Consider the following 53,666-nt stretch of genomic DNA (forward strand, 5'->3'; position numbering starts at 1 on the left):
CGCTGCCGGAGCCTGCTGCTGCGGACGGGACTGCGCGCCGCCGCTGAACTGGTTGCCGCCCTGCGGCTGCTGAGGCTGACCCCAACCGCCCTGCTGCTGGCCGCCGCCTGCCGGTGCGCCGCCGCCCTGACGGCCGCCCAGCATCTGCATGGTGCCGCCAACGTTCACCACCACTTCAGTGGTGTATTTATCCTGACCGGATTGATCGGTCCACTTGCGGGTACGCAGCTGGCCTTCAATGTACACCTGAGAGCCTTTACGCAGGTACTCACCAGCGACTTCCGCCAGTTTGCCGAACAGCACAACGCGGTGCCATTCAGTCTGCTCTTTCATTTCGCCGGTCTGCTTGTCACGCCAGGATTCGGAAGTTGCCAGCGTGAAGTTGGCGACTGCGCCGCCACTTGGCATGTAGCGTACTTCCGGGTCCTGCCCCAGATTACCGACGAGAATCACCTTGTTTACGCCTCTGCTGGCCATGATCGAATCTCCTGAATAATACGTTTTGTATAAGTGTAAACCGGGAATTCTAACACCACAAAGGGACAATTTGATAGCTGCTAAGCCAATTCCAGAAAACATGCCGCCGCTATGCAAATTTTCACACGCTTCCCGCAGCGCCATTCCAATACTGTATATCCAGACAGGTTAAATTGTGTCATAATTAGCCGTTTCTGCCGTTTGTCCTTCAAGCAAACCAGGCAATCCGTGTATCTACCTACCGGGAAAGGTGAATGGATAAGATCGAAGTTCGGGGCGCCCGCACCCATAATCTCAAAAACATCAACCTCGTTATCCCGCGCGACAAACTCATTGTCGTCACCGGGCTTTCCGGGTCTGGCAAATCTTCACTGGCTTTCGACACCCTGTATGCCGAAGGCCAGCGTCGCTACGTCGAATCGCTCTCCGCCTATGCGCGACAGTTCCTGTCGCTGATGGAGAAGCCGGACGTCGACCATATCGAAGGGCTGTCGCCGGCGATTTCCATCGAACAGAAATCAACCTCTCACAACCCCCGCTCGACGGTGGGTACTATTACCGAAATTCACGACTACCTGCGTCTGCTGTACGCCCGCGTCGGCGAGCCGCGCTGTCCGGACCACGACGTGCCGCTGGCGGCGCAGACCGTCAGCCAGATGGTCGATAACGTCCTCGCCCAGCCGGAAGGCCTGCGTCTGATGCTGCTGGCGCCCATTATTAAAGAGCGTAAGGGCGAGCACACCAAAACCCTGGAAAACCTCGCCAGCCAGGGCTATATCCGCGCACGGATCGACGGCGAAGTCTGCGATCTCTCGGATCCGCCGAAGCTGGAGCTGCAGAAGAAACACACCATTGAGGTGGTGATCGACCGCTTCAAGGTCCGCGACGATCTGGCGCAACGTCTGGCCGAGTCGTTTGAAACCGCGCTGGAGCTCTCCGGCGGTACCGCCATCGTGGCCAATATGGATGATGAGAAAGCGGAAGAACTGCTGTTTTCCGCCAACTTCGCCTGCCCGATCTGCGGCTACAGCATGCGCGAGCTGGAGCCGCGCCTGTTCTCCTTCAACAACCCGGCGGGCGCCTGCCCGACCTGCGACGGCCTCGGCGTGCAGCAATATTTCGACCCCGATCGCGTGGTGCAAAATCCGGAGCTGTCGCTGGCGGGCGGCGCCATCCGCGGCTGGGATCGGCGTAACTTCTACTACTTCCAGATGCTGAAGTCGCTGGCGGAGCACTACAAGTTCGACGTCGAAGCGCCGTGGGGCACTCTCAGCGCCAGCGTGCAGAAAGTGGTCCTGTACGGTTCCGGTAAAGAGAATATTGAATTCAAATACATGAACGACCGCGGCGACACCTCGGTACGCCGCCATCCGTTCGAAGGCGTGCTGCATAACATGGAGCGCCGCTACAAAGAGACGGAATCCAGCGCGGTGCGCGAAGAGCTGGCGAAGTTCATCAGCAATCGCCCGTGCGCCAGCTGCGACGGTACGCGTCTGCGCCGCGAGGCGCGCCACGTGTTTGTGGAAAACACCCCGCTGCCGACCATTTCCGATATGAGCATCGGCCACGCGATGGACTTCTTCAACAATCTGAAACTCTCCGGCCAGCGGGCGAAAATCGCCGAAAAAGTGCTGAAAGAGATTGGCGATCGCCTGAAGTTCCTCGTCAACGTCGGCCTCAACTACCTGACGCTCTCCCGTTCGGCGGAAACGCTCTCCGGCGGCGAGGCCCAGCGTATCCGTCTGGCGAGCCAGATTGGCGCCGGACTGGTTGGCGTGATGTACGTCCTGGATGAGCCCTCCATCGGCCTGCACCAGCGCGATAACGAGCGACTGCTCGGGACCCTGATTCACCTGCGTAATTTGGGCAACACGGTGATCGTCGTTGAGCATGACGAAGACGCCATTCGCGCCGCCGACCATGTGATCGATATCGGCCCTGGGGCCGGGGTCCACGGCGGCCAGGTGGTGGCGGAAGGGCCGCTGGAGGCCATTATGGCCGTCCCGGAATCCCTGACCGGCCAGTTCATGAGCGGCAAGCGCAAAATTGAAGTGCCGAAGCAGCGCGTGCCCGCCGATCCGGAGAAAGTCCTCAAACTGACCGGCGCGCGCGGCAACAACCTGAAAGACGTGACGCTGACTCTGCCGGTGGGCCTGTTTACCTGCATTACCGGCGTCTCCGGCTCGGGTAAATCAACGCTGATCAACGATACCCTGTTCCCGATTGCCCAGCGTCAGCTTAACGGGGCGACCATCGCCGAACCGGCGCCGTATCGCGATATTCAGGGGCTGGAGCACTTCGATAAAGTCATCGATATCGACCAGAGCCCGATCGGCCGTACGCCGCGCTCCAACCCCGCGACCTATACCGGGGTGTTTACGCCGGTGCGCGAGCTCTTCGCCGGGGTGCCGGAATCACGTTCCCGTGGCTATACGCCGGGTCGTTTCAGTTTTAACGTCCGCGGCGGTCGCTGCGAAGCCTGCCAGGGCGACGGGGTGATCAAGGTCGAAATGCACTTCCTGCCGGATATCTACGTACCGTGCGACCAGTGCAAAGGTAAGCGTTATAACCGCGAAACGCTGGAGATTAAGTACAAAGGCAAAACCATCCACGAAGTGCTGGATATGACCATTGAAGAAGCGCGCGAGTTCTTTGATGCCGTACCGGCGCTGGCGCGTAAGCTGCAAACCCTGATGGATGTCGGCCTGACCTATATCCGTCTCGGCCAGTCGGCGACGACGCTGTCCGGCGGCGAGGCGCAGCGCGTGAAGCTGGCGCGCGAGCTGTCCAAGCGCGGTACCGGCCAGACGCTGTATATCCTCGATGAGCCGACCACCGGTCTGCACTTCGCCGATATCCAGCAGCTGCTGGAAGTGCTGCACCAGCTGCGCGATCAGGGCAATACCATCGTGGTGATTGAGCACAACCTCGACGTGATAAAAACTGCCGACTGGATTGTCGATCTCGGCCCGGAAGGCGGCAGCGGCGGCGGCGAAATTCTGGTTTCCGGTACGCCGGAAACCGTCGCTGAGTGCGAAGCCTCGCACACCGCGCGCTTCCTGAAGCCGATGCTGAAATAATTAGCGGGAAAGCTGCTGCCGGACCGGCTCCGGCAGCATTTTCACCGCCTGCTGGTAAGACGCATCGACCAGGTAGTAGATTTGCGAATCCGGCAGCGAGCCATCCAGAAAGACGGTGCTCCAGTGCGCTTTATTGAGATGCTTGCTGGGCCGGACGTCGCGATGCTGCTGCCGCAGGAGCTCCGCCAGCTCCGGACTCGCCTTCAACGCAACCGCCGGCCGCTGGTCTTCGACCTCCTTCACCATGGCAAACAGCACGTCCGAGACCTTAATCTGCGTGGCTTTCCAGTCGCTGTGGACGCTCTGCTCTGCTCCCGGCTTCGCCATGCAGTACTGCAATAACTCCGAAATTGTCATCTTTTATTCCCCCATGAGCGTCGCAACGATGTGCCGCGAACCGCCGTGTATCCGATGCTCCCCCAGCCAGATGCCCTGCCAGGTCCCCAGCCTGACGCGTCCGTCCTCGACCGGCAGCATCAGCGACACGCCAAGCATCGATGATTTGATGTGCGACGGCATATCGTCAGGGCCTTCATAATCATGTTCGTACGGCGCATTGTCCGGCACGGCGTTGAGAAAATACTGCTCCATGTCATACCGGACGGTGGGATCGCAGTTTTCGTTGAGCGTCAGGGAAGCGGAAGTATGCTGGAGCAGGAGGTGTAGCAGGCCGACCTTCATCCCGGACAGCCCGCGGATCTGGCCGAGGATTTCGTCGGTGACCAGATGAAAACCACGGGATTTGGGCCCAAGCGTCAGGGTTTGCTGATACCACATCATCGACTCCTTTTTGCGAATGAATCCCTCTAAGTGTGCAGCAATACGTGAAAAGGTAAAACCTTCCACCCCGGATTTTGCATAAAAAAACGGCAGCGTCACCGCTGCCGTTTATCCCGTTCAGGCGCCCATCAGTATTCGGAATTGACGATCACTTCTTCGCCCAGCGCGCCGGCCATCGGCAGCGGCTTGTAGGAGGAGTTGGCGGCGCGCAGCACGCGGATCCCGCGGGCGCCCGCCTCGCGGGCAGCGGTAATGTCGTTATCCGAGTCGCCATAGAAAACCTTTATCTGCTTCGCCTGCAGCCACTGGGTCTTGGTGTTCTGACCCGGCTTATCGCCAGCGAAAATCACCGGGTTCATATTGGCGGCCGGGATGAGGAAATCATCCTGCAGGGTTTTAGAAACGGTTTCTGTTTTGGTCTGGCTGCGGCCGGTGACGAACCAGATGCTGTCGCCACGCTTCACATGCATGGCAATCAGCTGGCGCGCCACCTCTTTTGGCATGCTGAATTCGTCCCAGCCGTTGTTCATTTTTTCCCAGAACTGCGGGTTTTTCAGGTAATCCTCACTGCCGGGGGAGAAGGTTTTTTGCCCGCGCCAGAAACCGGGACTGGAGAAGAGGACGGTGTCATCGATATCAAAACCGACGGCCATCGGCGGGCGCCCCAGCAGGCTGTTCTCAATTTGCGCCACCGAAACCCAGTGGATCGGCGCCTGCTCGGCCAGCTGGGCCACGTTGGTACCGACCCACAGCGGCTGCGGCGTGGAGGCGCGCGCCACGACGGCGCTGTTCAGCGTGAACAGGAGAGAGGCCGCCGCAAGGGCGAGAGTAAGTTTGCGCATATTTATCCCTAAATCTATCAATCATTATTGTTTTCAATAATGTGCATGCTTAGTAACGTCCCGACCTTACCCGCAGGCGGCAGGGATGAAAAGCCTTTTTCGCGCAGATGTCATAGAAAAAGAGGATGATCACAATCAGAGGGGGTTGCCCCTGCCCGTTGACCGGCAGAGACAACCTGCTGGAGAGCGGCTTAGATTACCGCGGCAAAGGCTTTCGCTACCTGCTGAACATTACGTGAGTTTAACCCCGCCACGCACATACGTCCGCTGGCAATCAGGTAGACGCCAAACTCGTCGCGCAGGCGATCCACCTGCGCCGCGCTGAAGCCGGTGTAGCTGAACATCCCGCGCTGCTTGAGCAGATAATCCACTTTGCTGCCCGGAGCAACCTGCTGCAGCGCGTCGACCAGCGCCTGACGCATGGTCAGGATATGCGCGCGCATGGCGTCCACTTCCGCCTGCCAGGTGGCTTTCAGCCCGGCATCGTTCAGCACCGTCGCCACCACCTGCGCGCCAAAGCTCGGCGGGCTGGAGTAGTTGCGGCGCACGGTGGCCTTCAGCTGGCCCAGCACGCGGCCTGCGGTTTCACTGTCTTCACAGACCACCGACAGGCCGCCGACGCGCTCCCCGTACAGGGAGAAAATTTTGGAGAAAGAGTTGCTGACCAGCATCGGCATCCCGGCGCTGGCGATGGCGCGAATGGCGTAGGCATCCTCTTCCAGCCCTGCGCCAAAGCCCTGGTAGGCAATGTCGAGGAACGGGATCAGCTGACGCGCTTTCAGGATCTCCACCACACGATCCCACTGTTCCGGCGTCAGGTCGGCGCCGGTCGGGTTGTGGCAGCAGGGGTGCAGCAGCACAATGTCGCGCGCCGGCAGCGTTTGCAGCGTCGCCAGCAGCGCTTCAAAGCGCACGCCGTTGGTGGCTTTATCAAACCAGGGGTAAGTACTTACTTCGAAGCCAGCCCCTTCAAATATGGCGATGTGGTTTTCCCAGGTCGGGTCACTGACCCAGACATGAGACTCAGGAAAGTAGCGTTTGAGGAAGTCGGCCCCGACCTTCAGCGCGCCCGAACCGCCAACCGTCTGAATGGAGGCGATGCGGTTTTGCTTAAGCGCGCTATGCTCTGCGCCAAACAGCAGCGGGGCAATCACCTGGCGGTAGCCGCTCAGCCCTTCCATCGGCAGATACAGCGAGGCGCCGTGCGGCTCGGCGTTCAGGCGCGCTTCCGCTTCCGCCACCGCCTGCAGCTGCGGGATAATGCCGTCATCGTTGTAATACAGCCCGATACTCAGGTTGACTTTGTCGCTTCGCGGGTCTTCTTTGAAGCGTTCCATCAGAGAAAGAATTGGGTCGCCGGCGTAGGCGTCAACTTTTTGAAACACGCGATGTATCTCCAGGTTTACATAGGGCAGGTTCTTACACAATAAACCGGATATGACGGCAGGTCGAGAGGATGTTGAGGGGAAAGTGACTGCGCAGCGGTATAAACCGCTTTTTTGTCCGCGGCTATACCGATTGCGTACCGGACCAGCGTCTGAGCTATCCGGTACGAACGAGGCTCAGTCGAGGTATTTCATGGCTACGCGGGAGGTCAGTCGCGTAATAAGTTCGTAAGCGCTCACTTTCGTTATCTCGGCGATGCGCTCTACCGGGAGTCCCTCTCCCCACAGCACCACCGCGTCGCCGGCTTTATCCTCGGCCTGCGGGCCGAGGTCAACACAGATCATATCCATCGCCACCCGGCCGACAATCGGCACTTCGCGGCCATTGACCAGCACTGGGGTGCCCGACGGCGCGGCGCGCGGATAACCGTCGCCATAGCCCATCGCGACCACGCCGAGCCGAGTGTCGCGTTCGCTGACCCAGGTGCCGCCGTAGCCGACGGGCTCCCCTTCTTTATGCTCGCGCACGGCAATCAGGCTGGACGTCAGGGTCATCACCGGCTGACAGCCAAAATCTTTCCCGGTGGAGCGATCGTCCAGCGGCGACACGCCATACAGGATAATGCCCGGACGCACCCAGTCATAATGCGACTGCGGCCACAGCAGGATGCCACCCGAGGCGGCAATAGAGCGCCATCCCGGCTTGCCTTCGGTAAAGGTGGTGAAGATATCCAGCTGCCGTTCGGTGGCGCCGCAGGTCGGCTCATCGGCGCGGGCGAAGTGGCTCACCACGTTGACCGGCTGGCGGACGTTTTTGCACTGGCTCAGACGCTGATAAAACGCCTCAGCTTCCTCCGGGCGCACCCCTAAGCGATGCATACCGGTATCCAGTTTCATCCACACGGTCACCGGCTCGGGGAGGTCGGCTTGCTCCAGCGCCGCCAGCTGTTCGGGGCTATGCACCGCCGTATGCAGACGCTGAGCGGCGATCACCGCCAGGTCTTCCGCCGCAAAAAAGCCTTCCAGCAGGAGGATCGGCTGGGCGATCCCCCCCGCTCGCAGGCGCAGCGCCTCTTCCAGGCGGGCGACGCCAAAAGCGTCGGCGTCGGTCAGCGTTCGCGCGGTCTCAAGAAGACCGTGTCCGTAGGCGTTCGCTTTCACCACCGCAACCAGTTTGCTGGCAGGCGCCAGTTCACGCAGACGTTGCAGGTTGTGTCGCAGAGCGCGGCGGTTGATAACTACAGTTGCCGCTTGCATTTGAATTCCTTAATTAAAGAAGGAGGAAGGATTACTCATCATCATACTGAGGGCCAGCATAATTATCGAAACGCGACCACTGGCCGTTGAAGGTCAGTCGCACGGTGCCGATCGGGCCGTTACGTTGTTTACCAATGATAATTTCCGCGATGCCCTTCAGATCGCTGTTCTCGTGATAGACCTCATCACGGTAAATGAACATGATTAAGTCGGCATCCTGTTCGATAGAACCGGACTCACGCAGGTCGGAGTTGACCGGGCGTTTATCGGCACGTTGCTCCAGCGAGCGGTTCAGCTGCGACAGCGCCACCACCGGCACCTGCAGCTCTTTGGCCAGCGCCTTCAGCGAGCGGGAGATTTCGGCGATCTCGAGGGTACGGTTGTCGGAGAGCGACGGCACGCGCATCAGCTGCAGGTAGTCGATCATAATCAGCCCGATGCCGCCGTGCTCGCGAGCGATACGCCGCGCGCGGGAACGCACTTCCGTCGGCGTCAGGCCGGAGGAGTCATCGATATAGATGTTACGTTTTTCCAGCAGAATGCCCATGGTGCCGGAGATCCGCGCCCAGTCCTCATCGTCCAGCTGACCGGTACGAATGCGGGTCTGATCGACGCGCGACAGCGAGGCCAGAGAACGCATCATAATCTGTTCCGAGGGCATCTCGAGACTGAAGATGAGTACCGGCTTGTCCTGCAGCATCGCTGCGTTTTCCACGAGGTTCATGGCGAAGGTCGTTTTACCCATCGACGGACGGGCGGCGACGATAATCAGATCCGACGGCTGCAGGCCGGCGGTCTTTTTGTTGAGGTCGTCGTAGCCGGTGTTGACCCCGGTAACGCCGTCGTGGGGCTGCTGGAACAGCTGTTCGATACGGGCGACGGTGGCGTCGAGGACATCGGCGATGTTTTTCGGCCCTTCGTCTTTATTGGCCCGGCTTTCAGCGATTTTAAAGACGCGGGACTCGGCGAGGTCGAGCAGATCTTCGCTGGTTCGCCCCTGCGGGTCGAAGCCGGCCTCGGCGATTTCATTGGCCACCGAGATCATCTCGCGCACGACCGCGCGTTCGCGCACGATGTCGGCATAGGCGCTGATGTTTGCCGCGCTGGGGGTATTTTTGGACAGTTCAGCCAGATAGGCGAAGCCGCCCACGCTGTCCAGCTGTCCCTGACGCTCCAGCGACTCCGCAAGGGTGATCAGGTCAATCGGGCTGCCCGACTCCTGCAGGCGCGCCATCTCGGTAAAGATATGACGATGCGGACGGGTATAAAAGTCGTCGGCAACGACGCGTTCGGCGACGTCGTCCCAGCGCTCGTTATCCAGCATTAAACCGCCCAACACCGACTGCTCCGCTTCAATCGAGTGCGGCGGGACTTTCAGCCCGGCGAGCTGCGGATCGCGTTCGCGGGTTTCTGTCTGTGGTTTGTTGAAGGGTTTATTTCCTGCCATAGCCTAACGTTTCACCGATACGGAAAAGAGCGTGACAGTATAGCGAGAAAGCCATTGCCGCTAAAGAACCCATTCAGCGTGACTGGCCTGAGGCGGGTAAGAAAATCCGTCGCCGCCGCCGCAGGCTGTTAAGCTTACTGGATAATCTCAGAACAACACAGGAGCGAACATGGCAACACGCATCGAATTTTCAAAACACGGTGGGCCGGAGGTGCTTCAGGCGGTTGAATTCACGCCCCGCGATCCCGCTGAGCATGAAATTCAGGTCGAAAACAAAGCCATCGGTATCAATTATATCGACACCTATGTTCGTGGCGGCCTCTATCCGCCGCCGTCGCTGCCGAGCGGCCTCGGCACCGAAGCGGCCGGCGTCGTCAGTAAAGTTGGCCATGGGGTATCGCACATTAAGGTAGGCGATCGGGTGGTGTACGCCCAGTCAGCGCTCGGCGCCTACAGCACGGTGCACAATGTGCTGGCCGACAAAGCGGCAGTCCTCCCGGACGCCATCTCTTTCGAACAGGCCGCCGCGTCGTTCCTCAAGGGATTAACGGTCTGGTATCTGCTGCGCAAAACCTATGAAATTAAGCCTGATGAGATGTTCCTGTTTCACGCAGCCGCCGGCGGCGTGGGGCTGATAGCCTGTCAGTGGGCGAAAGCGCTGGGGGCGAAACTTATCGGCACCGTCGGCAGCGCGCAGAAGGCGCAGCGCGCCAAAGCGGCGGGCGCCTGGCAGGTGATTAACTATCGCGAAGAACCTATCGCGGAGCGGCTCAAAGCGCTCACCGACGGTAAGAAAGTCGCCGTGGTCTATGACTCGGTAGGGAAAGATACCTGGGAAGCCTCTCTGGACTGTCTGCAACGCCGCGGCCTGATGGTCAGCTTTGGCAACTCTTCCGGCCCGGTAACCGGCGTTAATCTGGGGATCCTGAACCAGAAAGGTTCTCTGTACGTCACCCGCCCATCGCTGCAGGGCTATATCACCAACCGGGAAGAGCTGGCGGAAGCCTGCAGTGAGCTGTTTTCGCTGATCGCCAGCGGCGTGATTAAAGTGGACGTGCCCGAGAGTCAGACCTATCCGCTGACCGAAGCGCGACGGGCGCATGAAGTTCTGGAGAGCCGGGTGACACAGGGGTCGAGTCTGCTGCTGCCGTAAGCGGACAAAGGGACAAAAGTTTAGGGCTTCCACCTGGGAAGCCCTTACTTTTTTTTAGTTCGGCTGTATGTAGGGTACAGCGCGATGAATTCGTTAACGCGCTAATAGTGACAGATTTGCGCAGTAATGCCTACGCGGTTCTGTGCAAAATTGTTCAGGTTGTGACATACCCCTCAATACCTTAGTAACGCCAACGGTTATTGTCGCGAAAAGCGTTTCCGTCCGGGGTTTTCAGTGCCCGAATAACCCACACCACCACCACCGCCAACAGCAGCCACGGCAGCAATTTAATCATTAAAGCAAACAAACCGCCGACGAACATCAGCGCCGTAGCCACCACGATGGCGGCGATAATCCCCAACAGCGATACACCGGTGACCAGCAGCATGACAAAAAATCCGATGACAAATAACAGTTCCAGCATGGCTCTCTCCCCACAGTCATTAATATGTCGCTCTGCAGGTATTACAAAAAACATGCCAACAATAAATAATTGAATTTAAAAGAAAACGCCCCGCAATGGTGTGCGAGGCGTGGTCAATTTCACCAGGTTTTGGTGAGAAACTAACGCTTATCGGCCACCAGCTTCAGGGCCTGCTCCAGCACCGCAATGTCGGCGCCGACTTTATGCGCATTCTCGCTCAGGTAGCGACGCCACTGGCGGGCGCCCGGGATACCTTGAAACAGTCCCAGCATATGACGGGTGATATGGCCCAGATAAGTACCCTTGCTGAGCTCGCGCTCAATATACGGGTACATGGCCCGCACGACGGCCACGGGATCGGCATCCGCGCCGGCGACGCCGAAAATCTCCCGGTCGACCGAAGCCAGAATGCCCGGATTCTGATAGGCCTCACGCCCGACCATCACCCCATCCATATGCTCAAGCTGTGCTCTGACTTCATCCAGCGATTTGATGCCGCCGTTAATCGCCATCGTCAGATGGGGGAAGTCGCGCTTCAGCTGCCAGACGCGGGGGTAATCCAGCGGCGGGATCTCGCGGTTCTCTTTCGGGCTCAGACCGGAGAGCCAGGCTTTGCGCGCGTGAATAATAAACATCTCACATTCGCCCTTGCCGGAGACCGTCTCTATGAAATCGTAAAGGAATTCATAGCTATCCTGGTCGTCGATGCCGATACGGGTCTTCACCGTGACCGGGATCGACACCACATCGCGCATCGCTTTGATACAGTCGGCCACCAGCTGGGCGTTCCCCATCAGACAGGCGCCAAACATCCCATTCTGCACCCGATCGGAGGGGCAGCCGACGTTGAGATTGATCTCATCATAGCCGCGCGCCTCGGCCAGCTTCGCGCACTGCGCCAGGGCCTGCGGATCGCTGCCGCCGAGCTGCAGAGCAACCGGGTGTTCTTCTTCGCTATAGGCCAGATAGTCCCCTTTGCCGTGAATAATCGCCCCGGTGGTCACCATTTCGGTATACAGCAGCGTATGCCGCGACAGCAGCCGCAGGAAGTAGCGGCAATGCCGGTCAGTCCAGTCGAGCATCGGCGCGATGGAGAAGCGGTGAGCAGGAAAAACAGGTGACGTTGATTCAGGCATCATGGCGAATAAATAAGCATCCGGGTAAAAAGGGGCGCTACTATAGCATAAAGATAAACCACAGGCGCGTAGTGCGCCGCGCTTCGCCCCTTCCCGGTGTCGATTACTTTATCCGCGGTTTGCCGTCATGTGGGCCAAAGAACTGCGGCGGATGATCAACCCAGCGATCCTGGCGCGTCGCGGCATAGCCGGGATTGAGCGGGTAGTAAATTCGGTTGTACTTTTTGTTGGCCTCACCCACCACCAACAGACGAACCTCCTGCTCGGTGTTATTGAGAAAGGTGTGGCAAACGCCGGTGCCGGCGGGGAAACCCACGCTATCGCCCGGCTCCAGCTTCCAGAGATAGCCGTTTATCCACACTTCCGGATAGCCCTCCAGCACATAGATGAACTCTTCCTCATCGCTCTCCGCGTGCGGGTAAGAGGTGCGCCGCCCGGGCGGCAGTCTCTCGTGGTGGATCCCCAGCCGGTTGAGGCGTAAACCGCGCCCCAGCGGCGCGCCAATGGAAAAACGCTCCGGGCTGTCGGGATAAGTGGCATCGTCGGGCCCTTCCAGTTCGCGCCAGTGGCGAATGCAATCAGGTCGTTTCATCGTTTTCTCCCGAAAATGAGACACTTCAGATATAGCATACCCTGGGTCAGGCGTGTTGCGATTAAATCGGGCATGACGGTTTTAGCGACCGGCTAAAGCGCAGCCTCCACGAGCGTCAGCGGCCAGCGCCAGGGAGTGGACTGGCGCCGACAATCTGAAGTATGACCCGCATCACCCGTCGGGTCTCGGCGTTTTCCGCGGAACGTGATAAAGTAACAGATTCAATTTCACGCAACCTGAGGATGCTCATGGATAAGTCCCCTTCGCAAGAGATGTTAGCGCATGCTGAAAAGCTGTGTGCGCAACGCGGCGTACGCCTGACCCCACAGCGTCTGGAAGTGTTGCGCCTGATGAGCCTGCAGCAAGGGGCAATCAGCGCCTACGACCTGCTGGATCTGCTGCGTGAGAAAGAGCCGCAGGCAAAGCCGCCGACGGTCTACCGCGCGCTGGAGTTTTTACTCGAGCAGGGTTTTGTCCACAAGGTGGAATCGACCAACAGCTATGTGCTGTGTCATCTCTTTGACCAGCCAACCCACAGCTCGGCCATGTTTATCTGCGACCGCTGCGGCGTGGTGAAGGAAGAGGCGGCTGAAGGGGTGGAAGATATCATGCACACGCTGGCGGCCAGAATGGGCTTCGCCCTGCGCCACAACGTGATTGAAGCTCATGGCCTTTGCGCGAGCTGCGTGGAAGTGGAAGCCTGCAGCACGCCGGGACACTGCCAGCACGATCATACGATTCAGCTCAAAAAGAAAGCCCGCTGAGCGGCAGCCGCAGCGGGAAAAAGGGTTAACGGCGCGTCCCTGCGCCATTTAGACAGGCACTAACACAAATGCTTCATTCTTCGGATCACGGAACGCTACCAGCGATAGTCGTTCTTATGCTCCCAGTCTGAGACTTCTTTCTCAGCCTGATCTTTCTCATAGCCGTAACGCTCCTGAATTTTGCCGACCAGCTGGTCGCGCTTCCCTTCGATTACGGTCATATCGTCATCGGTAAGTTTGCCCCACTGTTCCTTGGCTTTACCTTTCAACTGTTTCCAGTTACCGCCGATTTCGTCTTTATTCATGATAACGTCCTCATCATTCGGTGGGTTTACAGCCCGTTTTGTGCCGGACATGGTATTAACTATAGATGAGAATGCTGGCGCCGATTCGTTATTCGGAATTTTTAACCATAGCCTTCATTGGAAACGCTGAAGGTGGTTTTCCCGGCACGCGCTACGCTCGGCCGGGCTACTGAGTCGCGCCGGCAAGCCTGACGCGACCGGAGGACGTTCACCGATAATGGCGAGCTAGAGAAAGGGCTAACTAAACCAGGTGCCGCGTCGCCAGTGGCGGCGCCAGATCAGCGCCAGCGACAGGCCTCGCAGCGCGAGAAACACCGCCAGCGCCAGCCACAGGCCGTGATTGCCGAGCGCCGGGACCGTAAGCAGCGTCACGGCGAAGCCGGCCGCGGCGACCGCCATACTGTTCCGCATCTCCGCGCCGCGCGTCGCGCCGATAAACATGCCGTCCAGCAGATAGCACCAGACCCCGACCACCGGCAGGATGGTCTGCCAGATCAGATAGCGATCGGCCAGCTGCTGCAGGGAAGGCAGTGAGGTTAACAGCGCGATGATGTACTCCCCCGCCAGGCTGTAAACCAGGGCAAACGCCAGCGCCACCATACCGGACTGCCGGCAGGCCGCCCGCCACACCTCCAGCAGCTGGCTGCCGTCGCGCGCGCCGTAGGCCTGGCCGGAGTGGGCCTCCACGGCATAGGCAAAGCCATCCAGCGCGTAGGCGGTAAAGGTCAGCATGGTCATCAGTACGGCGTTGACCGCCACGATATCGCTGCCCAGACGGGCGCCGTAGACAGTCAGCGCGCCAAAGCACAGCTGCAGCAGCAGGGAGCGCAGCATGATGTCGCGATTCAACGCCAGCAGACGGCGCATGTCGCCGCGCCAGGCGTTTTTCAGCATCGCCAGCGACACGCCGCGCAGCGTCAGCACCCGCTTCGCCATCATCAGGCCGATAATGAGAGTGGCGTACTCCGCGGTGACCGTGGCCAGCGCCGCCCCCTGGACGTTCATCCGCAGGCCCATCACCAGCCACAGGTCGAGCACAATATTCAACAGATTACCGACCACCAGCAAAATCACCGGCGCCCGGGCATACTGGACCCCCAGCAGCCAGCCGAGCAGCACAAGGTTGGCCAGCGACGCGGGAGCGCTGAGCCAGCGGATATCGAGAAACCGTCTCGCCTGCTCGAGAACCGCCTCGCTGCCGCCGACGATATGCAGGGCGAGGTTAATCAACGGCAGGCGAAACAGGATAATCAACACCCCGGCGCCCAGCGCCAGAGCCAGCGGCTGCACCAGCGCCCGTGCCAGTCGCAGCGGATCTTTGGCCCCCCAGGCCTGAGCGGTCAACCCGGTGGTACTCATGCGAAGAAACAGCAGCAGCATAAACAGGAAACTGGTGGCCGTCGCTCCGACCGCGACGCCGCCGAGGTATACCGGGCTGTCAAGGTGGCCGATCACCGCGGTATCCACCAGCCCCAGCAGCGGGACGGTGATATTGGAGAAAATCATGGGGAGTGCAAGGCGCCACAGCGCTTTATCGGCAGCGTTGAGCAGCATGTTCGGAGACCTAATTGAGGACAAACGTCGCAGCGTCATGCATCAGATGACGCTGCGCAGGGGCAGACGTTACAGCCATTCTCCATTACGGATCACGCCAACGGCCAGACCCTCAATGGTAAAACTCTGCTGACGCAGATCGACAACGATAGGGGTAAATTCGCTGTTTTCCGGCAACAGTTCGACGACGTTGCCCTGCTTTTTCAGGCGCTTCACCGTCACTTCATCGTCAATGCGCGCTACCACCACCTGGCCGTTACGCACATCCTGGGTTTTGTGGACCGCCAGCAGATCGCCATCCAGAATACCGATGTCTTTCATCGACATCCCGCTGACGCGCAGCAGAAAATCGGCGTTGGGCTTGAACATCGACGGGTCGACCTGATAGTGGCCTTCAATATGCTGCTGCGCCAGCAGCGGCTCACCGGCGGCGACGCGGCCGATCAGCGGCAGGCCGTGCTCTTCTTCCGTCAGCAGGCGGATACCGCGCGAGGCGCCGGAGACGATCTCGATTGCGCCTTTACGCGCCAGCGCTTTCAGGTGTTCTTCCGCCGCGTTTGGGGAACGGAACCCCAAGCGCTGAGCAATCTCCGCACGCGTCGGCGGCATGCCCGTCTGGCTGATATGATCCCGAATGAGATCAAACACCTCTTGCTGCCTGGTCGTTAACGCTTTCATTCCGCCCCCTGGGTGTATATACAGTTATGCTGTGAGTATATACAGCTAACGGTGATTTTGGAACCACATGGCACACAAAAATCGGCAGATTGTTTATATTTTGCGAGGGTTAGCGAAGAACGTTAGTGATAATGGCTCCACAGCAGCGTTCCCCAGGTGATCAGCGCGATGATTATCGCCAGCAGGACCGCCGCTGACCCCATGTCTTTGGCGCGCCCTGAAAGCTCATGATAATCCGAGCCAATACGGTCCACGACCGCCTCAATCGCGCTGTTGAGAATTTCGACTATCATCACTAGCAGGACCGAGCCAATCAGCAATACGCGGGTGATGGCGTCGACGTCCAGCCAGCAGGCTATCGCGACGGCCACGATGGCGGCGACACCTTCCTGACGAAACGCGGCCTCGTTGATCCACGCCGCGCGAAATCCTTTCCAGGAGTAACCTGCCGCCTTAATGATTCGGGTTAACCCGGTGGTATTATTGGCCATCACAAAACCTTTTTATGTAAATGACGTCGATGAGTGTACGCGTTTGCCGCGCGGTAACGGAAATTTTGCCCGCTTTCTGTTATTCTTGCCGCGCATTTGCATGATTAACCAGAGGCTTCACATCGTTTATGTCCGGCTGGCAACGAATTTACTATAAATTACTGAATTTACCATTACGGGTGCTGGTAAAAAGCAAGTCTATTCCGGCAGAGCCTGCTCAGGAATTAGGACTCGATACCTCGCGTCCGGTCATGTACGTCCTGCCCTATAACTCCAAGGCGGACCTGCTGACGCTGCGCGCCCAATGTCTGGCGCATGATTTACCTGACCCGCTTGAACCGCTGGAAATCGACGGCGCCCTGCTGCCGCGCTACGTATTCATCCACGGCGGGCCGCGCGTATTCACCTACTACACGCCAAAAGAAGAGTCCATCAAGCTGTTCCATGACTACCTCGATCTGCACCGCAACCATCCGGATCTCGATGTGCAAATGGTGCCGGTGTCGGTGATGTTCGGCCGCTCGCCGGGTCGTGAGAAAGGGGAAGTTAATCCGCCGCTGCGGATGCTTAACGGCATTCAGAAATTTTTCGCCGTCTCCTGGCTCGGCCGCGACAGCTTCGTGCGCTTCTCGCCTTCCGTATCGCTGCGCCGCATGGCGGATGAGCACGGTACCGATAAGATCATCGCCCAGAAACTGGCTCGCGTCGCGCGGATGCATTTTGCCCGCCAGCGCCTGGCCGCCGTCGGCCCGCGTCTGCCGGCCCGCCAGGATCTGTTTAACAAGCTGCTGGCGTCGAAGGCCATTGCCCGGGCGGTGGAAGACGAAGCGCGCAGCAAGAAAATTTCCCACGAGAAGGCCCAGCAGAACGCGATTGCGCTGATGGAAGAGATTGCCGCGAACTTCTCTTACGAGATGATCCGCCTGACCGACCGCATTCTCGGCTTCACCTGGAACCGCCTGTACCAGGGCATCAACGTGCATAACGCCGAGCGCGTACGCCAGCTGGCGCACGATGGCCATGAGATTGTCTATGTCCCCTGCCACCGCAGCCACATGGACTATCTGCTGCTCTCTTACGTCCTGTACCACCAGGGGCTGGTGCCACCGCATATCGCGGCGGGTATCAACCTTAACTTCTGGCCAGCCGGGCCAATCTTCCGCCGCCTCGGCGCATTCTTTATTCGCCGCACCTTTAAGGGCAATAAGCTCTACTCCACGGTGTTCCGCGAGTACCTTGGCGAACTGTTCAGCCGCGGCTATTCCGTAGAGTATTTCGTCGAAGGCGGCCGCTCCCGTACCGGCCGTCTGCTCGATCCGAAGACCGGTACGCTGTCGATGACCATCCAGGCGATGCTGCGCGGCGGCACCCGGCCGATCACCCTGGTGCCGATTTACATCGGCTACGAGCACGTGATGGAGGTAGGGACCTATGCCAAAGAGCTGCGCGGCGCCACCAAAGAGAAAGAGAGTCTGCCGCAGATGGTGCGCGGCTTAAGCAAGCTGCGCAATCTTGGCCAGGGCTACGTTAACTTCGGCGAACCGCTGCCGCTGATGACCTATCTGAACCACCATGTGCCGGAGTGGCGGGAAGCGATTGACCCGATCGAAGCGGTCCGCCCTTCCTGGCTGACGCCGACGGTGAATAACATCGCCGCTGACCTGATGGTACGCATCAACAACGCCGGCGCGGCCAACGCCATGAACCTCTGCTGTACGGCGCTGCTGGCCTCCCGCCAGCGTTCGCTGACCCGTGAGCAGCTCACCCAGCAGCTGGAGTGTTACCTCGCGCTGCTGCGCAATGTGCCCTATTCGCCGGATGCCACCGCGCCGTCCGCTTCGGCCAGCGAGCTTATCGACCACGCGCTGCAGATGAACAAGTTCGAAGTCGAGAAAGACACCATTGGCGACATCATCATTCTGCCGCGCGAGCAGGCGGTGCTGATGACCTACTATCGCAACAACATCGCCCATATGCTGGTGATGCCGTCGCTGTTAGCCGCCCTGGTGACTCAGCATCGTCATCTCAGCCGCGCCGAAGTGCTGCGCCATGTGGAAACGCTCTATCCGTTCCTCAAAGCCGAGCTGTTCCTGCGCTGGGAGAAAGCGGAGCTGGCCGGAGTGATGGATGCGCTGATTGCCGAGATGCTGCGTCAGGAGCTGATCGTCATCGATGGCGATGTGATGAGCCTCAACCCGTCGCACTCTCGCTCTCTGCAGCTGTTGGCCGCAGGCGCCCGCGAGACGCTGCAGCGCTACGCCATTACCTTCTGGCTGCTGAGCGCTAACCCGTCTATCAACCGCAGCTCGCTGGAGAAAGAGAGCCGTACCGTGGCTCAGCGCCTGTCGGTGCTGCATGGCATCAACGCGCCGGAGTTCTTCGATAAAGCGGTATTCAGTACCCTGGTGCTGACCCTGCGCGATGAAGGCTATATCAGCGATACGGGCGATGCCGAGCCGGAAGAGACCCTGAAGGTCTATCGGATGCTGGCGGATTTGATTACGTCGGATGTACGTCTGACGATCGAAAGCGTCACGCAGGACGACGCGTAACGCGGCGTTTGCTGTCCTCCTCGCCCCCCGGCAAACCGGGGGGATGGGGACAGGGATTTTACAGGTAGCTCATCGCCAGGCCGAGGAACAGCACCAGCCCAACGTAGTTATTGTTCATAAACGCTTTAAAGCAGTTATCGCGGTCACGATTGAAGATAAGCTTCTGCTGCCAGCCAAACAGACCCGCCGCCACGAACAGCGACCAGTAGTATTCCCAGCCCAGCCCGTTCAGCCAGCCTACCGCGCCCATCAGCGCCAGCACGGCCACCTGCAGGATACCGATAATCAGACGATCGTTTTCGCCGAACAGGATCGCCGTCGATTTAATGCCGATCTTGACGTCGTCATCGCGATCCACCATCGCATACTGGGTATCGTAGGCCACCGCCCACAGAATGTTGGCGAGGAACATCAGCCAGCAGCTCAGCGGCAGCGATTCGCTGACGGCCGAGAAGGCCATTGGGATCGACCAGCCAAAGGCCGCCCCCAGCACCACCTGCGGCAGATGGGTGTAGCGCTTCATAAACGGATAGACCCACGCCAGCGCCAGCGCCGCCACCGACAGCAAAATCGTCATGGTGTTGAGGGTGAGCACCAGCAGGAAGGAGAGCAGCACCAGAACGATAAACAGCGTTCGCGCCTCTTTCTCGGTGACGTCGCCGCTCGGCAGCGGACGGCGGGCGGTACGCTTTACGTGACCATCAAATTTTCGATCGGCATAGTCATTCACCACGCAGCCGGCGGCGCGCATCAGCCAGACGCCGGCGACGAACACCGCCAGGATCCACAGCGGCGGGACGCCCGGCGAGGCCACCCACAGCGCCCACAGCGTCGGCCACAGCAGCAGCAAGGCGCCGATCGGTTTGTCAGTGCGCATCAGGCGATGAAACGCCAACAGCTTATTCTGCGACAGACTCCACTCCATTTTTTCTTCCTCTTAGTACAACGGCGACGCAGGCAAAAACAGCTCGGTCAACAGCAGGGGTTTGCCGCTCAGCCGCAGACGGGAACGACGCCCCCACAGCGCTGCATCGCGACCAATTTCAATAAAATCGCGGGTTAACGTCGACGACGTGAACAGGTATCGGCCCAGCGGGGTCTGCCCGAGCTGCTGTAGCGCCAGCTCCGGCCCACACAGCGTCGACTCCGGCACCACCGTGCGCCCGGCCAGCCAGGGCTCGCCATCGGCATTGAGTATAATCTCCCGCAGCCAGTAGCGCGGCTCGTCGGGCAACAGCGCCGCTTCGTCAGCCAGCGCCTCACGCCCGATATACCCTTCGTTAACCAGGGTGACGGTGACCTGCTTTCCTTGTTGATCAAAACGCTGGGTCATTGAGTCCTCCAGCAGCAGCCAGTCACTCAGGGGCGGCGCCAGGGGCGGCATAACGGCAAAATAGCGCAGCGCACGCAGTCGCGTAAGCGCAGGATGGGACATGCCTGATTCTCCGGTACATAACGTGAGAGCATTGTATCGCAGAATAGGCGGTTGGTGGCGGGCAAACGTCAATATACGATCATTCACGCAACAGCCATGCAACAGACCGCCGCGCGTGCAAAAAAAGGTGCATCCCGGAGGATGCACCTAAAGGCTGTGCCTAAACATCAGCATTGTGGGGAGACGATTACCCCTTGCCTTTTACACTGCTGATAAAGGTGGAACGAGCGGATTTCGAGCCGAGGCGCTCAGCTTCGTTCATCAATTTCAGGGCTTTATCGATGTCACCTTGTTTCACCGCCTGCTTAATACCGTTGTTGAAGTAGGTCTCGGTATCGCTGAGCATCGGTTCGCTTTTGGCGGCCGGCGCCGCAGCGGCTGCGGCGGCTGGCGCGGCTACCGGCGCCGCGGTGTTACCGACGGTGACCGGGCCCGGGCCGGAGGAGCCGAACAGCGGCCCCACCAGCACGCTGGAGGTGCTGTTGGTTTTCACTTTCAGCTTCAGCACGCCATCGGTGGTATGTTTGGCGATCGGATCCGGGATGTCCGGCGCCGCATTGCCTGCGCCTTTGGCATAGGCCTTCGCCGGATCCAGCAGGGTGGTGGTCTGCTGGAGATCTTTTTCAGTGGTAAACACCAGCACATAGAGCTTCTGCTGGCCCAGCGCCGGGGTCAGGCGCATCACTCCGCCCAGGCGATCGGCAGTCATCACGCCCGGCTGCTGATAGGTAAAGTAGTTGCTGGGAAAGAACGCCGCTGGCGTCATGTTCTGGTCGAGAATCAGCACGTTCGGCGCAAAAATCTGTTTATGTTTGTTCAGTTCGCTGTCGAGGGTCAGGGTCAGCTCACCGATATTGGCCGGCACGCTCCAGGCGGCGACCGGTCCGACGATCCCTGGAACATCCAGGCGTTGACCGCCGGTGGTTAAATCTACGCTCTGCGTCTTCGATTGATCGGCAGGCGTCCAGATCAGCTGCTGCAGCGCGCTGGCTGGAATAGACGGCGCGGCGCTGGTGTTCTGCGGTACAAAGTTAACATCGGCAAGGCTCATCCCCGGCACGCATGCCAACATCCCTGCGGATAAACACAGAGCGACGAGAGTTTTCTTCATTTTCATTCTTCTCACCTTGGATAGCATCGGTTTAGCGGTAGCCAGGCAATAGCGCGCTAACCCTGAATAGTCAGGAGGGGCCGATGCCCCTCCCAGGTTACACCCGTCCTGCGGACGGTATTACCACCACACTTCCATCTGGGCACCGAAGGTAACTTCGCTGTCGTCACCGCGGCTGGAGGTGAAAGCGCCGCTTCCGCTGCTGTCTTTCGTCTGCAGACCAGAGGTGTTGCTGTAGCCCCAGTTTTCATCCCACTTCGCGTAGGTTGCGAAGATACGGATAGCCGGACGAGACCAGACGCTGTTGCCTGCCTGCCACTGTTGAGCCAGAGTAATTTTGTACTGGTTGTTGTTTTCGCTGGTACGCTGAGATTTCACGTTGTCGTAACCGATTTCCAGCTGGGTGCTCATGATCGGCGTCCATTTGTACATCGGACGAACACCCACGGTGTACCAGGTGGAGCCGTTTTTGCTGTCCAGATCCACGTCCTGGTACATCGCAACGTACATCAGGCCCCAGTCATCGTTGAAGTCCATCGCGCCGTGATCCAGAACGCGGATCATGCTGCCGTTGTTATCGATGCTGGTTCCCTGAGAGTGGCCGCTGTTCCAGGAGGTCATTGCGTCAGTGGCGTACTGAACCACAAACTTGTTGAAGCCGCCCCAGATGGACTGAGTATGTTCACCGGTCCACATCCAGCCGTCTTTCGACGCGCCGTCTTCCAGGCGATAGTCATCCTGCGGGTTCGCACGGCCGTAATCGACGCCTAACTCCAGCACGCCGCCCGGGTTGGTTTCCAGGCCCGCCAGACGGATGTCAAAGACGTCGTTGGCAGTTTTCGCAGCATATTTCTTGGTGTCATCGCTGGAGAAAGTATAAGAGCCGCCGCTTTCTGAGTTACGGGTAGCGGCCAGAGAGAGCTTACCGAAGCCAAGGTCAACGTTTTCCAGACCTGCACCCGGGCCGGAGATATCCCAGTAGTAGAAGTCGATCATGTGAACGTCATGACGCTGATAGAAGCGTTTACCCGCCCACAGCGTGGAGCCCGGCAGCCAGTCGATCAGGTTTTTACCCTGGATGTTGGCTTCACGGAACGCCGGAGAGGTGCTTTCCCAGTCATCTTCCTGATTCACGGAATAGGCAACGTTAGTATCGAAATAAAAACTCTTATCTCCTTCCTTCCACAGCTCCTGGCCCAGCTTCAGTTCCGCATAGGTTTCACATTCGTTACCAAGACGGTATTTACTTTGAGCGCCGGTCGCTTTGAAGCACTGTTGCTCGCCGCCGCTGCCGGTCCAGCCAATGCCGGAACGCGCGTAGCCATGGAAATCGACAGCCAGCGCCTGAGCAGACATAACGCCTGCCGCGACGGCGACCGCCAGTGGAAGTTTGCGCAGAGTAATCATCATTCTATCTCCTGAGATCATTGCTTTTCTTTGCACGCTTCGCCGGTGTACCGCCAGCCGGGTTCGCGCCTTTTTTTAATGGGAAGCCTTACACGCCCGGCTCTTTATGCAGCCGACGACAAGCGGTGCCATCCTCACGGAATAAATGGCAACGTTCTGGCGGCAAACCGATAGCGAATGTGGCTCCCTCTTCTACCAACACCACGTCGTTCTGGCGGTAGACCAGGTTTTGACGGATGGCGGGGATCTGGATATGAATTTGCGTTTCGTGACCTAACTGCTCGACAACCTGAACCTCGCCTTCGAGGGTCACATCGGCGATATCGCTGGGCAGTAAATGCTCCGGGCGGATACCTAAGGACATGTTGGCGCCCGCCTGAACGTTGGCGCTGTCCACCGGTAGCCAGATTTGCTGACGGTTTGGCAGTTCAACCTGCACCTGATCGATAGCCGTCGCGGTGACTTTGACCGGCAGGAAGTTCATCTTCGGTGAACCGATAAAGCCGGCGACGAAGCGGTCAGCCGGATAGTGATAGAGTTCCAGCGGTTTCCCGACCTGCGCCACACGGCCGGCGTCGAGGACCACGATCTTGTCCGCGAGGGTCATCGCTTCCACCTGATCGTGGGTCACATAGATCATGGTGCGGCCCAGTCGCTTATGCAGACGGGAGATTTCGATACGCATCTGAACGCGCAGGGCGGCATCGAGGTTGGAGAGCGGCTCATCCAGCAGGAAGACGCTCGGCTCAGCCACCAGCGTACGGCCAATCGCCACACGCTGGCGCTGACCGCCGGAGAGGGCTTTCGGTTTACGCTCCAGCAGATGGGCCAGCTGCAGCACTTCCGCCACCTGGGTCACCCGCTGGTTAATCAGATCTTTTTTCGCGCCGGCCAGCTTCAGGCCAAACGACATATTTTCCGCAACGGAAAGGTGGGGATAGAGCGCATAAGACTGGAATACCATCCCAACGCCGCGTTCTGCCGGTGGGATCTCGTTCATGCGGGTGTCACCGATAAACAGGTCCCCGCTGGTAATAGTTTCTAACCCGGCAATCATACGCAGCAGGGTAGATTTGCCGCAGCCCGATGGCCCGACAAACACGACGAATTCCCCTTCGTGGATATCGAGATTGATATCTTTCGATACCACCACGTCACCCCAGGCTTTCGTTACATTTCGCAGCTGTACGCTCGCCATGCCCTTCTCCCTTCGTTACAACCTGTCACTAACAGTCACATTCAAGATGGGTCGACTATGCGGCATTCATTAGCCGGGCAAATCCTCCACCCCCCGGCTTTTTTATGGGGGAGGAGATGGGAGGATGAGAGATTGGCTCTCGCCGCGGGGGATGGCGGGCAGCGGGTGATTTCGTGATGGAGGCGACAAAATTGGGCGCTTTTTTCTGTGCTCCAGGACGCAATACGGCCGTTTTTGCAATGGAGATCACACAACCAGCGGGTGGGGCGTAGACCTGGGGAGGATGGAAAGGGGTTGTTAAAAAAGGAAACTCATCATCGTTAAGCCACCGAAGTGTATCCACGAGTACAACACCAAAAAGGACGGGTATATGAAAATCAAAACTGGCGCTCGCATCCTCGCGCTGTCGGCACTGACCACGATGATGTTTTCCGCCTCTGCCCTCGCGAAAATTGAAGAAGGTAAGCTGGTTATCTGGATTAACGGCGACAAAGGCTACAACGGCCTCGCTGAAGTGGGTAAAAAGTTTGAAAAAGACACCGGCATTAAAGTTTCTGTAGAACACCCGGACAAGCTGGAAGAGAAATTCCCGCAGGTTGCGGCGACCGGCGACGGCCCGGACATCATCTTCTGGGCGCATGACCGTTTCGGCGGCTACGCGCAGTCCGGCCTGCTGGCGGAAATCACCCCGGACAAAGCGTTCCAGGACAAACTCTATCCGTTCACCTGGGATGCCGTTCGCTATAACGGCAAACTGATCGCCTACCCGATCGCGGTGGAAGCGCTGTCCCTGATTTACAACAAAGACCTGGTGCCGAACCCGCCGAAGACCTGGGAAGAGATCCCGGCGCTGGATAAAGAACTGAAAGCGAAAGGTAAGAGCGCGCTGATGTTCAACCTGCAGGAACCGTACTTCACCTGGCCGCTGATCGCTGCCGACGGCGGATACGCGTTCAAGTTTGAAAACGGCAAGTACGATGTGAAAGACGTCGGCGTGGACAGCGCAGGCGCGAAAGCGGGCCTGACCTTCCTGGTTGACCTGATCAAGAACAAGCACATGAATGCCGATACCGATTACTCCATCGCGGAAGCGGCCTTCAACAAAGGTGAAACCGCGATGACCATCAACGGTCCGTGGGCGTGGTCTAACATCGATAAGAGCAAGGTTAACTACGGCGTGACCCTGCTGCCGACCTTTAAAGGCAAACCATCGAAACCGTTCGTTGGCGTGCTGAGCGCGGGGATCAACGCCGCCAGCCCGAACAAAGAGCTGGCGAAAGAGTTCCTCGAAAACTACCTGATGACCGATCAGGGTCTGGAATCCGTTAACAACGACAAACCGCTGGGTGCGGTGGCGCTGAAATCCTTCCAGGAAAAACTGGAAAAAGATCCGCGCATCGCTGCCACCATGGCGAACGCCCAGAAAGGCGAAATTATGCCTAACATCCCGCAGATGTCTGCCTTCTGGTATGCCGTTCGTACCGCGGTTATCAACGCCGCCAGCGGTCGTCAGACTGTCGATGCTGCGCTGAAGGATGCCCAGAGCCGTATCACTAAGTAATGCTGTAGCGTACGTGCCGGATGGCGGCATAAATGCCTTATCCGGCCTACACAATCCGTAGGCCGGATAAGCGCAGCGCCATCAGGCACTGACGCCGACAGATGTTTAACGCTGTAGAGGATGATCCCCATGGATGCCGTTAAAAAGAGACACTGGTGGCAAAGTCCGCAACTCACATGGTCTGTGATTGGCTTACTGTGCCTGCTGGTGGGTTACCTTGTTGTTTTGATGTACGCCCAGGGGGAGTACCTGTTCGCCATCATGACGCTGATTTTAAGCTCAGTTGGCCTGTATATTTTCGCTAATCGCAAGGCCTATGCCTGGCGCTATGTCTATCCCGGCCTCGCCGGCATGGGCCTGTTTGTCCTGTTTCCGCTGATCTGTACTATCGCTATCGCGTTCACCAACTACAGCAGCACCAACCAGCTGACCTTTGAGCGCGCGCAGCAGGTGCTGATGGATCGCTCCTTCCAGGCCGGCAAAGCCTATAACTTCACGCTGATCCCGGCAGGCGACGAGTGGAAGCTGGCCCTGACCGATGGCGAGAGCGGTAAAAACTACCTTTCCGATGCCTTTAAATTCGGCGGCGAGCAGAAGCTGGCGTTAAAAGAAACTGACGCCCTGCCGGAAGGCGAGCGCGCCAACCTGCGCGTCATTACCCAGAACCGCACCGCGCTGAACCAGCTGACCGCCGTACTGCCTGATGACAGCAAAGTGATCATGAGCTCGCTGCGCCAGTTCTCCGGCACCCAACCGCTGTATACGCTTGGCGAAAACGGCGAGCTGACCAACAATCAAACCCACGTCAAATACCGCCCGAACAACGACGTTGGTTTCTACCAGGCAATCAACGCCGATGGTAGCTGGGGCACAGAAAAGCTGAGCCCGGGCTACACCGTGACTATTGGCTGGGATAACTTTACCCGCGTCTTCCACGATGAAGGCATCCAGAAACCGTTCTTCGCGATCTTCGTCTGGACGGTGGTGTTCTCGGTTCTGACCGTGGTGCTGACCGTCGCGGTGGGGATGATCCTCGCCTGCCTGGTGCAGTGGGAAGCGTTGAAAGGCAAAGCGATTTACCGTGTCCTGCTGATTCTGCCGTATGCCGTACCGTCATTTATTTCGATTCTGATTTTCAAAGGCCTGTTCAACCAGAGCTTTGGTGAAATCAACATGATGCTCAGCGCGCTGTTCGGCATTAAACCGGCGTGGTTTAGCGACCCGACCACCGCGCGCACCATGATCATCATCGTCAACACCTGGCTGGGCTACCCGTACATGATGATCCTGTGCATGGGGCTGCTGAAGGCGATTCCGGATGATCTGTACGAAGCGTCGGCAATGGATGGCGCCGGCCCGTTCCAGAACTTCTTTAAAATTACCTTCCCGCTGCTGATTAAGCCGCTGACGCCGCTGATGATCGCCAGCTTCGCCTTTAACTTTAACAACTTCGTCCTGATTCAACTGTTGACCAACGGCGGTCCGGACCGTCTCGGCACCACCACCCCGGCCGGTTATACCGACCTGCTGGTGAGCTACACCTACCGTATCGCCTTTGAAGGCGGCGGCGGTCAGGACTTCGGCCTGGCGGCGGCTATCGCAACGCTTATCTTCCTGCTGGTTGGCGCGTTAGCGATTGTGAACCTGAAAGCCACACGCATGAAGTTTGATTAAGGGAGATAACGATAATGGCTATGGTCCAACCCAAATCGCAGAAGCTACGTTTATTTACCACGCATCTCCTGCTACTGATTTTTATCGCCGCGATTATGTTTCCGCTGCTGATGGTTATCGCCATCTCGCTGCGCGAAGGCAACTTCGCCACCGGCAGCCTGATCCCGGATACCATCTCCTGGGAACACTGGCGTCTGGCGTTAGGCTTCAGCGTCGAACACGCGGATGGCCGCGTCACGCCGCCGCCGTTCCCGGTCCTGCTGTGGCTGTGGAACTCGATTAAGGTCGCCGGGATTACCGCGATCGGCATCGTCGCCCTCTCCACCACCTGCGCCTACGCTTTTGCCCGTATGCGCTTCCCGGGGAAAGCGACCCTGCTGAAAGGGATGTTGATTTTCCAGATGTTCCCGGCGGTGCTGTCGCTGGTTGCCCTGTACGCGTTGTTTGACCGCCTGGGCCAGTACATCCCGTTCGTCGGCCTCAACACCCACGGCGGCGTGATCTTTGCCTACATGGGCGGTATCGCCCTGCACGTCTGGACGATTAAAGGCTACTTCGAAACCATCGATGGCTCGCTGGAAGAAGCGGCGGCGCTGGATGGCGCGACCCCATGGCAGGCGTTCCGCCTCGTGCTGCTGCCGCTGTCGGTGCCGATTCTGGCGGTGGTCTTTATTCTGTCGTTCATCGCCGCCATCACCGAAGTGCCGGTCGCCTCGCTGCTGCTGCGCGATGTGAACAGCTATACCCTGGCGGTAGGCATGCAACAGTATCTCAACCCGCAGAACTATCTGTGGGGCGATTTTGCCGCCGCGGCGGTACTCTCCGCCATCCCAATCACGGTAGTGTTCCTGCTGGCGCAGCGCTGGCTGGTGAACGGCCTGACGGCGGGTGGGGTGAAAGGTTAAGTTTTTTTTGTAACACCGGCCCCAAATTTCAGATGGGGGCCGACGGTCTAGCCGCAATACACGACCCCAACCGGGTATTGTCGCCGTCGCCCTCAGCTGAAAAAGTAAGGCCAATGCCACTGCTATCCTCAACTGGACCCTACATAAATTCTATTTGTGACTGTTGGTCAGCGGCCCTGGAGGCCGCTTTTTTTTATTCGCGTTTCAGGCGATTGGAGTTACACAGCCAGAGCGTAATCACCAGGATCAGGATCGCGGCGGAGTATATGAGCACCGCCATCGGCGATTCATGATCGATGATGATCAAACGCACAATCGCGGTGATGCCGATATAGACGAAATAGCGCAGCGGGAAGTGGAACCCCGACTGAAAATACTTGACGATCAGCGCGATAAATTCGAAGTAGAGAAAGTAGACCACCAGTCCTTCCACCAGCCGGTACTTACTGGTCGGCTCCGGGGTAAAGAGGACATCGGCCAGATGCAGCGTCTCTTTACCGAGGAAGACGATCAGGATAATCCCCAGGCACAGCAGCCCCAGATTCAAAACCGTTTGCATCGCAGTGGCGATAAAATTCACCAGTGGGCGATAAACCGACGACATATTCACACCTCATAATCAGTCCTTGTTGCGTCCGGTATAGCGCAAAAGTGTGATCCAGATCTACAGTTACCCCTCACCGCGTGGGCTTTCCACGTTTGCGCCCTCAGGACAGGATTTCGGCAAAAGAGAAAAATGCTCTCCTTAACGGCGTGTGATCGACATAACTGAATCCCCTTTTTTGTATAAAACTATCCCTGCACAGTCATTGTTAATCAATAACTTAATTTACATACAGACCTGCATGTTTAGATAAGGCTAAAAATAAAATTTTTCTCCAGACCTTAATAAATAAAGGGTTATTTGAGAAAGTTTTTTTCTGCCGATTCCCTTAGCATATTTCCTCATCATCTTACGTCCAGGAATCATAATAATGTCTGACCAAGCATCCTCACTTTTTATTCGCTGGCTACAGCGAGAAGTCGCACCAGCATTAGGTTGTACGGAACCTGTTGCTATTTCATTTACCACCGCTTACGCCGCGAAACATTTAGCGACACCCTGCGAAAAAATTAGCGGTTTTATTTCTGCCAACCTGTATAAAAACGCCACGGGCGTCACGATTCCCGGCACGACAGTTAATGGCGTCGCGCTGGCCGCCGCCATCGGCGCCTTTGGTGGCGATGCCGATAAGGGATTACAGACCCTGGCAGGCATTACTTCACAGCATGTGGAACAGGCACAAGCGCTGGTGGATGCAGGCCACGTTACTATTGACGTCCAGGATACGCCTGACTTTATTCATCTCGATCTCACCCTCAGCGCCGGTGACCAGACCTGTCGCGTCGTGGTAAAAGGCACGCATACCAATGTGGTCGAGTTATATATTAATGGCGAACAGCAGCCATTACACGCCGGGGAAAATAGCGCCACAGCGCAGACTGAACTGCCAACTTTCTCTCTCCAGGAAGCGTATGACTTTATTATCTCCACCCCGGTTGAGAATATTACGTTTATTCTGGAAGCCGCCCGCCTCAATAGCGCACTGGCTGCAGAAGGCAAATCGAAAAAGTATGGGTTGAATATTAACGGAACATTCTCTGAAGCCGTTAAAAATGGTTTGTTAAGTAATGACTTAATGAGCGAGGTCATTATCAACACCGTCGCAGCTTCCGATGCGCGTATGGGCGGAGCCCCGGTGGTCGCCATGTCGAACTTCGGCTCTGGCAACCAGGGGATCGCAGCGACCATGCCGGTAGTTACCGTCGCCGAGCATCTGAATGCCGATGAAGAGACGCTCGCTCGCGCGCTGGCGCTCTCGCATCTGACGGCCATTTCCATCCATTCGCGCTATACCCGCCTGTCCGCACTGTGCGCGGCCTCCACCGCCGCCATGGGCGCTGCCGCCGGTATGGCATGGCTGTTTACCCGCAATATCGAAACCATCAACACCGCCATCATCAATATGATTAGCGATGTTACCGGCATGATTTGCGATGGCGCTTCCAACAGCTGCGCGATGAAGGTCTCCTCGGTGGTTTCCAGCGCCTTTAAATCTGTGTTGATGGCGATGCAAAACCGCTGCGCCAGCGCCAACGACGGCATTGTCTGCGCCGACGTCGAACAGTCGATTAATAACCTGTGCCGCCTCGTGATTAAGCCTATGGCGCAAACCGATAAAGAGATCATTCGCATTATGGTCAGCAAATAAGACCAGCCCTTTTGTACCCTACGCAATAATGATTTATTGCCTGCACCAACAGGTATTTTACGATGAATAAAAAAGTCATATTACGCGGCGCCAGCGCCATTATGCCCCTGTGCATCGGGGACTTTCCTTTCTCGTTCATTGTTGGCGCATTAAGCGTCAGCGCCGGCATGAGCGTCTGGCAAAGTACCGCGTGGTCGGCGATTGTGATTGCCGGTTCGGCGCAAATGCTGGCACTGAATATGTTAAAAACCGGCGCCACGCTCGGCGTGATTATTTTCACCACATTAATTATTAATCTTCGCCATGTGCTGTATAGCGCCTCTATTTCCGGCACCGTGCGCGAAGCCTCATTCTTTAAAAAATGCTTTATGTCCTATGCGCTCACCGACGAGGTGTATGCCACTACCGTCAAAGAGATGGAAGGAAATAAAAAGGAAAAATATCTGTTTTATGGTTCGGCAATGGTCACCTTCTGGGCGATTTGGGTGCTGGCCGATTTTCTTGGCGCGCTGGTCGGCGCCTCGTTTCCCCACATTGAGAAATACGGTCTCGATTTCGCCATGGTCGCCGCCTTTATCGCCATCGTGGTGCCGCAAATTAAAAGCCAGGCCTGCACCGTCGCCGCGGTAGTGGCCGCCGTTTCCGGCGTGCTGTTAGTGGTCCTGCCCTACTCGCTGGGTATCGTCGTCGCCTCCGTGCTCGGCGTCCTTGCCGGCCTGTGCGTCGACCTGGCGGAAGAGCGCAAGCAGATGGCAACAACCGAATCCGATATGCCGTTAGTGGAGGCGCTGGAAAATGAGTAATAGCTATTTTATCGCCCTGACGCTGGGCATGGCCGCGGTCACTTTTCTTATTCGTTTCTCGTTTATCGGCCTGGCCGGCAAGATCCAGATGTCTGAGCGGGTGACCAAAACATTGCGCTTCGTGCCGGTCACCGTCCTGCCGGCCATCATCACCATTCAGATCCTGAGCGTGAATTCCAGCATGGAGTTCGACTTAAAAAATCCGAAGGTGATCGCCGCCATTATCTGTACGCTCGCCAGCTTCCGTTTAGGTCTGGTGTGGGTGGTGGTTAGCGGCGTCGGCTCGCTGGTGCTATTGAATTATTTTCTGTAACTGTTTGAAGGGGTAACCACATGATTATTACTACCGCTGACGCGCCCGCCGCGATTGGTCCGTACGTTCAGGGCGTCAATCTCGGCGCGATGACCCTCACCTCCGGCCAGCTGCCCATTAATCCGCAGGACGGCACCATGCCCGACGACATTGCCGAACAGGCGCGCCAGTCGCTGGAGAACGTGAAAGCCATCGTCGAAGCCGCCGGCCTCACCGTTGGTCAGATCGTCAAAACCACGGTGTTTGTGAAAGACCTGGCGGATTTTGCCGCCATCAATGCCGCCTACGAGGCCTTCTTTACCGAACATCAGGCGGCCTTTCCGGCGCGCTCCTGCGTGGAAGTGGCCAGGTTACCGAAAGACGCTGGCGTCGAAATCGAAGCGATCGCTTTCGCCCGTTAATCCCTCCGGCTGGAGGAAGAACCTCCAGCCCCTTCCCCACCGATTTTTGTCGTTCCACGTTGTTCATATTACAGGCACTATAGCCACTGAACGACCCGAGGAACGCAGCATGTTAACTATCCGAAAGGCATTGCCCGAGGACGCGCCACAACTGAGCGCGATGGGTTATGCCAGTTACCAGCACCACTTCGCCCATCTCTGGCGCAATGCCGATGAACTGGCGTTATTTCTTAAGCAAGAATATGCCGAAGATGCGCTACGTCGGAGTCTTACCGATGCCAACCATCATTGGCTCATCGCCGAAGCCGCTTCCCCCGTTGGTTTCGCTAAATATAGCTATCAGCAGCGAATGGCTGAAGATGGCACGATGGGTACGCTGCTGCATAAGCTCTACCTGATGCCGGGGGAGACTGGCCACCGCTACGGCGAGCAGATTTTTCACGCCATCGAGACGCGAGCAAAAACGGCCGGCGAACGCTGGCTGTGGCTGGAAGTACTCGCCGCGAATCCCGCCGCGCGCCGTTTTTACGAACGCCAGGGGATGCAGCACATCAGAGACACGACTTTCCATTCCGCCAGCCAGCAAAGCACCTTACATATTCTGGCCAAACCGCTGTGAGAGGAACTATGCCTGAGCTTCGTGATACCGGCGTACGTAACGTCGTCTGTGGGAAAAATGTCGTTATTTATCAGCCCGCCAACCTGTACGACTGCACGCTGGGTGATAACGTCTTCGTTGGACCGTTCGTTGAGATCCAGGGGAATACCCGCATCGGCGCGGAGAGTAAAATCCAGTCGCATACCTTTATCTGCGAGTACGTCACCATTGGCCGGCGCTGTTTTATCGGTCACGGGGTGATGTTCGCCAACGACCTGTTTCGCGACGGCAAACCAAACGCCGACCGCGCCAGCTGGGGGCGGATTGAGATTGGCGATGACGTGTCGATCGGTAGCGGCGCCACGATTCTGGCCGTCAGCATCTGCGACGGCGTGGTGATTGGCGCGGGCAGCGTGGTGACGAAGTCCATCACCGAGAAAGGCGTGTGGGCGGGGAATCCAGCCCGCCTGCTGCGGCGGCTGTAAAAAAAATGCCGACCATAAGGTCGGCATTCCGTCTTAACGGCGCAAGCGTTATGCGCGCCAGGCTTTATAACGGTTAATCAGACCGTTAGTGGAGCTGTCGTGGCTGCTGACTTCGCTGCCGTCTTTCAGCTCCGGCAGGATGCGGTTAGCCAGCTGTTTGCCCAGCTCAACGCCCCACTGGTCGAAAGTGAAGATGTTAAGGATCGCGCCCTGGGTGAAGATTTTGTGCTCGTACAGAGCAATCAGCGCCCCGAGGCTGAACGGGGTGATCTCACGCAGCAGGATAGAGTTAGTCGGGCGGTTGCCTTCGAACACTTTGAACGGCACCACGTGCTCCAGGGTCGCCGGATCTTTACCCTGATCGCGATATTCCTGCTCCACCACTTCACGGGATTTACCGAAGGCCAGGGCCTCGGTCTGGGCGAAGAAGTTGGACAGCAGCTTCGGATGATGATCGGAGAGCGGGTTGTGGGTGATAGCCGGGGCGATGAAATCGCACGGTACCATTTTGGTGCCCTGATGGATCAGCTGGTAGAACGCGTGCTGACCGTTGGTGCCCGGCTCGCCCCAGATAATCGGGCCAGTCTGGTAGTCCACGGCGTGGCCGTTACGGTCGACATACTTACCATTGGACTCCATGTTGCCCTGCTGGAAGTAGGCGGCAAAACGGTGCATGTACTGGTCGTACGGCAGAATCGCTTCGGTTTCCGCACCGAAGAAGTTGTTGTACCAGATACCGATCAGCGCCAGCAGCACCGGCAGGTTTTTCTCCGCCGGGGTGGTGGAGAAGTGCTTATCCATCGCATGCGCGCCAGACAGCAGCTCAACGAAGTTGTCGAAGCCCACGGAGAGAATGATGGACAGGCCAATCGCCGACCACAGGGAGTAACGGCCGCCAACCCAGTCCCAGAATTCGAACATGTTGGCGGTGTCGATGCCGAACTCGCCAACCGCTTTCGCGTTGGTGGAGAGCGCCGCGAAGTGTTTAGCCACATGCTTGTCGTCGCCCGCGGTCGCCAGGAACCAGTCGCGCGCGCTGTGGGCGTTGGTCATGGTCTCCTGAGTGGTGAAGGTTTTGGACGCGACCAGGAACAGGGTGGTTTCCGGGTTGACGTTCTTCAGCACTTCGGCGATGTGGGTGCCATCGACGTTGGAGACAAAGTGCATGTTGAGGTGATTTTTATATGGACGCAGCGCTTCGGTGACCATGAACGGACCGAGGTCGGAGCCACCGATACCAATGTTGACCACGTCGGTGATCGGTTTGCCGGTGTAGCCTTTCCAGCTACCGGAGATAATCGCTTCAGAGAAGGCTTTCATCTTCTCCAGCACAGCGTTCACTTCCGGCATCACATCTTTGCCATCAACCACAATCGGCGTATTGCTGCGGTTGCGCAGCGCGACGTGGAGTACCGCGCGATCTTCGGTGCGGTTGATCTTTTCACCGGAGAACATCGACTTGATGGCGCCTGCGAGATCGGTCTCTTTCGCCAGATCCTGCAGTTTAGCCAGCGTCTCTTCGGTGATGCGGTTTTTGGAGAAGTCCACCAGCATCAGATCGTCGAACGTCGCGGAAAACTTAGAAAAACGGTCGCTATCTTTGGCGAACAGCTCGCTGATAGTGACATCTTTCATTTCGTCGAAGTGTTTCTGTAATGCCTGCCAGGCAGAGGTCTGCGTTGGGTTGATGTTTTTCATTAGCAATACTCTTCTGATTTGAGATTGTGACTTCGGTCGATTGTAGCGCCGGTGACGGAAAATTGTGATGATTTTTGTGACTTGTCCCTGACGCCGGTCAGGAATCAGGTCAAAACGGAGTAAAAAGCCCCATTAGTATAGCTATCATAAGGCTTTTTTCTGTTAGCCGCAGGGGCATGAAAAATCCGCATAACCGCAGCGTTGACATAGCTGGCGTTAAGCCTTTATATATCCGCAGTGCTTACGTATTGTAAGTATCTATTGCTCGCGCATTTCACGCTACAGCGAAAGGGTATTCGCGGGGGATATAATGTCCTTATTCCCCCGGCCAGGTGAAAGACGTCGGTAATTGCCAGAAGAGGTGCGTTGCCCAGGTAACCGTATTGGAGGAACCAGTCCGGCGAAAATACGTGAGGGGGAGCAACGCCGAGGTGAAAGAGCGTCTGGTTACGCTCCTCACCGGCCACAGGGGCTGAATCCCCTGGGTTGTCACCAGAAACGTTCGCAGTCGGGCGTTTCATACCCGAACACTTCAGCGCCCAGAGCGGTGAGTCGGGTCTACAAGGTGGAGCACTTCTGGGTGACATCGTAGTTGTTTATCATTCTGCGCCACCCTGTTTATCGCTCTTCCCTTGTGCCATGGCTGAATAATTTGGCCTGGCTTATTAAGACATTTTGTTGCGATCCGGCGGCATCCAGCCCCTGCCAGGATCGGTGTTCAGGAATCGTTTTAATAAGTCAGGCCCCCTGACACGAGGTTGTTATGACAGATTTAGTCGTCGCCAAATTTGGCGGCACCAGCGTTGCTGATTTTGACGCGATGAACCGCAGCATTGATGTGGCGCTGCTCGATGCCAATACCCGTATTGTTGTGCTCTCCGCCTCTGCCGGCGTGACCAACATTCTGGTGGCCTTAGCGGAAGGGCTGGAACCCACCGAACGTTTTTCCCAGCTGGACGCTCTGCGCCAGATCCAGTTCAATATTCTGGAGCGTTTGCGCTATCCCAACGTGATCCGCGAAGAGATTGAGCGCCTGCTGGAAAATATCACCACGCTGGCGGAAGCCGCCGCGCTCGCCTCCTCTAGCGCGCTGACTGACGAACTGGTCAGCCATGGCGAACTGATGTCCACCCTGCTGTTTGTAGAGATTCTGCGTGAGCGCGGAATTCAGGCGCAGTGGTTTGACGCCCGTAAAGTGCTGCGCACTAACGATCGCTTTGGTCGCGCCGAACCGGATATCGCCGCCGTCGCCGAACTGACCCAGCAGCAGCTGACGCCGCGTCTGGCGGAAGGCCTGGTGGTGACGCAGGGCTTTATCGGCAGCGAAGCGAAAGGCCGCACCACCACCCTCGGCCGCGGCGGCAGCGACTATACCGCCGCTCTGCTCGGCGAAGCGCTGAATGCCACCCGCGTCGATATCTGGACCGATGTGCCCGGGATCTATACGACCGACCCGCGCGTCGCGCCTGCGGCGAAACGCATCGACGTCATCGCCTTTGAAGAGGCGGCGGAAATGGCCACCTTTGGCGCCAAAGTGCTGCACCCGGCGACCCTGCTGCCTGCCGTGCGCAGCGATATCCCGGTATTTGTCGGCTCCAGTAAAGAACCTAAAGCGGGCGGTACGCTGGTGTGTAAAACCACCGAGAACCCGCCGCTGTTCCGCGCGCTGGCGCTGCGTCGCCGCCAGACGCTGCTGACGCTGCACAGCCTGAATATGTTGCACTCCCGCGGCTTCCTCGCCGAAGTGTTCGGTATTCTGGCGCGCCATAACATCTCCGTCGATTTGATCACCACCTCCGAAGTGAGCGTGGCCCTGACCATGGACACCACTGGCTCAACCTCTGCGGGCGATACCCTGCTGACCCAGGCGCTGCTGACCGAGCTCTCCTCGCTGTGCCGCGTGGAAGTGGAAGAAGACCTGGCGCTGGTTGCCCTGATCGGCAACGAGCTGTCGAAAGCCTGCGGCGTCGGCAAAGAGGTGTTTGGCGTCCTTGATCCGTTTAACATCCGCATGATCTGCTATGGCGCGTCCAGCCACAACCTCTGCTTCCTGGTGCCTGGCGCCGATGCGGAGAAGGTGGTGCAGACGTTGCATCATAATTTGTTTGAATAAAATTCCTTAGCACGATAAACAATACCTATAGCCGGGCTCGAACCCGGCTTTTTTATAACAACATCAACACAACCAGCTGACCTGCTCGCCGCCCTACCGGGACGGCGCGGCCGGTTTGCGTATCGCAAGGAACACAACATGCTCGCAACTCTGACGCGGCTGTTCCCGTTATGGGCACTGCTGCTCTCCGTTCTGGCCTATTACACCCCCACCACCTTCACCCCGATCGGCCCGTGGGTTACCACCCTGCTGATGCTGATTATGTTCGGTATGGGGGTACATCTGAAGCTGGCGGATTTCAAACGCGTCCTGTCGCGTCCGGCGCCGGTCGCCGCAGGGATATTTCTGCACTATCTGGTGATGCCGCTCGCCGCCTGGCTGCTGGCGCTGCTGTTTCATATGCCGCCGGAGCTCTCCGCCGGGATGGTGCTGGTGGGCAGCGTCGCCAGCGGGACGGCCTCCAACGTGATGATCTTTCTGGCCAAAGGGGATGTGGCCCTGTCGGTGACCATCTCCTCGGTCTCCACCCTGGTCGGCGTCATCGCGACGCCGCTGCTGACCCGTCTGTACGTCGACGCGCACATTCAGGTCGACGTCATGGGGATGTTGCTGAGCATTCTGCAGATTGTGGTCATTCCCATCGCCCTGGGGCTGATTGTCCATCATCTGCTGCCGAAGGTGGTGAAAGCGGTGGAGCCGTTCCTGCCCGCTTTCTCGATGGTGTGCATTTTGGCGATCATCAGCGCGGTGGTGGCGGGTTCCGCGGCCCATATCGCGTCCGTCGGCCTGGTGGTGATTATCGCAGTGATCCTGCATAACACCATTGGCCTGCTCGGCGGCTACTGGGGCGGACGTCTGTTTGGTTTTGATGAATCCACCTGCCGTACGCTGGCGATCGAGGTGGGGATGCAGAACTCCGGCCTGGCGGCCGCGCTGGGTAAAATTTACTTCGGCCCGCTGGCGGCGCTGCCGGGAGCCCTGTTCTCCGTCTGGCATAACCTGTCCGGTTCGCTGCTGGCCGGATACTGGTCAGGGAAGCCCATCGCCAAAAAAACCAGCAAGCGCTGAGCGTGACACGTCCGGGCGCCGGCCCGGACGTATGCCTGCTTTAGTTGCCATACAGGCTATCAGTAAAATATTCATTGCCGTACACTGGGTGCTCTGGTCTGACTGAGGGCACCACCATGGCACTCCCCCGTATTACACAAAAAGAGATGACCGAGCGCGAACAGCGCGAATTGAAAACGCTGCTTGACCGCGCGCGCATTGCGCACGGCCGCCCGCTGAGCAATGCGGAAACGAACAGCGTAAAAAAGGAATATATCGATAAGCTGATGGCCCAGCGTGAAGCGGAAGCGAAGAAAGCCCGCCAGGTGAAAAAACAGCAGGCTTATAAGACGGATAAGGAAGCGACCTTTTCCTGGTCGGCGAATACGCCGACCCGCGGCAGGCGTTAACGCCCTTTCTTTTTACGTCCCGGCTGGGTGAAACGTTTGCCGTTGCCAGCCGGGCGGCCCTTATCGTTGCTATTTTCCATCTTCACCACCGGGCGCTTGATGCCGGGGGTCGCCGCTTTGGCCTTCGGCTTAGCTTTCGGCTTCGCTTCGGAAGAAGAGTTTTCAATCAGCTTGAACAGCTCGATCAGCTCGTCATCGGTCAGATCGCGCCACTCACCCAGCGGGATCCCCGTCAGGCTGACGTTCATAATCCGCGTACGCTCAAGCTTCGTCACTTCATAGCCAAAGTGCTCGCACATGCGACGGATCTGGCGATTCAGCCCCTGCACCAGAGTGATGCGGAAAACGAACGGCGCTTCTTTCTTTACCTTACATTTTTTGGTCACGGTCCCGAGAATCGGTACCCCCGCGCCCATGCCGCGAATGAACTCATCGGTCACCGGCTTATCGACCGTAACCAGATACTCTTTTTCATGGTCGTTGCCGGCGCGCAGGATCTTATTCACCAGGTCGCCGTGATTGGTGAGAAAGATCAGCCCCTGGGAGTCTTTATCCAGACGGCCGATAGGGAAGATACGCTTGCTGTGGTTGACGAAATCGACAATGTTGTCGCGCTCGCCGTCTTCCGTGGTGCTCACAATGCCGACTGGCTTATTCAGCGCAATCAGCACCAGATCATCCGCTTCGCGCGGCTCAATCAACCGTCCGTTAACTTTGACCAGGTCGCCAGGCTTCACCTGATCGCCAATCGTGGCGCGCTTGCCATTGATAAAGACGTTGCCTTGTTCAATAAAGCGGTCCGCTTCGCGACGCGAGCAGATGCCGCTTTCACTGATGTATTTGTTTAATCGGGTTGATGAGTCGGGCAGCATAGATTCTCCTGTAAAAGCGAAATATACCCTACCTTGCGGGCGAGAAAAAACCTGGATTGCGTTATTCATTATTCAACGGCTTCGTCGGGCTCATGAACAGCATTCCGCTTACCCACATCATGCGCCATATCAGCGCGCCGGTATCGGGGCGATGCTAGAATTTCTGCTTCAATAATAGGTTTAAAACAGGAAGAAAAGATGGAACTGCTGCTACTCAGTAACTCCACGCTGCCGGGGAAAGCCTGGCTGGAACACGCCCTGCCGCTGATTGCCGGTCAGGTCAAAGGCCGCCGGACGGCGGTATTCATCCCCTTCGCTGGCGTGACGCAAACCTGGGATGATTACACGGACAAAGTGGCTGCGGTTATGGCGCCGATGGCGGTCAGCGTAACCGGTATCCACCGCGTCGCCGACCCTATCGCCGCCATTGAAAGCGCCGAGATGGTGATCGTCGGCGGCGGGAACACCTTCCAGCTGTTGAAAGAGTGCCGCAGCCGCGGGCTGCTGGCGCCGATTGTCGATGTCGTCAAACGCGGGGCGTTGTATATCGGCTGGAGCGCAGGTTCAAACCTCGCCTGCCCGACCATTCGCACCACCAACGATATGCCGATTGTCGATCCCCAGGGATTTGATGCGCTGGGGCTGTTCCCGCTCCAGATTAACCCACACTTCACCAACGCGTTGCCGACCGGGCATCAGGGCGAAACCCGCGAACAGCGTATCCGCGAACTGCTGGTCGTGGCGCCGGAATTAACGGTGATTGGTTTACCGGAAGGAAACTGGATCCAGGTCACCGATGGTCACGCGACCCTTGGCGGCCCGAACCCGACGCTGTTGTTCAAAGCGGGGGAAGCAGCGGTAACCCTGCCTGCAGGCCACCGCTTCTGAGCTGGTATGGCTAACGTTTCCCGGATAGCGGCGCGTTGCGCCTTATCCGGGCTGCCTCAACGGAACGTCCAAACGCATAACCCCGGTTAGCGCAGCGCCGCCGGGGAAGGTCTCAATAGTCATCCCTTTCGTCGTCTTCATCCGGCTGCTCCATCACGCTGTAAGCCACCGAGCAGAACAGGCTGTTCAGACGCTTCATATCCCCCAGCAGCGCCAGGTGCAACGTACTGGTTTCGATACTCTGCACGTTCTGCTGATGCAGACGGTCAACGTGCGCATGCGAGTAGCGGCGGTTAAGAATGCGGAACCGGTGTTTACTGCGCCGCAGGCGACGGGCGCTGGGCACATCGCTGGAGAAGAAGACCGACATCGCCAGCTGCAGGTTGCTGAGCAACAGATCGTACAGGGCGTCCAGCTCCTTTAACCCTTCCACCGAGAAGGCGCGCCGCGCCGCCAGCGATTTATCAGCGATCTCGCTGCCCATCCGCTCGACGATATCGGAGGCCTGCTCGAGGTTTAACGACATCTCAATAATTTCCGCCCAGCGCCGGGACTCCTCTTCCGCCAGCTCATCCTTTGGCATTCGCGCCAGATAGAGCTTAATGGCGGTGTAGAGCACGTTGATATCGTCCGCCATGCGGCGTAGCTCTTTCTCCTGACGCGGTTCGCCATGCATCACCTTATGCAGGCTCTCCAGCATTTGCTCCATCGCGTCACCAATGCGCAGCGTCTCGCGCGCGGCATTGGCCAGCGCCAGCGCCGGGGTGTCCAGCGCCGACGGGTCGAGATGCTTGGGTTTGAGATGGTTATCCAGCTCGGGTTCATCGCGGATCATGCGCTGGCACAGCTTCGCCATCGGTCCGGTAAAAGGCACCATCGCGATGCAGCGCAGCAGGTTGTAAAAAACATGGAAGTAGATAACCAGCTCGGACTCGGCCAACGGCAGCTTGTGCATCGCCGCGGCCAGCGGATGGACGAACGGCAGAATGATCAGGCTCCCCACCAGCTTAAACAACAGGCTGCCCAGCGCCACCCGGCGCGCCGCCGCGTTCGCCGCGCTGTTGTTGAGCATCGCCAACAGCCCCGATCCCAGGTTGGCGCCAATCACCAGGCACAGCGCCACCGGGAAAGAGATCGCTCCTGCCGCGGTCAGCGTCGCGGTCAGCAGCACCGCCGCCAGGCTGGAGTAGCTGATGATCGCGAATACGGCGCCAATCAAGGCATCCAGCATAATATCCCCGGTCAGCGAGGCAAAAATCACCTGCACGCCGTTGGCCTGGGTAATGGGGTGGACGGCCTGCACAATCAGCTCCAGGGCCAACAGGATCAGCCCAAGGCCAATCCCCACTCGCCCCAGCTGCCCGGCGCGGGTCTGCTTACGGCCGAGGAAGAAAATCACCCCGATAAATATCAACAACGGCGACAGCCACGACAGGTCGAAGGTCAGCACCCTCGCCATCAGCGCCGTCCCGACGTCGGCCCCCAGCACCATCACCAGCGCCGGCGTGAGGCCCACTAAATCCTGGGCGACAAACGAGGTCACCAGCATGGTGGTGGCATTGCTGCTTTGCACCAGCGCAGTCACGCCAAGACCCGCGCAGAAGGCGAGCGGCTTTTTCTCTACGCTGCTACTGAGAACGGTACGCAGGCGAGCGCCATAGACGCGCATCACCCCGGTACGCACGATATGCGTGCCCCACACCAGCAGAGCGACCGCGGACAACAGGTGTAGCAGAGTTAACACGGAATCAGCTTCTCCTTATCGTTATAGGTGTTCCGACGTTCTGGAACCTATCTCAGTATAAGGGGTTAACCTCAATAAAGAGACAAGGCGCTCACAGAGCGCCTTGTTTGTTGTAAGGAAAGATGACGACTAGTCCGCATCATAGCCCAGATTAGGGGCTAACCAGCGCTCGACTTCCGCCGGGGTCATCCCTTTACGCAGCGCGTAGTCTTCGACCTGGTCGCGCTGGATCTGCGCCACGGCGAAGTATTTGCTGTCCGGATGGCTGAAGTACCAGCCGGAAACCGATGCCCCCGGCCACATGGCGAACGATTCGGTAAGCTTCATGCCGGTATGGGCTTCGACGTCCAGCAGCTGCCAGATGGTGCCTTTTTCGGTGTGCTCCGGACAGGCCGGATACCCCGGCGCCGGACGGATCCCCTGGTAATTCTCGCGAATAAGCTCCTCATTGCTGAGGTTCTCATTGGCCGCATACCCCCAGTAGACCTTGCGCACTTTCTCGTGCAGATACTCGGCGAAGGCTTCCGCCAGACGATCGGCGATGGCCTTGATCATGATCTTGTTATAGTCATCATGCTGCGCTTCATAGGCTTCCGCCAGCGCGTCCTCTTCCAGGCCGCCGGTGACGGCGAAGGCGCCGATGTAGTCCGCTTTGCCGCTCAGCTTCGGCGCCACAAAGTCGGCGAGGCAGTAGTTGGCGAAGCCGACCTTCTCCGTCTGCTGGCGCAGGTGATGGCTCACCGTCAGCACGTGGGTGCGGGTTTCATCGCGATAGATTTCAATATCGTCGCCCACGCGGTTGGCCGGGAACAGGCCCACCACGCCGCGCGGGTTGAGGGTTTTCTCTGCGCTCAGCTTATCCAGCAGCTCGTTAGCGTCTTTGAACAGGCGCTGCGCCTCTTCCCCTACCACGTCATCTTCCAGAATGCGCGGATATTTGCCCGCCAGCGACCAGGTCATAAAGAACGGCGTCCAGTCGATGTAGTTGCGTAGCGTCTCGATACTGGCTTCCACCTCCTGAATCCCCAGGCGATGGGCCACCGGCGGAGTGTAGCTCTCCCAGTCAAAGGCCAGATCGTTTTCCCGTGCGGCGGCCAGGGTCACCGGCGGGGTGCGCGGTTTTTTACGCCCATGCTGGATACGCACGGTTTCATACTCTTTGCGCGTACGGGCGACAAACTCATCGCGCTGCGTGTCCGAGAGCAGCGCAGCCACCACCCCGACGGTGCGCGAAGCGTTCTGTACGTAAACGGTCGGGCCGCTGTAGTTCTGCTCGATTTTCACCGCCGTATGCGCTTTAGAGGTGGTCGCGCCGCCGATCAGCAGCGGGATGGTAAAGCCCTGGCGCTCCATCTCTTTCGCCACGTTAACCATTTCGTCGAGCGACGGGGTAATCAACCCGGAAAGGCCGATGAGATCCGCGTTCACCTCTTTGGCGGTTTTGAGAATTTTATCCGCCGGGACCATCACGCCAAGATCGATTATTTCGTAGTTATTGCACTGCAGCACCACGCCGACGATGTTTTTGCCGATGTCATGAACGTCGCCTTTTACCGTGGCAATCACCATTTTGCCGTTACTGGAGCCCTGCTCTTTACTGGCTTCAATAAACGGCTCCAGGTAGGCCACCGCCTGTTTCATGACGCGGGCGGATTTCACCACCTGCGGCAGGAACATTTTGCCTTCGCCGAACAGATCGCCGACCACGTTCATGCCGTCCATCAGCGGCCCTTCGATCACCTCAATCGGGCGAGCGGCCTGCTGACGCGCTTCTTCGGTGTCCTGTTCAATAAATTCGGTAATGCCCTTCACCAGCGAATATTCGAGGCGTTTTTTCACCTCCCAGCTGCGCCATTCCGCCTGCTGGGCATTGGCGCCGTCGTCAACTTTACTGCCGCGATATTTTTCCGCCAGCTCGAGCAATCTTTCGGTGCTGTCATCGCGGCGGTTGAGAATCACGTCCTCCACCGCGTCGCGCAGCTCGCCCGGCAGGTCATCATAGATGGCCAGCTGACCGGCGTTGACGATCCCCATGTCCATGCCGTTACGGATGGCGTAGTAGAGGAATACCGCGTGGATCGCCTCACGTACCGGGTCATTGCCGCGGAAAGAGAAGGAGACGTTGGAGACGCCGCCGGAGATCAGCGCGTGCGGCAGCTCGCGTTTGATGTCTTCGCAGGCGCCGATAAAGTCCTGGGCATAGTTATTGTGTTCTTCGATACCGGTCGCCACCGCGAAGATATTCGGGTCAAAGATAATATCTTCTGGCGGGAAGCCAACCTCTTCGGTGAGGATTTTGTAGGCGCGACGGCAAATCTCAATTTTACGTTCGCGGGTATCGGCCTGGCCCACTTCGTCAAAGGCCATCACCACCACCGCGGCGCCGTAGCGGCGAACCAGTTTCGCATGGTGGATAAAGGGTTCGACGCCCTCTTTCATCGAGATGGAGTTAACGATGCCTTTGCCCTGAATGCATTTCAGGCCCTTTTCAATGACCTCCCACTTGGAGGAGTCGATCATGATCGGCACGCGGGCAATGTCCGGCTCGCCGGCAATCAGGTTGAGGAAGCGCACCATCGCCGCTTCGGCGTCGAGCATCCCCTCGTCCATGTTGATATCGATGATCTGCGCGCCGCTTTCCACCTGCTGACGCGCCACGTCCAGCGCTTCGCTGTACTTCTCTTCTTTGATTAAGCGTTTAAATTTCGCCGAGCCGGTAACGTTGGTACGTTCGCCGACGTTCACAAACAGGCTGTCATCGCCGATATTCAGCGGCTCCAGGCCGGAAAGACGGCAGGCGACGGGGATCTCCGGCAGCTGGCGCGGCGGCAGGCCGGCCACCGCGCGGCTCATGGCGGCGATATGTTCCGGCGTGGTGCCGCAGCAGCCGCCGACGATATTGAGGAAACCGGCTTCCGCCCATTCGCGGATCTGCGCCGCCATGGTATCGGCATCCAGATCGTATTCGCCGAAGGCATTGGGCAGGCCAGCGTTCGGGTGCGCGGTAACGTAGCACTCAGCGATACGCGACAGCTCCTGGACGTACTGGCGCAGTTCGTCCGGCCCGAGGGCGCAGTTCAGACCAAACGATAAGGCTTCGGCGTGACGCAGCGAGTTATAGAAAGCTTCGGTGGTCTGCCCGGACAGCGTGCGGCCGGAGGCATCGGTAATGGTCCCGGAGATCATCAGCGGCAGGTCAACGCCCAGCGCCTCCAGCTCCTCTTTCACCGCATAGATGGCCGCTTTGGCGTTCAGGGTGTCAAATACCGTTTCAATCAGGATCAGATCCACGCCGCCTTCCACCAGCGCTCGGGTGGATTCGCGATAGGCAGCCACCAGCTGGTCAAAGGTAATATTGCGGAACGCCGGATCGTTCACATCAGGCGAAATAGAGGCGGTGCGGTTGGTTGGGCCAAGCACGCCCGCGACGTAGCGCGGTTTTTCCGGCGTGCGGGCCGTCCAGGCGTCGGCGCTGGCGCGGGCCAGCTTCGCCGCCGCAAAGTTGATCTCTGCCGACAGGGATTCCATCTGGTAATCCGCCATCGCAATGGTCGTCGAGTTAAAGGTGTTGGTCTCAATGATATCCGCGCCGGCCGCGAAGTAGGCGTCGTGGATCTCGCGGATCACCTCGGGCTTGCTGAGCACCAGCAGGTCGTTGTTGCCTTTCAGGTCGCACGGCCAGTCAGCAAAGCGCTCACCGCGAAAGTCCTGCTCACTCAGACGGTAGCCCTGGATCATGGTGCCCATGCCCCCATCCAGAACCAGAATACGTTCTTTTAACTGCTGATGCAGTTGCTCAACTTTGCTGCTCACACTTGCTCCCGACAACGCTCAACACAGGCCAAATAGCCAACAAACCATACTGGCATAAACCACCGGAGCGGAAAAGACAACAACGGGCAATATGAGACATGTTCAGCTTCACTCCTCCGATGAGTCCGGTTGTGATTGCATTATCGCCAAATAAAACGAAAATCATTTCCACGATACAGAAAAAGGAGTCCGCGATGGCCACTACCCCCGTTCCCGCGAAACGCGGCAGAAAACCCGCGGCTGCCACCGCCCAGCAGGCTGGCGGTCAGGTTCAGTCGCTGACCCGCGGCCTGAAATTGCTCGAATGGATTGCCGAGTCCCACAGCAGCGTCGCGCTGACCGAGCTGGCGCAGCAGGCGGGTCTGCCCAACTCAACCACTCACCGCCTGCTGACCACCATGCAGCAGCTGGGTTTCGTTCGCCAGGTCGGCGAGCTGGGCCACTGGGCCGTCGGCGCGCATGCCTTCGTGGTCGGCAGCAGCTTTCTGCAAAGCCGCAATCTGCTGGCAATTGTCCACCCGATCCTGCGCCAGCTGATGGAGGATTCCGGTGAAACGGTGAATCTGGCGGTGCTTGACCAGAGCGACCACCAGGCGATCATTATCGACCAGGTGCAGTGCACCCAGCTGATGCGTATGTCGGCGCCAATCGGCGGAAAACTGCCGATGCACGCCTCCGGCGCCGGGAAGGCGTTCCTCTCGCAGCTGAGCGAAGAGCAGGTGACCAGCCTGCTGCACCGTAAAGGGCTGCATGCCTATACGCATGCCACGCTGGTCTCGCCGCTGCATCTGAAGGAAGATTTAGCGCAGACCCGCAAGCGGGGCTACTCGTTCGATGACGAGGAGCACGCGCTCGGCCTGCGCTGCGTCGCCGCCTGCATTTATGATGAACACCGCGAACCGTTCGCGGCAATCTCCATCTCCGGTCCCATCTCACGCATGACCGATGATCGGGTGACCGAGCTGGGCGCGCTGGTCATTAAGGCCGCGAAAGAGGTCACGCTGGCATACGGCGGGGTTAAATAAAAAAATGCCCCTGTGGGGCATTTTAAGTAGGCCTGATAAGCGTAGCGCCATCAGGCAGATCGGCGCACCTTGCCGGATGGCGGCGTAAACGCCTTATCCGGCCTACTGTCGGCGCCATAGCGCACGCTAAAACGCTGCTTACGCCGGTAAGCATAGACATCTTCCACATGACCGTTTTTAATCCGCGTCTGCAGTTCGCGCCAGTAGTCGGCACGCAGCAGGTCGGCATGCATCTCCTCAAACAGCGGCCCAATGCGCGGGTCGGCGCACAGCCAGTGGCGGAACTCCTCCGGAAACACATCCCCCGGCGAGACGCTGTACCACGGCTCGCTGGCCAGCTCATCCTCGGGATAGCGCGGCGGCGGGATCTGGCGGAAATTCACCTCCGTCATATAGCAGATTTCATCATAGTCGTAGAACACCACCCGGCCGTGGCGGGTGACGCCGAAGTTTTTAAACAGCATATCGCCGGGAAAGATGTTGGCGGCGGCCAGCTGGCGGATAGCATTCCCATACTCTTCTACCGCATCGCGCAGCGCCTGGCCGTTAACCTGCTCCAGCCACAGGTTGAGCGGCACCATTCGCCGTTCAATATACAGATGACTGATGACAATCCGGTCGCCGAGGTCGGTCAGTTTGTTCCCCGCTTCCGCCTGCAGCAGCGCCAGCAGCGCTGGCGCGATTTGTCGTTTCTCCAGCACGAAATTTTCAAACTCCTGCGTGTCCGCCATCCGCCCGACGCGGTCATGCTCCTTTACCAGCTGATAGCAGGCGCGTACGTGGGCGGCGGTCATCTCCTTCTGCGGCGCGAAGCGATCTTTGATCACCTTGAACACCCGGTCAAACCCCGGCAGGGTAAACACCAGCATCACCATCCCGCGAATGCCCGGCGCCTCGATAAACTGCTCATCGCAGCGAGCGATGTAGTGCAGATATTCGCGATAGCTTTCGGTTTTGGCGTGCTTCTGGCAGCCAATCGCCATATACAGCTCGGCCGTGGTTTTACCCGGCAGGATCTCGCGCAGCCATTCCACCAGAGCGCCGGGCAGGGGCGCATAAACCATAAAATAGGAACGCGCGAAGCCAAAAACGATGCTCGCTTCGGCATGGGTGGTCAGGCAGGTATCGACAAACAGCTCGCCCTCGTCGCTGCGATGGATCGGCAGCAAGAAGGGCAGCGTGGTCATCGGCATCACCAGTTTGCCCACCAGCCAGGCGGCTTTGTTGCGATAGAACAGCTCATTGGCGACCTGTAGATGACAGGTGGCGAGCGGTTCCTCCCCCAGCGCCTCCTGCAGACTGGCAATGATATAGCCGATATCCCGCGCTTTATTTTGCCACGGCAGCCGCAGCGGCAGATCGGACAGCACTTTACCCAGCAGGTGCGACCAGCCGCGCTCTGGATAGAAATCTTTCGCCAGCGGGCGCGGAAGGGTGCGAAAGGGACGCTCGGGCTGCGAGCTGAAAATAAAGAGCCGCTCGGGGGTCAGCGAGCGGTGGTCAAACAGGCGGCAGTAGACCGAATTGAAAAAGCTCTCGGCAATTTCAAAACGAGGGTAATCCGGCAGCAAACGGGTGTAGTGGGCTTTCACCCGCAGCAAAAAGTCGGCATCCGTGCTTTTTCCCTCCGTGATGCAGCGCAGCTGCTCCACCACCAGACCCACATGGTGGTCATAGAGATGGATCCGCTGTTTCATCGCCTGCTGCACCGCATGCCAGTCGGCCTGTTCAAAGCGCTGCTGCGCGCCGGAAGTCACTTCGAGAAAACGCCCATACTGAGCGTCAAATCCCTGCAATATCGTTTGGGCAATCAGTAATTCCAGACCACGCGTCATCGAACTCCCCCATCCGGTACCACGTCAGGCCGGATGGCGCGCTCGCTTATCCGGTCTGGATCCCTTCACAGGCCCGGTGAGCGTCGTGCCACCGGGCATGGCTCAAAACTGATCTTCTTCGGTCGAGCCGGTCAGCGCCGTCACCGACGAGGCGCCGCCCTGGATAATGGTAGTGACCTTGTCGAAGTAGCCGGTGCCCACCTCCTGCTGATGCGAGACGAAGGTATAGCCTTCCGGCCCGGCGGCGAATTCCGGCTGCTGCACTTTTTCAACATAGTGGCGCATCCCCTCACCCTGAGCGTAGGCATGGGCGAGGTCGAACATGTTGAACCACATGCTGTGGATCCCGGCGAGAGTAATAAACTGGTATTTGTACCCCATGTCCGACAGCTGCTGCTGGAAGCTGGCGATGGTTTTATCATCGAGATTTTTCTTCCAGTTAAACGACGGCGAGCAGTTATAGGCCAGCAGTTTGCCCGGGAAACGCGCATGAATGGCTTCGGCAAAGCGACGCGCCTGCTCGAGATCCGGTTTCGACGTTTCACACCACACCAGGTCCGCATACGGCGCGTAGGCCAGCCCGCGGCTGATCGCCTGCTCGATCCCGGCATGGGTGCGGAAGAACCCTTCGCTGGTGCGATCTCCGGTAATAAACTCACGATCGTACGGATCGCAGTCTGAGGTAATTAAATCAGCAGCGTCAGCATCGGTACGGGCGATCACCAGCGTCGGGACCCCCATCACGTCGGCAGCCAGACGCGCCGCCACCAGTTTCTGTATCGCCTCCTGGGTTGGAACCAGCACTTTACCGCCCATATGACCGCACTTCTTCACCGACGCCAGCTGATCTTCGAAGTGAACAGCCGCTGCACCGGCTTCAATCATCGATTTCATCAGCTCAAAGGCGTTCAGGACGCCGCCGAAACCGGCCTCCGCATCCGCCACGATCGGCAGGAAGTAGTCGATAAAGCGCGGATCGTTCGGCTCAATCCCGGCTGACCACTGGATCTGATCGGCGCGGCGGAAGGTATTGTTGATCCGATCCACCACCGCCGGTACCGAGTTGGCCGGGTACAGCGACTGATCCGGGTACATGCTGGACGCCAGGTTAGCATCCGCCGCCACCTGCCAGCCGGAGAGATAAATGGCTTCGATGCCGGCCTTCGCCTGCTGCAAGGCCTGGCCGCCGGTCAGCGCGCCAAGGCTGTTGATGTACCCTTTCTTCGCCTCACCGTGCAGCAGACGCCACATTTTCGCTGCGCCAAGCTGCGCCAGCGTGCACTCCGGGTTCACCGAGCCGCGTAATTTCACCACCTCTTCCGCGCTGTACGGGCGGGTAATCCCTTCCCAGCGCGGGTTCGTCCACTCTTTGTTTAATTCTTCGATTTGTTGGGTACGGGTTTTCATGTGCAGATGCTCCATATTATTTCCTGGCTCCCCAGGCGTCATTGGTGAAGGACTAAATGGCGAACAACACCATCTGGCGATTAGGCCAGCAGGCGGTAGCCCGGTAATGTCAGAAAATCAATCAGTTCGTCGGAGGTGGTGATCTGCTCCATCAGCCGCGCCGCATCGTCAAAGCGGCCATGGCTGAAGCGGTGCTCCCCCAGCTCCTCCTGAATCACCATCAGCTCTTCCGCCAGCCACTGGCGGAACAGCGCTTTCGTGACCGGCGTGCCGTCGTTCAGGGTTTTCTGATGATGGATCCACTGCCAGATAGAGGTGCGCGAGATCTCGGCCGTCGCGGCGTCTTCCATCAGGCCATAAATCGGTACACAGCCGTTGCCGGAGATCCAGGCTTCGATGTACTGCACCGCCACGCGGATGTTGGCGCGCATCCCGGCTTCCGTGCGCTCGCCCTCGCAGGGGGCCAGCAGCTGTTCGGCGGTAATTGGCGCGTCCTCGCTACGGGTCACCGAGAGCTGATTCGGCTTGTCACCGAGCACGCGGTTAAACACCGCCATGGCGGTATCCGCCAGCCCAGGATGGGCGATCCAAGTGCCATCGTGACCGTTGTTCGCCTCCAGCTCTTTGTCGGCGGTGACTTTATTCAGCACCTGACGGTTACGCTCGGCCTCTTTACTCGGGATAAAGGCCGCCATTCCACCCATCGCAAACGCCCCGCGTTTGTGGCAGGTCTTAATCAACAGCCGTGAGTAGGCGCTGAGGAAGGGTTTATCCATCGTCACCACCTGGCGGTCCGGCAGTACGCGGTCAGGATGGTTTTTCAGCGTCTTGATATAGCTGAAGATATAGTCCCAGCGGCCGCAGTTCAGGCCGACAATATGGTCGCGCAGCGCATGCAGGATCTCATCCATCTGGAACACCGCCGGCAGTGTTTCAATCAGCAGCGTGGCCTTGATGGTGCCGCGCGGCAGGTCAAAGCGATCTTCAGTAAAGCTGAAGACATCGTTCCACCATGCCGCCTCCTGCCAGGCCTGGGTTTTTGGCAGATAGAAGTAGGGACCACTTCCTTTCGCCAGCAGCGCCTGGTAGTTATGAAAGAAATAGAGCGCAAAATCGAAAAGACTGCCGGGAATGGCCTCATTACGCCAGGTCACATGCTTTTCCGGCAGGTGCAGGCCGCGCACACGGCATACCAGCACAGCGGGATTGGGCTGCAGTTGGTAGATTTTGCCAGCCTCATTGGTGTAGCTGATGGTCCCGTTCACGGCATCACGTAGGTTGATTTGGCCATCAATGACTTTACGCCAGTCCGGCGCCAGCGAATCCTCAAAGTCCGCCATAAAGACTTTTACGTTAGCATTCAGCGCGTTAATGACCATCTTGCGCTCGACGGGGCCGGTAATTTCAACGCGGCGATCCTGCAAATCCGCCGGGATACCGCGAATGGTCCAGTCGCCATTTCTAATGGAAGCAGTTTCCGAAATAAAATCCGGCAGTTGCCCATCGTCAATGGCCTGCTGCTGCTGCAGACGCGCGGCCAGCAGTTTATTGCGCGCCGGCGTAAAGCGGCTCACCAGTTCCGTCAGGAATTCTACCGCCTCAGGCGTCAAGATCTGCTTCTCCTGCTCGCCATAGGGCTGACTAAAGGCCAGTTCATCGGTGATTGTCGCCTGCTGCGTCATTGTGCTGCTCCTCTTGGTTGATCCGCTGGAAGCGAGCGAAAGATCGTTGTGCAGTTTTCGCTCAGCACAATTAAGACTACTCAATTAATTTTCAAAATCAAAAACAATTTCCATTTTAATTTTAAAATGAGATTAACATATTGATAACAATGAAATTAAAGTTATCATCAGCCATGAGGTGAATTTCGGAAATAAAAAAGGCACCCGAAGGTGCCAGAGGCAAAGTGCTGAAACGCTTTAGGATCGTTTCGTGCGGAGTATTACTCCAGCGTTGGATTCATATGACGCAGATCGTATGGTGTAATCTGGTAGACGTAATAGTTCAGCCAGTTAGCGAACAGCAGATTACCGTGGCTCCGCCAGGTGGCGCGCGGTTTGTTCTGCGGGTCGTTTTGCGGAAAATAGTTGTGGGGAACCTCAGGGTTCAAACCGGCTTCCACATCGCGGAAATATTCACTTGCCAGGGTATTGGCATCGTACTCGGGGTGGCCGGTGACAAAGGCTATACGCTTATCTTTACTGGCGAACAGATACGCATCGCCCTCTTCCGTCTCCGCGAGGATCTCGAGATCGGTATAATCCCGGATAAGCCCTGCAGGAAAGTCAGCATAGCGTGAGTGTGGGGCCAGGAAAGAGTCGTCGAAACCGCGGGTCAGTAAAGCGTGTGGATGAAGAATATGGTGTTCATAAACGCCAGAAATCTTTTCGGCGCGGGTCTGCTTGGGAATGCCGTACAGAATATTCAGCGCGGCCTGAACCGCCCAACAGACGAACAGCGTCGAAGTGACGTGATCCTTGGCCCACTCCAGCACCTGTTTGATCTGCGGCCAGTAAGCGACATCATTAAATTCAACCAGGCCTAAGGGAGCGCCGGTGACGATCAGGCCGTCGAAGTTCTGATCGCAGATCTCATCGAAATTGCAGTAAAAGTTATTCAGATGCTCCGCCGGCGTATTACGTGACTCACGCGCATCGATACGTAATAACTGGATGTCCACCTGCAGCGGAGAGTTCGACAGCAGACGCAGGAACTGATTCTCCGTCTCGATTTTCTTCGGCATCAGGTTGAGGATTAACACCTTCAGGGGGCGGATTTCCTGAGTTGTTGCACGCGTTGTCGTCATCACAAAGACGTTTTCATTGCGCAAGAAATTGACGGCTGGTAGCTCGTCCTGCACCCGAATTGGCATAACTCTATTACCTCATAGCATACGTATAAACGTTTAGACATCCAGATAGCTGAAGATAACCAGGAATCGGGTGAATGTCGAGTCTGCATGTTCACGGTGAGAAAATTTCACGGCGCGCATTGAGTTAGAATATAAGAATGAAGAAAAGGAGAAAATATGGTTATTAGCATCCGCCGTTCCCGGCCTGATGAAGGGGATAAACTGATTGCGATCTGGTGTCGGTCAGTCGACGCCACGCACGATTTTCTGTCAAAAGCGTATCGGAGAGAGCTGGAGGAGCTGGTACGTGCCTTTATACCGGAGGCTCCGCTGTGGGTGGCGGTTAACACGGAGGACCAGCCGATCGCCTTTATGCTGCTGACCGGAGATCATATGGATGCGCTGTTCGTCGATCCGGATGTCCGCGGCTGCGGTGTGGGGAGATTGCTGATCGCGCATGCGCTGTCGTTAACGCCAACACTGACGACCAACGTAAATGAGCAGAATGAACAAGCGGTCGGGTTTTATCGGAGAATGGGTTTCAAAGTGACAGGTCGCTCTGAAACGGACGATCTGGGTCAACCATATCCGTTATTGAATTTGATACATGAGCAGCAGGCTGAAGCAGACTACGATTGACGTCGGTAACTTTGCGGCATTGATGTCCCCTCGGCCAGCAGGTGGCCGAGGATCCGTAGCCCCGGTAAGCGCAGCGCCACCGGGGGAGGCGTACCCCACACAGCAAAAAACCCCGCACCTTTCGGGACGGGGTTCTTTTTAAACGCAAAAACAAAAAGCTCAGTCTTTCGACTGAGCTTTCTGCTTTATTTGATGCCTGGCAGTTCCCTACTCTCACATGGGGAGACCCCACACTACCATCGGCGCTACGGCGTTTCACTTCTG

General features: G+C 57.9%; 47 protein-coding genes, 1 pseudogene and 1 riboswitch (1 of these 49 cut by a window edge). Of the genes and pseudogenes, 20 read left to right on the forward strand and 28 right to left on the reverse strand.

Translation table 11 applies throughout. From position 1 onward, the window contains the following. Window positions 1-477, reverse strand: the 5' portion of a protein-coding gene (gene ssb1, locus K5R89_RS13725) for a single-stranded DNA-binding protein SSB1 (protein ID WP_004151744.1). 48 nt of this gene lie to the left of the window's left edge; the window shows 477 of its 525 coding nt (coding positions 1-477); the start codon lies at window positions 475-477; its stop codon lies beyond the left edge, outside the window. A 254-nt stretch (window positions 478-731) separates the two neighbouring features. Here ssb1 and uvrA point away from each other — a divergent pair, with 254 nt between their 5' ends. Beyond that, window positions 732-3,557, forward strand: coding sequence for an excinuclease ABC subunit UvrA (gene uvrA / locus K5R89_RS13730; protein WP_023291635.1), 2,826 nt, complete (start codon window positions 732-734; stop codon window positions 3,555-3,557). On the opposite strand, the gene K5R89_RS13735 is transcribed toward uvrA, so the two are convergent. The 6 genes from K5R89_RS13735 to dnaB form a co-directional block, all read right to left on the reverse strand. Beyond that, window positions 3,558-3,914 carry an MmcQ/YjbR family DNA-binding protein gene (locus K5R89_RS13735; protein ID WP_023291634.1) on the reverse strand — a complete coding sequence of 119 codons (357 nt, stop codon included), beginning with the start codon at window positions 3,912-3,914 and terminating at the stop codon, window positions 3,558-3,560. It lies immediately after the preceding gene. 3 nt (window positions 3,915-3,917) lie between these two features. Further along, entirely contained in the window at window positions 3,918-4,334 is a 417-nt protein-coding gene (locus K5R89_RS13740) for a secondary thiamine-phosphate synthase enzyme YjbQ (protein WP_048296434.1), read from the reverse strand. A 131-nt stretch (window positions 4,335-4,465) separates the two neighbouring features. Continuing rightward, the gene (gene aphA, locus K5R89_RS13745; RefSeq protein ID WP_004151745.1) at window positions 4,466-5,179 is read right to left on the reverse strand and encodes an acid phosphatase AphA; all 714 of its coding nucleotides are present in this window, start codon (window positions 5,177-5,179) and stop codon (window positions 4,466-4,468) included. A gap of 191 nt (window positions 5,180-5,370) precedes the next feature. Beyond that, window positions 5,371-6,564: an aromatic amino acid transaminase gene (gene tyrB, locus K5R89_RS13750; protein WP_101976119.1), complete on the reverse strand. Its 1,194-nt coding sequence runs from the start codon at window positions 6,562-6,564 to the stop codon at window positions 5,371-5,373. 177 nt (window positions 6,565-6,741) lie between these two features. Next, window positions 6,742-7,821, reverse strand: coding sequence for an alanine racemase (gene alr, locus K5R89_RS13755; RefSeq protein WP_101989615.1), 1,080 nt, complete (start codon window positions 7,819-7,821; stop codon window positions 6,742-6,744). A 31-nt stretch (window positions 7,822-7,852) separates the two neighbouring features. Next, complete coding sequence (gene dnaB / locus K5R89_RS13760; RefSeq protein WP_002884942.1) at window positions 7,853-9,268, reverse strand: replicative DNA helicase; 1,416 nt, start codon at window positions 9,266-9,268, stop codon at window positions 7,853-7,855. Window positions 9,269-9,437: 169 nt separating this feature from the next. Here dnaB and K5R89_RS13765 point away from each other — a divergent pair, with 169 nt between their 5' ends. Beyond that, window positions 9,438-10,421 carry a quinone oxidoreductase gene (locus K5R89_RS13765; protein WP_023291630.1) on the forward strand — a complete coding sequence of 328 codons (984 nt, stop codon included), beginning with the start codon at window positions 9,438-9,440 and terminating at the stop codon, window positions 10,419-10,421. A gap of 181 nt (window positions 10,422-10,602) precedes the next feature. Here the strand turns inward: K5R89_RS13765 and pspG are convergent, their stop codons facing one another. The 3 genes from pspG to K5R89_RS13780 all read right to left on the reverse strand — a co-directional run bounded on the left by pspG (window position 10,603) and on the right by K5R89_RS13780 (window position 12,573). Continuing rightward, entirely contained in the window at window positions 10,603-10,845 is a 243-nt protein-coding gene (gene pspG / locus K5R89_RS13770; RefSeq protein ID WP_004206297.1) for an envelope stress response protein PspG, read from the reverse strand. A 140-nt stretch (window positions 10,846-10,985) separates the two neighbouring features. Then, the gene (dusA, locus tag K5R89_RS13775; RefSeq protein WP_217220527.1) at window positions 10,986-11,984 is read right to left on the reverse strand and encodes a tRNA dihydrouridine(20/20a) synthase DusA; all 999 of its coding nucleotides are present in this window, start codon (window positions 11,982-11,984) and stop codon (window positions 10,986-10,988) included. Between the two features lie 100 nt (window positions 11,985-12,084). Then, entirely contained in the window at window positions 12,085-12,573 is a 489-nt protein-coding gene (locus K5R89_RS13780) for a cupin domain-containing protein (protein WP_023291628.1), read from the reverse strand. A 248-nt stretch (window positions 12,574-12,821) separates the two neighbouring features. Here K5R89_RS13780 and zur point away from each other — a divergent pair, with 248 nt between their 5' ends. Next, window positions 12,822-13,337, forward strand: coding sequence for a zinc uptake transcriptional repressor Zur (gene zur / locus K5R89_RS13785; protein ID WP_023291627.1), 516 nt, complete (start codon window positions 12,822-12,824; stop codon window positions 13,335-13,337). Between the two features lie 95 nt (window positions 13,338-13,432). Here the strand turns inward: zur and K5R89_RS13790 are convergent, their stop codons facing one another. After that, complete coding sequence (locus K5R89_RS13790) at window positions 13,433-13,642, reverse strand: CsbD family protein (protein WP_023291626.1); 210 nt, start codon at window positions 13,640-13,642, stop codon at window positions 13,433-13,435. A 65-nt stretch (window positions 13,643-13,707) separates the two neighbouring features. On the opposite strand from K5R89_RS13790, the pseudogene K5R89_RS13795 reads away from it, so the two are divergent. Then, window positions 13,708-13,834, forward strand: a pseudogene (locus tag K5R89_RS13795) (hypothetical protein). Between the two features lie 45 nt (window positions 13,835-13,879). Here the strand turns inward: K5R89_RS13795 and dinF are convergent. The 3 genes from dinF to K5R89_RS13810 form a co-directional block, all read right to left on the reverse strand. Further along, on the reverse strand, window positions 13,880-15,196 hold the full coding sequence (dinF, locus tag K5R89_RS13800; protein WP_044525128.1) for an MATE family efflux transporter DinF: 1,317 nt from the start codon (window positions 15,194-15,196) through the stop codon (window positions 13,880-13,882). A gap of 69 nt (window positions 15,197-15,265) precedes the next feature. After that, window positions 15,266-15,874 carry a transcriptional repressor LexA gene (gene lexA, locus K5R89_RS13805; RefSeq protein ID WP_004206291.1) on the reverse strand — a complete coding sequence of 203 codons (609 nt, stop codon included), beginning with the start codon at window positions 15,872-15,874 and terminating at the stop codon, window positions 15,266-15,268. A 122-nt stretch (window positions 15,875-15,996) separates the two neighbouring features. Next, entirely contained in the window at window positions 15,997-16,365 is a 369-nt protein-coding gene (locus K5R89_RS13810) for a diacylglycerol kinase (RefSeq protein WP_004206290.1), read from the reverse strand. Window positions 16,366-16,493: 128 nt separating this feature from the next. Here K5R89_RS13810 and plsB point away from each other — a divergent pair, with 128 nt between their 5' ends. Next, window positions 16,494-18,917 carry a glycerol-3-phosphate 1-O-acyltransferase PlsB gene (gene plsB, locus K5R89_RS13815; RefSeq protein ID WP_017900122.1) on the forward strand — a complete coding sequence of 808 codons (2,424 nt, stop codon included), beginning with the start codon at window positions 16,494-16,496 and terminating at the stop codon, window positions 18,915-18,917. Between the two features lie 58 nt (window positions 18,918-18,975). Here plsB and ubiA read toward each other — a convergent pair whose 3' ends face one another. The 5 genes from ubiA to malK form a co-directional block, all read right to left on the reverse strand. Further along, the gene (gene ubiA / locus K5R89_RS13820) at window positions 18,976-19,842 is read right to left on the reverse strand and encodes a 4-hydroxybenzoate octaprenyltransferase (protein ID WP_002884808.1); all 867 of its coding nucleotides are present in this window, start codon (window positions 19,840-19,842) and stop codon (window positions 18,976-18,978) included. Between the two features lie 12 nt (window positions 19,843-19,854). Further along, complete coding sequence (ubiC, locus tag K5R89_RS13825) at window positions 19,855-20,352, reverse strand: chorismate lyase (RefSeq protein ID WP_217259471.1); 498 nt, start codon at window positions 20,350-20,352, stop codon at window positions 19,855-19,857. Between the two features lie 187 nt (window positions 20,353-20,539). Then, on the reverse strand, window positions 20,540-21,469 hold the full coding sequence (gene malM, locus K5R89_RS13830; protein WP_008807310.1) for a maltose operon protein MalM: 930 nt from the start codon (window positions 21,467-21,469) through the stop codon (window positions 20,540-20,542). A 114-nt stretch (window positions 21,470-21,583) separates the two neighbouring features. Then, entirely contained in the window at window positions 21,584-22,873 is a 1,290-nt protein-coding gene (locus K5R89_RS13835) for a maltoporin (RefSeq protein WP_002884747.1), read from the reverse strand. 85 nt (window positions 22,874-22,958) lie between these two features. After that, window positions 22,959-24,068: a maltose/maltodextrin ABC transporter ATP-binding protein MalK gene (malK, locus tag K5R89_RS13840; protein WP_002884743.1), complete on the reverse strand. Its 1,110-nt coding sequence runs from the start codon at window positions 24,066-24,068 to the stop codon at window positions 22,959-22,961. Window positions 24,069-24,438: 370 nt separating this feature from the next. On the opposite strand from malK, the gene malE reads away from it, so the two are divergent. The 3 genes from malE (at window position 24,439) to malG (ending at window position 28,208) form a co-directional block, all read left to right on the forward strand. Further along, on the forward strand, window positions 24,439-25,629 hold the full coding sequence (gene malE / locus K5R89_RS13845) for a maltose/maltodextrin ABC transporter substrate-binding protein MalE (RefSeq protein ID WP_004206285.1): 1,191 nt from the start codon (window positions 24,439-24,441) through the stop codon (window positions 25,627-25,629). A 129-nt stretch (window positions 25,630-25,758) separates the two neighbouring features. Further along, on the forward strand, window positions 25,759-27,303 hold the full coding sequence (gene malF, locus K5R89_RS13850) for a maltose ABC transporter permease MalF (protein ID WP_023291623.1): 1,545 nt from the start codon (window positions 25,759-25,761) through the stop codon (window positions 27,301-27,303). Between the two features lie 14 nt (window positions 27,304-27,317). Next, complete coding sequence (malG, locus tag K5R89_RS13855) at window positions 27,318-28,208, forward strand: maltose ABC transporter permease MalG (protein WP_002884725.1); 891 nt, start codon at window positions 27,318-27,320, stop codon at window positions 28,206-28,208. A 193-nt stretch (window positions 28,209-28,401) separates the two neighbouring features. Here the strand turns inward: malG and psiE are convergent, their stop codons facing one another. Next, window positions 28,402-28,812 (reverse strand): phosphate-starvation-inducible protein PsiE, encoded by a 411-nt coding sequence (gene psiE / locus K5R89_RS13860; RefSeq protein WP_004206282.1) that lies wholly within the window; start codon window positions 28,810-28,812, stop codon window positions 28,402-28,404. A 370-nt stretch (window positions 28,813-29,182) separates the two neighbouring features. Here psiE and K5R89_RS13865 point away from each other — a divergent pair, with 370 nt between their 5' ends. From K5R89_RS13865 to K5R89_RS13890, 6 genes are all read left to right on the forward strand, one after another. Beyond that, complete coding sequence (locus tag K5R89_RS13865) at window positions 29,183-30,460, forward strand: serine dehydratase subunit alpha family protein (RefSeq protein WP_023291622.1); 1,278 nt, start codon at window positions 29,183-29,185, stop codon at window positions 30,458-30,460. Between the two features lie 62 nt (window positions 30,461-30,522). After that, window positions 30,523-31,263: an AzlC family ABC transporter permease gene (locus tag K5R89_RS13870; RefSeq protein WP_023291621.1), complete on the forward strand. Its 741-nt coding sequence runs from the start codon at window positions 30,523-30,525 to the stop codon at window positions 31,261-31,263. Then, entirely contained in the window at window positions 31,256-31,576 is a 321-nt protein-coding gene (locus tag K5R89_RS13875; RefSeq protein WP_004206276.1) for an AzlD domain-containing protein, read from the forward strand. The genes K5R89_RS13870 and K5R89_RS13875 overlap by 8 nt, the downstream gene beginning before the upstream one ends. Before the next feature lie 20 nt (window positions 31,577-31,596). Beyond that, window positions 31,597-31,977, forward strand: a complete 381-nt coding sequence (locus K5R89_RS13880) for a Rid family detoxifying hydrolase (RefSeq protein ID WP_047718378.1) — start codon at window positions 31,597-31,599, stop codon at window positions 31,975-31,977. Between the two features lie 109 nt (window positions 31,978-32,086). After that, window positions 32,087-32,596: a GNAT family N-acetyltransferase gene (locus tag K5R89_RS13885; RefSeq protein ID WP_044525125.1), complete on the forward strand. Its 510-nt coding sequence runs from the start codon at window positions 32,087-32,089 to the stop codon at window positions 32,594-32,596. A gap of 8 nt (window positions 32,597-32,604) precedes the next feature. Next, a complete protein-coding gene (locus K5R89_RS13890; RefSeq protein WP_032454553.1) occupies window positions 32,605-33,060 on the forward strand; it encodes an acyltransferase in 456 nt (151 codons plus the stop codon). 48 nt (window positions 33,061-33,108) lie between these two features. Here the strand turns inward: K5R89_RS13890 and pgi are convergent, their stop codons facing one another. Beyond that, window positions 33,109-34,758, reverse strand: a complete 1,650-nt coding sequence (gene pgi, locus K5R89_RS13895; RefSeq protein ID WP_023291617.1) for a glucose-6-phosphate isomerase — start codon at window positions 34,756-34,758, stop codon at window positions 33,109-33,111. Window positions 34,759-35,106: 348 nt separating this feature from the next. Further along, window positions 35,107-35,342, forward strand: a riboswitch (Lysine riboswitch). 179 nt (window positions 35,343-35,521) lie between these two features. Between pgi and lysC the strand changes: the two genes are divergently transcribed. The 3 genes from lysC to K5R89_RS13910 all read left to right on the forward strand — a co-directional run bounded on the left by lysC (window position 35,522) and on the right by K5R89_RS13910 (window position 38,328). Continuing rightward, window positions 35,522-36,871, forward strand: coding sequence for a lysine-sensitive aspartokinase 3 (gene lysC, locus K5R89_RS13900; protein WP_017900129.1), 1,350 nt, complete (start codon window positions 35,522-35,524; stop codon window positions 36,869-36,871). Window positions 36,872-37,009: 138 nt separating this feature from the next. Continuing rightward, entirely contained in the window at window positions 37,010-37,939 is a 930-nt protein-coding gene (gene panS / locus K5R89_RS13905) for a ketopantoate/pantoate/pantothenate transporter PanS (protein WP_023291615.1), read from the forward strand. Between the two features lie 116 nt (window positions 37,940-38,055). After that, window positions 38,056-38,328 carry a DUF3811 domain-containing protein gene (locus K5R89_RS13910; protein ID WP_004177859.1) on the forward strand — a complete coding sequence of 91 codons (273 nt, stop codon included), beginning with the start codon at window positions 38,056-38,058 and terminating at the stop codon, window positions 38,326-38,328. Here the strand turns inward: K5R89_RS13910 and rluF are convergent. Next, window positions 38,325-39,200 (reverse strand): 23S rRNA pseudouridine(2604) synthase RluF, encoded by an 876-nt coding sequence (gene rluF, locus K5R89_RS13915; RefSeq protein WP_217259470.1) that lies wholly within the window; start codon window positions 39,198-39,200, stop codon window positions 38,325-38,327. The two genes, K5R89_RS13910 and rluF, sit on opposite strands and share 4 nt — an antisense overlap. A gap of 198 nt (window positions 39,201-39,398) precedes the next feature. Between rluF and pepE the strand changes: the two genes are divergently transcribed. Then, window positions 39,399-40,088 (forward strand): dipeptidase PepE, encoded by a 690-nt coding sequence (gene pepE / locus K5R89_RS13920; protein ID WP_064155516.1) that lies wholly within the window; start codon window positions 39,399-39,401, stop codon window positions 40,086-40,088. 112 nt (window positions 40,089-40,200) lie between these two features. Here the strand turns inward: pepE and K5R89_RS13925 are convergent, their stop codons facing one another. Further along, window positions 40,201-41,832, reverse strand: a complete 1,632-nt coding sequence (locus tag K5R89_RS13925) for a Na/Pi cotransporter family protein (protein WP_023291612.1) — start codon at window positions 41,830-41,832, stop codon at window positions 40,201-40,203. Window positions 41,833-41,961: 129 nt separating this feature from the next. Next, window positions 41,962-45,645, reverse strand: coding sequence for a methionine synthase (metH, locus tag K5R89_RS13930; RefSeq protein ID WP_217259469.1), 3,684 nt, complete (start codon window positions 45,643-45,645; stop codon window positions 41,962-41,964). Window positions 45,646-45,839: 194 nt separating this feature from the next. On the opposite strand from metH, the gene iclR reads away from it, so the two are divergent. Next, window positions 45,840-46,670 (forward strand): glyoxylate bypass operon transcriptional repressor IclR, encoded by an 831-nt coding sequence (iclR, locus tag K5R89_RS13935; protein WP_004206826.1) that lies wholly within the window; start codon window positions 45,840-45,842, stop codon window positions 46,668-46,670. Window positions 46,671-46,720: 50 nt separating this feature from the next. On the opposite strand, the gene aceK is transcribed toward iclR, so the two are convergent. The 4 genes from aceK to metA all read right to left on the reverse strand — a co-directional run bounded on the left by aceK (window position 46,721) and on the right by metA (window position 52,784). Further along, entirely contained in the window at window positions 46,721-48,505 is a 1,785-nt protein-coding gene (aceK, locus tag K5R89_RS13940) for a bifunctional isocitrate dehydrogenase kinase/phosphatase (protein WP_023291610.1), read from the reverse strand. Between the two features lie 102 nt (window positions 48,506-48,607). Then, window positions 48,608-49,912 (reverse strand): isocitrate lyase, encoded by a 1,305-nt coding sequence (aceA, locus tag K5R89_RS13945; RefSeq protein ID WP_004206828.1) that lies wholly within the window; start codon window positions 49,910-49,912, stop codon window positions 48,608-48,610. A gap of 80 nt (window positions 49,913-49,992) precedes the next feature. Then, on the reverse strand, window positions 49,993-51,594 hold the full coding sequence (aceB, locus tag K5R89_RS13950) for a malate synthase A (RefSeq protein WP_023291609.1): 1,602 nt from the start codon (window positions 51,592-51,594) through the stop codon (window positions 49,993-49,995). Between the two features lie 260 nt (window positions 51,595-51,854). Beyond that, window positions 51,855-52,784, reverse strand: coding sequence for a homoserine O-succinyltransferase (metA, locus tag K5R89_RS13955; RefSeq protein WP_004206830.1), 930 nt, complete (start codon window positions 52,782-52,784; stop codon window positions 51,855-51,857). A gap of 156 nt (window positions 52,785-52,940) precedes the next feature. Here metA and K5R89_RS13960 point away from each other — a divergent pair, with 156 nt between their 5' ends. Beyond that, complete coding sequence (locus K5R89_RS13960; RefSeq protein WP_032454547.1) at window positions 52,941-53,402, forward strand: acetyltransferase; 462 nt, start codon at window positions 52,941-52,943, stop codon at window positions 53,400-53,402. Window positions 53,403-53,666: the final 264 nt, after the last annotated feature.

Source organism: Klebsiella sp. TF21-TM, assembly GCF_019753495.1.
Lineage (GTDB): Bacteria > Pseudomonadota > Gammaproteobacteria > Enterobacterales > Enterobacteriaceae > Klebsiella > Klebsiella quasipneumoniae.

Bases quoted from the DNA above. Each gene is read 5' to 3' on its own strand.
- dinF (WP_044525128.1), bottom strand. From the start codon at position 15,196: ATGCTGCTCAACGCTGCCGATAAAGCGCTGTGGCGCCTTGCACTCCCC.
- malM (WP_008807310.1), bottom strand. From the start codon at position 21,469: ATGAAAATGAAGAAAACTCTCGTCGCTCTGTGTTTATCCGCAGGGATG.
- K5R89_RS13790 (WP_023291626.1), bottom strand. From the start codon at position 13,642: ATGAATAAAGACGAAATCGGCGGTAACTGGAAACAGTTGAAAGGTAAA.
- uvrA (WP_023291635.1), top strand. From the start codon at position 732: ATGGATAAGATCGAAGTTCGGGGCGCCCGCACCCATAATCTCAAAAAC.
- panS (WP_023291615.1), top strand. From the start codon at position 37,010: ATGCTCGCAACTCTGACGCGGCTGTTCCCGTTATGGGCACTGCTGCTC.
- dnaB (WP_002884942.1), bottom strand. From the start codon at position 9,268: ATGGCAGGAAATAAACCCTTCAACAAACCACAGACAGAAACCCGCGAA.
- zur (WP_023291627.1), top strand. From the start codon at position 12,822: ATGGATAAGTCCCCTTCGCAAGAGATGTTAGCGCATGCTGAAAAGCTG.
- K5R89_RS13835 (WP_002884747.1), bottom strand. From the start codon at position 22,873: ATGATGATTACTCTGCGCAAACTTCCACTGGCGGTCGCCGTCGCGGCA.
- K5R89_RS13780 (WP_023291628.1), bottom strand. From the start codon at position 12,573: ATGAAACGACCTGATTGCATTCGCCACTGGCGCGAACTGGAAGGGCCC.
- K5R89_RS13885 (WP_044525125.1), top strand. From the start codon at position 32,087: ATGTTAACTATCCGAAAGGCATTGCCCGAGGACGCGCCACAACTGAGC.
- K5R89_RS13865 (WP_023291622.1), top strand. From the start codon at position 29,183: ATGTCTGACCAAGCATCCTCACTTTTTATTCGCTGGCTACAGCGAGAA.
- alr (WP_101989615.1), bottom strand. From the start codon at position 7,821: ATGCAAGCGGCAACTGTAGTTATCAACCGCCGCGCTCTGCGACACAAC.
- dusA (WP_217220527.1), bottom strand. From the start codon at position 11,984: ATGATGCCTGAATCAACGTCACCTGTTTTTCCTGCTCACCGCTTCTCC.
- malE (WP_004206285.1), top strand. From the start codon at position 24,439: ATGAAAATCAAAACTGGCGCTCGCATCCTCGCGCTGTCGGCACTGACC.
- K5R89_RS13735 (WP_023291634.1), bottom strand. From the start codon at position 3,914: ATGACAATTTCGGAGTTATTGCAGTACTGCATGGCGAAGCCGGGAGCA.
- pgi (WP_023291617.1), bottom strand. From the start codon at position 34,758: ATGAAAAACATCAACCCAACGCAGACCTCTGCCTGGCAGGCATTACAG.
- K5R89_RS13810 (WP_004206290.1), bottom strand. From the start codon at position 16,365: ATGGCCAATAATACCACCGGGTTAACCCGAATCATTAAGGCGGCAGGT.
- K5R89_RS13765 (WP_023291630.1), top strand. From the start codon at position 9,438: ATGGCAACACGCATCGAATTTTCAAAACACGGTGGGCCGGAGGTGCTT.
- K5R89_RS13870 (WP_023291621.1), top strand. From the start codon at position 30,523: ATGAATAAAAAAGTCATATTACGCGGCGCCAGCGCCATTATGCCCCTG.
- iclR (WP_004206826.1), top strand. From the start codon at position 45,840: ATGGCCACTACCCCCGTTCCCGCGAAACGCGGCAGAAAACCCGCGGCT.
- aceB (WP_023291609.1), bottom strand. From the start codon at position 51,594: ATGACGCAGCAGGCGACAATCACCGATGAACTGGCCTTTAGTCAGCCC.
- pspG (WP_004206297.1), bottom strand. From the start codon at position 10,845: ATGCTGGAACTGTTATTTGTCATCGGATTTTTTGTCATGCTGCTGGTC.
- malK (WP_002884743.1), bottom strand. From the start codon at position 24,068: ATGGCGAGCGTACAGCTGCGAAATGTAACGAAAGCCTGGGGTGACGTG.
- psiE (WP_004206282.1), bottom strand. From the start codon at position 28,812: ATGTCGTCGGTTTATCGCCCACTGGTGAATTTTATCGCCACTGCGATG.
- pepE (WP_064155516.1), top strand. From the start codon at position 39,399: ATGGAACTGCTGCTACTCAGTAACTCCACGCTGCCGGGGAAAGCCTGG.
- ubiC (WP_217259471.1), bottom strand. From the start codon at position 20,352: ATGTCCCATCCTGCGCTTACGCGACTGCGTGCGCTGCGCTATTTTGCC.
- metA (WP_004206830.1), bottom strand. From the start codon at position 52,784: ATGCCAATTCGGGTGCAGGACGAGCTACCAGCCGTCAATTTCTTGCGC.
- ubiA (WP_002884808.1), bottom strand. From the start codon at position 19,842: ATGGAGTGGAGTCTGTCGCAGAATAAGCTGTTGGCGTTTCATCGCCTG.
- aceK (WP_023291610.1), bottom strand. From the start codon at position 48,505: ATGACGCGTGGTCTGGAATTACTGATTGCCCAAACGATATTGCAGGGA.
- K5R89_RS13880 (WP_047718378.1), top strand. From the start codon at position 31,597: ATGATTATTACTACCGCTGACGCGCCCGCCGCGATTGGTCCGTACGTT.
- aphA (WP_004151745.1), bottom strand. From the start codon at position 5,179: ATGCGCAAACTTACTCTCGCCCTTGCGGCGGCCTCTCTCCTGTTCACG.
- rluF (WP_217259470.1), bottom strand. From the start codon at position 39,200: ATGCTGCCCGACTCATCAACCCGATTAAACAAATACATCAGTGAAAGC.
- K5R89_RS13890 (WP_032454553.1), top strand. From the start codon at position 32,605: ATGCCTGAGCTTCGTGATACCGGCGTACGTAACGTCGTCTGTGGGAAA.
- K5R89_RS13910 (WP_004177859.1), top strand. From the start codon at position 38,056: ATGGCACTCCCCCGTATTACACAAAAAGAGATGACCGAGCGCGAACAG.
- aceA (WP_004206828.1), bottom strand. From the start codon at position 49,912: ATGAAAACCCGTACCCAACAAATCGAAGAATTAAACAAAGAGTGGACG.
- lysC (WP_017900129.1), top strand. From the start codon at position 35,522: ATGACAGATTTAGTCGTCGCCAAATTTGGCGGCACCAGCGTTGCTGAT.
- malG (WP_002884725.1), top strand. From the start codon at position 27,318: ATGGCTATGGTCCAACCCAAATCGCAGAAGCTACGTTTATTTACCACG.
- malF (WP_023291623.1), top strand. From the start codon at position 25,759: ATGGATGCCGTTAAAAAGAGACACTGGTGGCAAAGTCCGCAACTCACA.
- K5R89_RS13875 (WP_004206276.1), top strand. From the start codon at position 31,256: ATGAGTAATAGCTATTTTATCGCCCTGACGCTGGGCATGGCCGCGGTC.
- K5R89_RS13740 (WP_048296434.1), bottom strand. From the start codon at position 4,334: ATGTGGTATCAGCAAACCCTGACGCTTGGGCCCAAATCCCGTGGTTTT.
- K5R89_RS13960 (WP_032454547.1), top strand. From the start codon at position 52,941: ATGGTTATTAGCATCCGCCGTTCCCGGCCTGATGAAGGGGATAAACTG.
- lexA (WP_004206291.1), bottom strand. From the start codon at position 15,874: ATGAAAGCGTTAACGACCAGGCAGCAAGAGGTGTTTGATCTCATTCGG.
- plsB (WP_017900122.1), top strand. From the start codon at position 16,494: ATGTCCGGCTGGCAACGAATTTACTATAAATTACTGAATTTACCATTA.